This window comes from Streptomyces sp. NPDC026417 (assembly GCF_055567695.1).
The window spans coordinates 169,044-216,538 of sequence record NZ_JBVHPY010000018.1 but is presented as its reverse complement, the minus strand read 5'-3'; the positions used below and the strand labels follow the sequence as shown (position 1 = coordinate 216,538).

Below are 47,495 nucleotides of genomic sequence, written 5' to 3'. Positions count from 1 at the left end.
GGGTCGGGGCCGTGCCGGTACATCCGCCCGTCGCTGGTCGGGCACCTCCGTCCGTCACCAGCGTTCCTCGGTGGGGTGTGGCCCCGTCTCGACGGGCATCTGATGTACCGGCACGGCCCCTTCCGCCGGAGGGCGGCTGCGGGCTCGTACGGATTGCGCTGCGTGCATACCAGCTGGGGGCAGGCGGGTGGGCGGTGGGGTGTGCCGGGTCGGTCTTGGTTTCGGGCAGGCGGGTGAGGGGTGGGGCGTGCCGGGTCGGTCTTGGCTGCGGGCAGGCGGCGCGGGGTGGGTCCCCGATCGGCCGCCCCGGTTGCGGGCAGGCGGGTGAGGGGTGGGGCGTGGCCGGTCGGTCTTGGCTGCGGGCAGGCGTGCCGCAAGGGGCGGCACGGGTGGGCGCAGGCGGCACCCCGTCGGCGCCGGGCTCGCCGTCCCACCCCGGCGCCGGCCGGGACCAGGGGTGCTGATGAGCGTGGGGGAGTTGGCCCACCCCTGCGCCGGCCGCAACACCGGGTGCCGCTCTGCACGGGGGACCGAACCCACCCCCGGCGCCGGCCGGAACGCCGGGGCAGGCCGACCCCGGGGACCGAGCCCCCGGGTGGGCCGGGCGCGCAAGCCCTACGCTCCGAGCAGGCTCTGCCCGCACACCCGCAGCACCTGCCCGTTCACGGTCCCGGACGCCGGATGGGCGAAGTAGGCGATGGTTTCGGCGACATCGACCGGCAGGCCCCCCTGCCCGAGGGAGTTCATCCGCCGCCCCGCCTCCCGGATCAGCAGCGGCACCGCGGCCGTCATCCGGGTCTCGATGAACCCGGGGGCGACCGCGTTGACCGTGACCCCGTGCTCGGCCAGCGCCCTCGGCGCCAGCGACCGGACCAGCCCCACCACGCCCGCCTTGCTCGCGGCGTAGTTGGTCTGCCCCGCGTTCCCGGCGATCCCCGCGATGGACGCGGTCGCCACGATCCGCCCGCCGCGGCGCAGCGTCCCCGCCTCCAGCAGGGCATCCGTCGTGCGGAGCACACTCGCGAGGTTCACCTCCAGCACCGAACTCCACCGCTCCGCGGGCATGTTGGCGAGTCGCCGGTCCCGGGTGATCCCCGCGTTGTGGACGAGGACGTCCAGACCGTCCGGCAGCGCCCGGGCGATCCGGGCGCCCGCGTCCCCCGCGGTGATGTCGAGGGCGAGCGCGCTCCCGCCGAGCCGCTCGGCGACCCGCGTCAGATCCGCCTCCGCCGAGGGCACGTCCAGACACACCACCCGGGCCCCGTCGCGGGCCAGCGTCCCGGCGACCGCCTCGCCGATACCGCGCGCGGCCCCCGTGACGAGCGCGGTCCGTCCCGCGAGCGGCCTCGCCCAGTCCTCGGGCCCCGTCACCTCACCGGCACCGACCTCGATCACCTGCCCGCTCACATAGGCGGAACGGGGGGAGAGGAGGAAGCGCAGCGTCGATTCCAGGGCGCCGGCCGTGCCCGCCCCGGTGCCGGCGACCCGTACCAGCGTGACCGTCCGGCCCCGTCCGATCTCCTTGCCCAGCGAGCGCACGAACCCCTCCAACGCCTGCTGGACGGCCGCCTGGTGGTGATCGGCGGCGTCCGGCTGCGCACCGAGCACGACCACCCGCCCGCTGCCGGCGACCGACCGGACCACGGGGTGCAGAGCCGCGTGCACCTCGGCGAGCGCGTCGACGTCGGCGACGCCGGTGGCGTCGAGGAGGAGGGCCGCGGGCCGGTCGGCCTCCGTGCGTACCCGCAGGCCGGTGCGTTCCGGCAGCCCGCCCAGGTCGAGCCCCGGTTTCCCCGCCGTGAGGTGCAGCAACGGGCCGTCCAGCACGGGCCGTTCGGCGGACCAGCGGTGCAGTGCGGCGGGCTGCGGCAGCCCGAGCCTGCGGGTCAGGAAGCGGCCCGGCGCGGTACCGGCGAAGCCCAGATAGCGGTCGGCCATTGTCCAACTCCCGGGGGGACGTTACTTTACTCCAGAGTAAGGTTACCGGTGGTAAGGCTACGTCAGGGTCAGGAGAAGGTCGAGATGAGTCCCACGGTGGCGCGGCCCGTCGCGGTCGTCGGCGGTACCCGTATCCCCTTCGCCCGCTCCGACGGCCCGTACGCGACGGCCTCCAACCAGGAGATGCTGACCGCGGCCGTCGACGGGCTGGCGGAGCGCCACGGGCTCCAGGAGCCGGGCGCGGTCGGCGAGTTGGTCGCCGGAGCCGTCCTCAAGCACAGCCGCGACTTCAACCTCGCCCGCGAGACCGTGCTCGGCTCGCGGCTGGACGCGCGCACGCCCGCGTACGACATCCAGCAGGCCTGCGGCACCGGTCTCCAGGCGGTGATCGCCGCCGCCAACAAGATCGCCCTCGGTCAGACCGAGTCGGCCGTCGCGGGCGGCGCCGACACCGCGAGCGACGCGCCCCTCGGCGTGAACGACCGGCTGCGCCGCATCCTGCTGGAGGCGCGCCGCGCGAAGACCGCGGGTGCGCGGCTCAGGGCGCTGGCCCGGGTCCGGCCCACCCATCTCGTCCCCGACATCCCCCGCAACGCCGAGCCGCGCACCGGCCTGTCGATGGGGGAGCACGCCGCCGTCACCGCCCGCGCCTGGGGCATCTCGCGTGCGGCGCAGGACGAACTCGCCGCCACCAGCCACCAGCGGCTCGCCGCGGCGTACGAACGCGGCTTCCTCCAGGACCTGGTGGTGCCCTACCGCGGCCTCGACCGGGACCAGAACCTGCGGCCCGGCTCGACGGCCGGGAAACTCGCGGCGCTCAAGCCGGTGTTCGGCACCGACGCCCCCGAACCGACCATGACGGCGGGCAACTCGACGCCGCTCACGGACGGCGCGGCGGTCGTGCTGCTGGCGAGCGACGCGTGGGCCGCGGAGCGCGGGCTGGAGCCGCTCGCCCACCTGACGGCGTACGAGACGGCTGCCGTCGACTTCGTCGGGGGTGATGTCGCGGGCGGCGAGGACGGGCTGCTGATGGCCCCCGCGTACGCGGTCCCGCGCATGCTTGAGCGCGCCGGGCTCGGCATCGAGGACTTCGACTTCGTCGAGATCCACGAGGCGTTCGCCTCCCAGGTCCTCGCCACGCTGGCCGCCTGGGAGAAGCGCGGGCTGGCCCCCGTGGACCGCGCCCGGCTCAACGTCGCCGGCTCCTCGCTCGCCACCGGTCATCCCTTCGCCGCGACCGGCGCCCGCATCGTCGCGACCCTGGCCGCGCTCCTCGCCGAGCGGGGCGGGTCGGGCCGCGGCCTCATCTCCGTCTGCGCGGCCGGCGGGCAGGGGGTGACGGCGATCCTGGAGCGCCGCTGACCGCCGCGGCCGGAGATCCTTCCGCCCCCGCCGGCAGCCCACACCTACCGGCGGTAACTCGCACCTCGCCCGCCCCAAAGGCCCACAAACCCCACACGCGAGCCCCGTACGATCCCCGTCTCACCCCGGAAGCCGTCGCCGCCCCCGCATGAACTCCCCGCCCCCCAACGCCGTATGAGGATGCGCGACCTCGCCAGGCCGGGGTCCCCGCAGTCAAGGAGCCGCCCCGTGTCCAGCCTGTACGCGTCCCGCCCGCCGTTGCCGGAACCGGAGATCAAGCGGCTGGACGGCGTCGTGCGCGAGGCCTCCATGCCGCCGCTCGTCGCCCCGGTCACCCACGGTTCGCTCGCGGACATCCCGTTCGACAACGCGGGCGCTGCCCCCGGTGACGCGGTCCTCAGCCGCAAGAACCCGGACGGCGGCTGGAGCGACGTGAGCGCGGCCGAGTTCGCCGCCCAGGTGCTCGCGGTCGCCAAGGGGCTGATAGCCGAGGGCCTGGTACCGGGCGACCGCCTGGCCATCATGGCCCGGACGACGTACGAATGGACGCTCCTCGACTTCGCCGCCTGGGCGGCCGGTCTGGTCACCGTCCCGGTCTACCCGACCTCCTCCGTCTTCCAGACCCGCTGGATCCTCCAGGACTCGGGTGCCGTGGCCCTCGCCGCCGAGACCGTCGGCCAGGCCGCCGCACTCGGCCCCGAACTGGACCGGATCCCCGACCTGCGGCACATGTGGGTCTTCGAGAAGGGGCATCTGGAGCGGCTGGCCGAGCTGGGCCGGGACATTCCGGACCAGGAGGTCGCCGTCCGCCGGGGCGTGCTCGGCCCGGACACCCTCGCCACCCTGATCTACACCTCGGGCACCACCGGCCGGCCCAAGGGCTGCGCCCTCACCCACGGCAACTTCTTCGCCGAGATCGACAACGCGATCGAGCTGCTCTACCCCGTCTTCAAGGCCAAGACCTCGGACGCCGCCTCGACCCTGCTCTTCCTGCCCCTCTCGCACGTCTTCGGCAGGATGGTCGCGATCGCCTGCCTGCGGGCGAGGGTGAAGCTGGGGCACGCCCCGAGCCTGAGCACCGAGGATCTGCTCGCGGACCTGGCGAGCTTCCGGCCCACGTTCCTGCTGGCCATCCCCTACGTCCTGGAGAAGGTCTTCAACACCGGCCGGGCGACCGCCGAGAAGCTCGGCCGCGGTGCCTCCTTCGACCGCGCGGCGGGCATCGCGCGCCGCTACGGCGAGGCCCTGGAGGCCCGGCAGCACGGGACGGGCCCCGGCCCGGGCCCGGGCCTGCGGGCGGCCCGGGCCCTGTACGACCCGCTCGTCTACCGCCGCATCCGCAACGCCCTCGGCGGCCGGGTCCGGCACGCGATCTGCGGCGGCTCCCCGCTCGGCCGCCGGCTGGCCGCGTTCTACGCGGGGGCGGGCATCGAGATCTACGAGGGCTACGGCCTGACGGAGACCACCGCGGCCGCCACCGTCACCCCGCCGGACAAGCCCCGGCTGGGCACCGTCGGCCGGCCCATGCCCGGCACCCGGGTGCGCATCGCGGGCGACGGCGAAGTGCTCCTGAACGGCGGGCAGCTGTTCCGCGGCTACTGGGACCCGCACGCGGGAGGCGTCGTCCCGGCCGCCCCCGACGGCTGGTTCGCCACCGGCGACATCGGCGAACTCGACGACGACGGCTATCTGACGATCACCGGCCGCAAGAAGGAGATCCTGATCACCGCCGGCGGCAAGAACGTGGCCCCGGCGCCGCTCCAGGACTGGCTCCGCGCCCATCCCCTGATCGCGCAGTGCCTGGTCCTCGGCGACCGCCGCCCCTACGTCACCGCCCTTGTCACCCTGGACCCCGAGGGCATCACCCACTGGCGCCAGATGAACGGCAAGCACGGCGTCCCGCCGGAACTCCTGCTCGACGACCCGGACCTGCACGCCGTCCTGCAGCGCGCGGTCGACGAGGCCAACAAGCTCGTCTCCCGCCCGGAGTCCATCCGCCGCTACGCCATCCTGCCGGGCGCCTTCACGGAGGAGTCGGGACATCTGACGCCGTCGATGAAACTGCGCCGCGAGGCGATCCTGCGGGACTTCTCCCGTCATGTGGAGGCGATGTACGAGCGGTGACCGGCGGGCGCCGGACAGAGGCAGGAGCCCCGCACCAGGCTGGTGCGGGGCTCCTTGGGTACTGCTCTTCAGTTCCGGATCAAAGCATTGGGCTCATGGAGCCGAAGGCTTAGAGCGGGGTGACGTTCTCCGCCTGCGGACCCTTCGGGCCCTGGGTGACGTCGAAGGAAACCGACTGGTTCTCTTCGAGAGAGCGGAAACCGCTCGCGTTGATGGCGGAGTAGTGGACGAAGACGTCCGGGCCGCCGCCTTCCTGGGCAATGAAGCCAAAGCCCTTTTCGGCGTTGAACCACTTCACGGTTCCGGTAGCCATAAGCCCTCCTTGGGCCCAAAGGGTTGCCCTGCTCCAGAACCTGCAAGGTGTAAACAACTGCGTGTTAACAACTGCATTCGTCTGAAAACGACGAGAGCCCGCGGTCACATGCTCCGCAGGCTCTGTACTGCAAGGGAAACCAAACTGCAACTTGCGGCGAGCCTAGCATGCGGGCAGCCGAAAGCAATAGAGGCATAGATCACGTCACCCGGATGTTTGACCGCTCTCCGGTCGGGGTTGACGTCACGGTGTCCGACTCGCTGTCGCGAGGGTTGACACAAGGGGTCCGGAGGGTTTCTGGAACCACTCGGGGACCCGGAGCCTGCACCGTACCGCATGGGGGCTAGCCTCGCGATGTGGACAATTCTCGCACCCGGCCGCGCGTCGGCCACATCCAGTTCCTGAACTGCCTGCCCCTGTACTGGGGGCTCGCGAGAACGGGCACGCTCCTCGACTTCGAGCTCACGAAGGACACCCCGGAGAAGCTCAGCGAGAAGCTGGTGCAGGGCGATCTCGACATCGGGCCCATCACGCTCGTCGAGTTCCTCAAGCACGCCGACGACCTGGTCGCCTTCCCCGACATCGCCGTCGGCTGCGACGGACCGGTGATGTCGTGCGTGATCGTCTCGCAGGTCCCGCTGGACCGACTGGACGGTGCCCGGGTCGCCCTCGGCTCGACCTCGCGCACGTCCGTGCGCCTGGCCCAGCTGCTGCTGGCCGAGAAGGTCGGCGTCCGGCCGTCCTACTACACGTGCCCGCCGGACCTCAGCCTCATGATGCAGGAGGCCGACGCCGCCGTCCTCATCGGCGACGCGGCGCTGCGCGCCAACCTCCTCGACGGCCCGAAGTTCGGACTGGAGGTGCACGACCTCGGCGCCCTGTGGAAGGAGTGGACGGGCCTGCCGTTCGTCTTCGCCGTGTGGGCGGCCCGGCGCGACTACCTGGAGCGCGAGCCCGTCGTCACCCGCAAGGTGCACGAGGCCTTCCTCGCCTCCCGCGACCTCTCCCTGGACGAGGTCGGCAAGGTCGCCGAGCAGGCGGCCCGCTGGGAGGCCTTCGACGAGCAGGTCCTGGAGCAGTACTTCACGACGCTGGACTTCCGCTTCGGCGGGCCCCAGCTGGAGGCCGTCACGGAGTTCGCCCGGCGGGTCGGACCCACGACCGGATTCCCGGCCGACGTGACCGTGGAGCTGCTGAGGCCCTGAGGCCGCGGGGCCCGGCGGCACTACCCTGCTGGGGAACGCACTGCGTACGGGGGAGGGGTGGGCGCCATGCAGCCGCTGGAAGCGGGTGAGCCCACCGTCGTGGGTCCCTACCGGCTGCTCGGCCGGCTCGGCTCCGGCGGTATGGGACGGGTGTATCTGGGCCGCAGCGCGGGCGGCCGGACGGTCGCCGTCAAGATGGTGCACCCGCACTTCGCGCTCGACGAGGAGTTCCGGGCCCGCTTCCGGCGCGAGGTCGACGCCGCGCGCCGCGTCGGCGGCGCCTGGACGGCCCCCGTGCTGGACGCCGACCCGGAGGCACCGGTGCCCTGGGTCGCGACCGGGTACGCGGCAGGGCCCTCGCTCGCGGGCGCCGTCGCGGACGGCGGCGCGCTGCCCGAGCACTCCGTGCGCGTCCTCGGCGCGGGCCTGGCCGAGGCGCTGGCGGCAGTGCACGCGCTGGGACTGGTCCACCGCGACGTCAAACCGTCCAACGTCCTGCTCACCCTGGACGGTCCGCTGCTGATCGACTTCGGCATCGCCCGGGCCACGGACGGCACGGCCTCCCTGACCTCTACGGGTGTGTCGATCGGCTCGCCCGGCTACATGTCGCCGGAACAGATCCTCGGCAGGGGCGTCGCCTCCGCCGCGGACGTCTTCTCCCTGGGCGCGGTGCTCGCGTACGCGGCCACGGGGACGTCGCCCTTCCCCGGCGACTCGTCCGCCTCCCTCCTCTACAAGGTGGTGCACGAGGAGCCCGTGCTCGGCGAACTGGCGGGCGAGCTGAGGGAGCTGGTGTCCCGCTGCCTGGCGAAGGACCCCGGCGCCCGCCCGGCCCCGGAGGAGGTCGCCCGGCAGCTGGCCCCGCAGGGCGCGGCCCGGCTGGTGGCTGCGGGCTGGCTGCCGGGACCGCTCGTGGAGCAGGTCAGCCGCAGCGCCGTGCAGCTGCTGAATCTGGAGGCCGCCGGGGACGCCCCCTCGGGACTCGTCGGCTTCACCAGCCCGTCGGTGGCCGGGACGTCGGGTGCCGTGCCGGGCGCGGGTGTCCACCCGGCCGCGCAGCCGGGCGCCGCCCGGGAGACCGGGGCGGCCGCGGGCGTCACATCCTCCTCGGCCGGCGGGCAGTTCGGGCCGCCGCCTTCCGGGGTGTTCGGGCCGGCGCCCGCCATGCCGGGGTCCGCACATCTGCCGGCTCCGCGCCCTCCGCGGCCACCGAGCCCCCCGGGAGCACGGGACTCCGCGACGCCCCAGGACGCCGTACGGCCCCCGCAGGACGCGCACCCGGGCAAGCTCTCGGTGAGCGTGGCCGCGACCTCCGCGCCCGGGGCGAACGGGCGTGGCAGGAGGCTGAGTTGCACGGTCGCGCTGGCGGTCGCCGGAGCGCTGGCCGCGGTCACGGTGGGATCGGCGTTCCTGTTCCCGCTGATCAAGGGCGAGGGCTCGGGCCGCGACGACACGGCGGACGGCGGCAGTCCCTCGGCGACGGCGAGCGAACCCGACGCCGGGGGCAAGGCGCCCGTCATCCCCTCCTCTTACCTGGGCACGTGGGAGGGGGACGCCCTCGCGCTCGACGGCGCCCTCGCCGCGGGCACGATCCGCGTCACCGTGCGCCAGGCGGAGGTCGGCGAGAAGTTCGGCACGTTCCGCCAGACCGACCAGCTCGGCGGGGTCTGCGACGACGTCCTCGTCCTGGAGAAGGTCACGGCCAAGCGGCTCGTCGCCACCAGCGTGGCCGAGAAGTCCAACGGTTCGCAGTGCACCACGGGCAGGCACGAGGTGCGGCTGACGCCGACCGGGGACGACCTCGCCTACGAGACGGACAACCAGGCGGCGGGCAACCCCACCGCGCGGATGTCCAAGGTCAAATAACGGACGCCGGCAGGGCCGTCGGGGTGCTTGCGCCGGCTGGTCCCGGGCGAGCGGCGCCGTCCCGGCGAGCGTCGCGGCCGGGCCCGCGGCCCGGACGAACGGGTACGGCTCCCGGGCCCGGCGTGGCCGTCCCCGATGCCTCAACTGCCCCGGAGATGAGGCCGCTTGGGCCGGGTGCGGTCCGAACTCCCGCTCACTGCCGCCGTGCCGCCCGGCTGCGTAGGGTGTGCGGGTGGATCTCGACGCGGGTCTGACCGCCATCGCCGCCGGGTGGGGCGCGGCCGCCGGGCTGCTGGTGCCGCGGGCCGCGTACCGCTTCGCCGTCGCACCGGACGAGCCCTGGCGCGACCGCTGCCCCGACGGACACCCGATCACCGGTGTCGCCGGCGGCTGGCTCGGCCGGGCGCGCTGCACGGGCGGCGACCGCTACGGGCCCGGCACCGCCGCCGTGTGCCTCGCGACCGCCCTGGTGTGCGCCGCGCTCGCGCTCGCCACCGGGACCCGCCCCGAGCTCGCCGCCTGGCTGCTCCTCGCCCCGCCCGCCGTGCTGCTCGCCGTCGTGGACTTCCGGGTGCAGCGGCTGCCCGACGTCCTCACGCTGCCGCTCGCGGGGGCCGCGCTCGCCCTGCTCGGCGCGGCCGCGCTGGCCCCCGAACACGCGGGCCACTGGCGGACGGCGCTGCTCGGTTCGCTCGCGCTCGGCGGCGCGTACTTCGTGCTCTTCCTCGTCAGCCCGCAAGGGATGGGGTTCGGGGACGTGAAGCTCGCGCTCGGGCTCGGGGCCGTGCTCGGCTGGTACGGGTGGAGCGTGGTGTTCCTCGGGACCTTCGCCGGGTTCCTGTTCGGCGGGCTGTACGGGCTGGCGCTGGTCGTCGTGCGGCGCGCCGGGCGCAGGACGTCGATGCCCTTCGGCCCGTTCCTCGTCGCGGGCGCCTTCGTGGGCCTGCTGATCGGAGCCTACGCGGCCTGACGTCGGGTCCCCGGCAGGGCTGGCGTAGGCTGGTTCGGTCCGTCCACACCCTTACGAAAGGGACACACCCGGTGACCGAGAAGGCCGACCTTCAGTCCGTCCTCGACCGTGCCGCCGAGGGTGGGCGGATCACCCCCGAAGAGGCGCTCGACCTCTACCGCGACGCGCCGCTGCACGCACTGGGCGCCGCCGCCGACGCCGTACGCCGCCGCCGGTACGCCGGCACGGAGCACATCGCGACGTACATCATCGAGCGCAACATCAACTACACGAACGTGTGCGTCACGGCGTGCAAGTTCTGCGCCTTCTACGCGGCCCCCAAGGACACCGCCAAGGGCTGGACGCGCGACCTCGACGACATCCTGCGCCGCTGCGCGGAGACGGTCGAACTCGGCGGCACGCAGATCATGTTCCAGGGCGGGCACCACCCCGACTACGGCGTCGAGTACTACGAGCACCACTTCTCCGCCATCAAGCAGGCCTACCCGCAGCTGGTCATCCACTCCCTCGGCGCCTCCGAGGTCGAGCACATGGCCCGTATCTCCAAGGTGAGCGTGGAGGAGGCGATCCGGCGGATCCACGCGGCGGGTCTGGACTCCTTCGCCGGCGCCGGTGCCGAGCTGCTCCCCGAGCGGCCGCGCAAGGCGATCGCCCCGCTCAAGGAGAGCGGCGAGCGCTGGCTGGAGATCATGGAGATCGCGCACGGGATGGGCGTCGAGTCGACGTCCACCATGCTGATGGGCACCGGCGAGACGAACGCCGAGCGCATCGAGCACCTGCGCATGATCCGTGACGTGCAGGACAGGACCGGCGGCTTCCGGGCCTTCATCCCGTACACCTACCAGCCCGAGAACAACCACCTCAAGGGCCGCACGCAGGCCACGCTCTTCGAGTACCTGCGCATGATCGCCATCGCCCGGCTGTTCCTCGACAACGTCGCCCACATCCAGGGCTCCTGGCTCACCACCGGCAAGGAGGTCGGCCAGCTGTCGCTGCACTACGGCGCGGACGACCTCGGCTCGATCATGCTGGAGGAGAACGTGGTCTCCTCGGCCGGTGCCAAGCACCGCTCGAACCGCATGGAGATCATCGACCTGATCCGCAAGTCGGGCCGCGTGCCGGCGCAGCGGACCACGACGTACGAGCACATCGTGGTGCACGACGACCCCGCGGACGACCCGGTCGACGAGCGCGTCGTCTCGCACATCTCGTCCACCGCGATCGAGGGCGGTACCGCGCACCCCGAGCTGAAGCTGCTGGCCTCCAACTGATCGCGCCGTGCTGACGATCCACGCCGCGGACGAGCTGCGGGCCGGCCCGGACGCGGATGCGGTGAAGGAAGGCGCGGTCGCCGTCGAGGGCGACCGCGTCGTCGGGACCGGTCCGCTCGGGGAGCTGCTTCAGCGGTTCCCGGGAGCGCGGGTCCGGCGGTGGCCCGGGGTCCTCGGGCCCGCCCTCGTCCACGAGGGGCCGCTGCCCGAGGCGCCGTCGCCCCGGGAACGCGTCCACGCGGTGCTGAAGTCGGGTGCCACCGCCGTCCTCGCGGAGCACGCCGACTCGGCGGACCTCCGCGCCGCGGCCTCCCGCAACGACGTGGCCGTCCTCGCGCACGTCCGGCCCGTCGCCGTCCGGGAGTCCGGGCGGGCCGACCTGGCCGTGTTCGCGCCGGACGGCACCTGCCTCGCCACGGTCTGCGCGGGCCGTCTGGTCCACCGCCGCCGCTGAGCGCGCCCCCGGCCGGGAAGACGGCCGCCGGGCGGGCGGGCGCCGCTCAGCCGGAGAAGGCCTCGGCGAACGCCCCCGAACTCTGCCGCACACCACTGCAGTCGGTCGCCGCGTCGGCGGTCGCTGACCCGTCCGCGCAGCTCCGGTCGCGGAACGTGGACCACATGGACACCCACGCGATGTCCTTCTCCTCGGCGAACGTGCGGACCTGGGCCGCGTCGGCGAGGGTGAACGTCTCGCCGTCGACGTCGTTCACGCCGATCATCGAGGTGAGGGCGAGTCCCCGCCAGGCGTCCGCGGACGAGAGGCCGAAGACCTCCTCCAGCTGGCCGTGGGCGGCCTCGGCCGAGGTCTCGGCGTAGTCGCCCATGTCACCGTCGTACGAACTGCCGTAGTTCATGGTCATGATGTTGACGGTGGAGACCGTGACGGCGTGGTCGTTCGCGGACTCCAGCAGCGCCAGGCCGTCGGAGTCCAGGCCCGAGGGCATCACCGGCAGGGTGAAGGAGACCTCCAGGTCGCCGCGTTCCTTCTGCAGTAGCGCGATGGCCTCGGAGCGCAGCGCGACGGAGTCGGAGTCCGCCAGCTGCTCGCCCTCGACGTCGAAGTCGGCCCGGCTCGCCCCGGCCGCGTCCAGGGCCGCGCCGTAGGCCTCGGCCAGGTCGGCCGCACTGTCGCAGGTGGCCGCCAGTTCCTTGCCCGACGCCCCGCCGAAGGAGACCCGGACCGTCGCGCCGGAGTTCCGGAGCGCGGAGATGCGGGACTGCACCGCCGAGTCGCCCAGGGCGTACGTCCCGTTCCACTTCGGTGTGCACGTGCTGCCGTCGGAGATCACGAACGCCAGGTTGTACGTCGCCGGCGCGCCGGCGGTGTCCGGAGCGGAGGCGGTGGTGGCGCTGACGTACGGCTCGTAGGAAGGGCCCGAGCCGTGCGTCCGTGCCGTCGACGGGGTGGCCGGCGTCCCGGATCCCGGCCGTGCGTCGGGCGTGTCGGTCCCGCCCGCGGAACATCCGGCGCAGGCCAGGGCGATCAGGCAGGCGAGCCCGGCGGCCGGCCTCGGGAAACTCCGCACAACCCATGCACCCGCTCTCGTGAGTTCTGTCCCGGGACGGAAACAAAGGTGAGTTCCCGGGGAGGAAATGTGGCACACCCGGCCGTGAATCACGAATACAGGCGGCGTGCAGAAATGCCGCGTGCGGGGCCCGTGAAAGGGGCGAAACGGTCGCTCATTCGTCATGAAAGGTGCATATCGTCCCATGGTGGGTGGCGTGTCGGGTTCTCTAGTCTCTCAGGAGAAGGACAGGGTCGGTGCTTTCTCATGGCCGCCTCACATGAAATACCGAGTTCCGGCCACATAAAGGACTCCTAATATCCGGGGAATGCAATCCGAGTCCGCCATCGACAACCGCGCCGCCTCGCGCGGCCGCCGCCGCAAGAGCGGCAACGAGTCCGCCGAGGGCCCCGTGTTCGTGGACAACTCCGGGCGCAGAGCGCGTCTGCTGCGCCGAGTCGGCACCCTCGTGGGCGTCGTCTGCCTCGGGTACGCGGTCGTGCTCGGCATGGCCTTCATGGGCTGGGGCAGCTCGCTGACCCCGTCCTCGCTCCTGCCCTTCGGCGGCGGCCCGGCGGGCGCCGGGAACCACGGCCCCGGCGGGGCCCGGCCGCAGGGCGGCCTCGGCACCCCGCCCGCCCTGCCGGGCGGCGCCTCGTCGGCCGGCGCCGCCACGGGCGCGTCCCCGTCCCCCTCCTCCGCGTCCGCCTCGACCGGCGCCAACTGACCGGAACACACCCACTCTCATGACTACGACGACGTCCCCGCGCGGTCGCCGACGCGCCCCCACCAGGATGGAGCGGGCGGCCGGAAGGGCCGCTGCCCTCCAGAGGCCACGCGTGATCCTCGCCCTGCTGCTTCTGCTGGGCCTTGTCAGCGTGATGCTGCTCGACGGCTATCTGCGCTCCGAGATCGGCGACGACTCACGGGTGCGCGACGGTGCGGCCTACGACAAGGTCCCGCAGAAGATCCTCGACGGCGGGCCCCTGCTCTCCTTCACCGACGGCACGGCGAGCACCGCGTCGATGCCGAAGAAGACCATCGCGCTCACCTTCGACGACGGCCCCACTCCCACCTGGACCCCCGAGATCCTCAAGGTGCTGGAGGACAACGACGTCGAGGGCACCTTCTTCGTGGTCGGCTCGATGGTCGCCCGCTACCCCGGCGTCGTGAACGACCTCGTCGGCCAGGGCAACGAGGTCGGCATCCACACCTTCACGCACGTCGACCTCTCCTACCAGAGCACCGCCCGGCTCGAACGCGAGCTCCAGCAGACCCAGTTGGCGCTGGCGGGCGCGGCCGGCATCACCACGACGCTCTTCCGCTCCCCGTACTCCTCGGAGATCAATGCGGTCGACAACCACAGCTGGCCCGTCTACCGGAAGATCGGCGGGCTGGGATACACCAGCGTCTTCGTCGACACCGACAGCGACGACTGGAAGAAGCCCGGCGTCTCGAACATCGTCCGGTGGGCGACGCCGAAGAAGAACAAGGGTGCCGTCGTCCTCATGCACGACGCGGGCGGCGACCGCGCGCAGACCGTCGAGGCGCTGGACACGTACATCAAGAAGATGAAGGCGAAGGGCTACACCTTCACCACGGTCAGCGGCGCCATGGCCCGGCTCGCCCGGCAGAACGCCCAGGACGGCGCCGGGCGTTCGGCCGATGCCGCCGGGACCGCAGGACAGCAGGGCGGCCAGCAGTCCGGAGCCCCGCAGCAGAACCCCGGCACGCAGCGAGCGGGCACCGGGAACGCGGACCAGGCGGCCCACCGGACGGCCACCGGCGCGATGCTCTACGAGGGCAGGGCCCTCGTCGCGGCCGTCGCCGTGGCCGAGTGGGTGGTGCCCGCACTCGCCTGGTTCCTGGCCGTGGTGGGGGTCGCCGTCATGGGCCGCTTCGGCATGATGCTCGTCCTGGCCCGCCGCCACCACCGGCTGCGCAACAGGAGACGGGGCCGGGGCGGCAGGTTCAGCTGGGGGCCGACGGTCACCCGCCCGGTGACGGTCGTCGTGCCCGCGTACAACGAGAAGGAGTGCATCGCCAACACCCTGAGGTCGCTGGCGCGGAGCACCCACCCGATCGAGATCATCGTCGTCGACGACGGTTCGACGGACGGCACCTCCGAGACAGCGGAGTCGCTCGGCATGCCGAACGTCCGGGTCGTCCGGCAGGACAACGCGGGCAAGCCGGCCGCCCTCAACAACGGGGTGCGCAACGCCCGCCACGACATCGTCGTGATGATGGACGGCGACACCGTCTTCGAGCCGGACGCCGTGCACCAGCTCGTCCAGCCGTTCGCCGACCCGGAGATCGGTGCCGTCGCCGGCAACGCCAAGGTCGGCAACCGCGACACCGTGATCGGCGCCTGGCAGCACATCGAGTACGTGATGGGCTTCAACCTCGACCGCCGCATGTACGACCTGCTGCGCTGCATGCCCACGATCCCGGGCGCCATCGGCGCGTTCCGCCGGGACGCGGTGCTGGAGGCCGGCGGCATGAGCGACGACACGCTCGCCGAGGACACGGACATCACCATCGCGATGCACCGGGCGGGCTGGCGGGTCGTCTACCAGGAGCACGCCAAGGCCTGGACGGAGGCTCCCGGTTCGCTCAGGCAGCTGTGGAGCCAGCGCTACCGCTGGAGCTACGGGACCATGCAGGCGCTGTGGAAGCACCGCACGTCCCTGACGGACAAGGGGCCCTCGGGCCGCTTCGGCCGCGTGGGCATGCCGCTCGTCGTGCTCTTCCAGATCTTCACGCCGGTGTTCGCGCCGCTCATCGACGTGTTCACCGCCTACTCGATGATTTTCGTGGACTTCCGGGCCGCGCTGCTCGCCTGGCTGGCCGTCCTCGCCGTCCAACTGGTCTGCGCGGCCTACGCGTTCCGGCTGGACCGCGAGCGGTACCGCTACCTCGCGATGCTCCCCCTCCAACAGCTCGCCTACCGCCAGATGATGTACCTGGTCCTGATCCATTCCTGTGTCACTGCCCTCACCGGCGGCCGGCTCCGCTGGCAGAAGCTCAAGCGCACCGGCGAGGTAGGGACCCCGACCGGAGCGAGCCGATGAACCGGGGCCCGGAACAGCAGGACCAGGGGTACGGCCGGCAGGGCTACGGGTACGGCCACCAGGGCCGGGAGTACGGGCAGCGGCGCCCGTACGACGCCGTCGTCACGGAGCAACCCCCGCCCTGGGAAACGCGGCAACTCCCGCCCGCCGCCGCGGAAGAGGAGGTCCCCCCGCCCGCCGCCCCGGAGGCGGAGGGGCCCGCGCCGGGAACGCGGGCGACGGGAGGCCGCGACCGCTACTTCGACGCGCTGCGCGCCGTCGCACTGGTCCGCGTCGTGACCTACCACACCTTCGGCTGGGCCTGGGCGGGCATGGTCTTCCCGTCGATGGGCGTGATGTTCGCGCTCGCCGGCACTCTGATGGCCAGGTCCCTGGAGCGCCCCCCGCTCCAGGTCGTCCGGAGCCGGCTGCGCCGCCTGCTGCCCCCGTTCTGGTTCTGGGGCGCCTTCGTCGTGGTGGCCATGCTGATCCACGGCTGGATGCCGGGATGGCAGATCGTCTTCTGGGTGGTGCCGGTCGGGGACCCGCCGGGCGACGCGTGGGGTCGGCAGGCGTGGGAGATCCTCTGGTACCTGCGCACGTACCTGTGGTTCGTCCTCCTGTCGCCGGTGCTCCTGAAGGTCTTCCGCAGGGCGCCGGTCCCGGTGCTCCTCCTCTCCCTGGTGCCGGCCCTCGTCCTCCGGTACGCGTGGCAGCCGCCGGACGACCGCTTCGGCAGTGCGCTGACGGACCTCGTCACCTATCTCTTCTGCTGGCTGGCCGGGTTCGCCCACCGCGAGGGCGTCCTGGAGCGGCTCAGGCCCGTCGCGGTGGTCCTGCTGTCGCTGGCGGCCCTGGCCTACGGCGGCTGGTACGCCCTCGCGCACCAGGCGGAGTCCGGCACGTACGACCTGGACGACATCCCGCTCGCGCAGGCCTTCTGGTCGGCCGGGTTCGTCACCCTGCTCCTGCACGGCAAGGCCCGTCACGGCGTGGACTTCGCGTGGCTCGCCCGCTTCCCGCGGCTGGACCGGATCGTGACGGTCTTCAACGGGCGGGCGGTGACGATCTACCTCTGGCACGAGATCGCCCTGGTGCTGGCGGTCCCGCTGATCGACCGGTTCTGGAAGGTGCCCGCCTTCGAGGCGTACCTGCCGCTGGAGAGCCAGTGGTTCGTGTTCGCCGTCGGCTGGGCGCTCATCGGGGTCGCCCTCCCGCTCGTGGGATGGGTGGAGGACGTGGCGGCGAAGAAGAGGCCGCGCCTGCTGCCCTGAGCGGCGGACCGACCGGCGTACGGGCCGGGTGCCTGGGACGCGCCCGGCCCGTACTGCCACAATGGGCCCGTGACCCGCGCATCCCTGGACAAGCAGCCGCACGAAGTCGCTTCGATGTTCGACGACGTGGCGGAACGGTACGACCTCACCAACGACGTGCTGTCCCTCGGCCAGGCCCGGCTGTGGCGCAAGGAGGTCGCGAAGGCGGTCGACGCCCGCCCCGCCCAGAAGGTCCTGGACCTGGCGGCCGGCACGGCCACCTCCTCCCTCCCCTTCGCCCGCACCGGCGCCTACGTGGTCCCCTGCGACTTCTCCCTGGGGATGCTCCAGGTCGGCAAGCGCCGCAACCCCTGGCTGCCGCTGACGGCGGGCGACGCGACGAAGCTGCCCTTCAAGGACGACACCTTCGACGCGGTGACGATCTCCTTCGGGCTGCGCAACGTGCAGGACACGGACGCCGCGCTGCGCGAGCTGTACCGGGTGACCAAGCCCGGCGGGCGCGTGGTGATCTGCGAGTTCTCGCACCCCACCTGGGCCCCCTTCCGGACGGTGTACACCGAGTACCTGATGCGCGCGCTGCCGCCGGTCGCCCGCTCGGTCTCCTCCAACCCCGACGCCTACGTCTACCTCGCCGAGTCCATCCGCGCCTGGCCGGACCAGCCGGCCCTCGCCGAGCGGCTGCAGAAGGCCGGCTGGTCGAAGGTCGCCTGGCGGAACCTGACGGGCGGGGTCGTGGCGCTGCACCGGGGCTACAAGCAGGGCTGAACACACCGTCAGCCGGGAGTACGTCAATTCACCCGTACGAGGGGGGCGTTGACGGGAACCGGTCAATGGGAAACTCGTGTCCGTTCCTTACGCCTGACTTCGTCCGGTCACGGCACGAGTTCTCTGAATGACGGAGCGTTCCCATGGCGTCGTACTGCCCGCACTGCGGGGCCCCCGCTCCCGACGAGGCGCGCTTCTGCATGAAGTGCGGCCGTGAGCAGGTCCCGGTGCCCATCGCCGGCCCGCCGTCGGAGGGCACCGCGCCGGAGGCCCCGGCCGTGCCGGGCGCCCCGGCACCGGGGGCGCCGCCCGAGCCGCCCGCCGCTCCGCCCGCTCTTCCGGCGCCCGCCGCTCCGGCCCTGCCCGCCCGGGCCGCGTCCGGGGCACCCTCCGCTCCCGGGGGCCTGCCGCCGGGTCCGCCACCACCGCCCGCGCACGCCCCCGTGCCCGCCGGTCCGTCCCCTCTCGGCGCCTTCCTCGGCCGGGCGTTCCGCGGTGACTGGGCCGGCTCCGCGCAGGCCGCCCTCTGGCCGGTCGGGCTGCTGCTCGTCACCGCGGTGGCCCTGGCGATCCCGTCGTACGGGCAGGACGGTGACGTGGTCGTCGGGTTCGGCGACCGGATGCGGATCGCCCTGGCCGTCCTGCTCCAGGCGCTCGGGGGCGGCTTCGAGGTGAAGGAGGCCTCCGACTCGCTGTTCGGGGGAGGGGACGGCAGCGACTTCGCCTCCGAACTCGGCGGCGGCGGACAGCTCTCGCTCATCCCGCTGACGGTGACCGCGCTCTGGATCGCCGCGTACGCCGTGGGCGTCCGGATGCTCCGCACGCGCCTGGCCATCCGGGCTCCGCACGGCCCGACCGCCGGACTCGAAGCGGCGCTGCGGGTCGCGCTCCTCGTGACCGGCGCCGTGCTCGTCGTCGCGCTGTTCGCGCAGCCGACCGTCGCGGGCGAGGTGGAGATCTCGTCCTCGCCGTGGCTCGCCGCTCTCGGCGCCCTGCTGCTCGGTCTCGCCGTGGGCGGCGGGCTGCTGCACCGCGACGACCTGGCCCAGCGGCTCGCCGTCCGGCCGGGCGCGCGGGCGTTCGTGCGGGCGACGGGCACCGCCCTGCGGGCGCTCGCCGCCGTCCTGGCGCTGTGCTCCCTCGTCGTCTTCGTCTGCCTCGCGCAGGCGGACGACCTCGGCGACGCCTCCGACCTCGAAGGCTCCGGTGTGTCGCCCCTGCTGATCGCGCTGCTCCTTCTGCCCAACCTGGCGGTCCTGGCCCTCGGCCTGTCCTGGGGCGCTCCCGTCGAGGTCGAGGCGCGCGGAAGCACGCCGTACGGCGGCGGGTACGAGCACCGTGCCTTCGGTCTCTCCGACCTCGGTGACGCCGTCAACTCCTGGGCGGTCGTGGGTGCGCTGGCCCTGGGAGTGGTCTGCGCGCTGACCCTGGGGCTGCTGGCCGCGCGGCGCTCCGCCGACCGGCGCGAGCAGATGCTGGCGGCGGGGATCTTCTTCGGGCTCTTCCTGCTGCTGGCCGGGATCGGCGGCTTCGGCTCACAGGTGGCGGGCGGGCCGTCCGGCGAGTCCGGCTTCGGCTCGGACTACGGTTCCGGTTCCGGTTCCGGGGACGCCCTCACCGGCCACTTCGCCATCGGGGTGAGCGTCCCGGACGCGCTGCTCTTCGGGCTGCTCTGGATCTTCGTCGCGGCCTTCCTGGCGCCGTACCTCCTGCAGATGGCCGGAGCGCGCACGGCCGTCATCGCCCCGCCGATCCCGCCGATGCCGAACGTCCCCGCCGGTCACGCGGTTCCCGGGGAGCCGGCACCCGGGGCCGACGGCTCCCACACGGTGCGGCTCGGTCGACAGGCCCCCGCCGCGCCGTCCGACCCGGCCGTGCCCGCGGCCCCCGCCGCGCCCTTCGCCCCGGCAACTCCTGCCGCGCCCTTCGGTCCGGCCGCTCCGTCGGCCCCCGCCGCCTACGTCACCTCCGCGGGCGTCACCCCGAAGCCCCGGAGCCGGGCACTCGTCTGGGTGGTCACCCTCGCGGTCGCGTTCGTCGTCGGAGGCGGTGCCGCGGCCGGCGTGCTGGTCTGGCAGGACAAGGAGTCGGAGGGCACCTCGGACAAGGCGCAGACGAAGGCGACCTCCAGCGCCGCGCCCACGGACGGCGGCCACGGGACCCCGTCCGCGGCGGCCACCGGCGCCCCGGAGCCGTCCGACGGCCCCGCGGACGGAGCGACGGCGGCCTCCGGACTTCCCGAGGGCTACCACCGGCTGACCGACCCGATGGGCTTCTCCTTCGGTGTTCCCGAGGTGTGGGCGCGCGAGGGCGTCAAGAACGGCACGCAGGTGACGTACGCGGGATCGACCGGGCTGGAGCACATCCAGGTCGGCGTGATCGCGAACGCCGGCTACACCTCGTACGACAACTTCGTGACCCTGGAGAGGACCGCGAAGAAGAAGGACACCGACTACCGGCGGATCAAGCTGGAGAGAAACACCTTCCAGGGGCGTGCGGGCGCGATCTGGGAGTACACGTACACGGACGAGTCGGGCCGGACCGTCCACGCGAAGGACCAGGGTTACGTCGCCGACAACGGCACGGAGTACGCGATCATGATCGTCGGCCACGACGAGCTGTGGGAGAGCGACCTCGCGGAGACCTTCCGAGTCGCCCTGGAGTCCTGGGAACTCACCTGAGCACCTCGAACGGATCGCCCGGTTCGTCCAGTTCGCGGCGCAGGCCGCCCGGCGGCGGACCGGGCCGACGCGGCTCGCGCACGCCCGTCCCCCCGCCGCCCTCGCCCTCGGCGAACTCGCACCACACCGTCACCACGGCCCCGCGGGGGATCGTCGAGCCGGGCGGCGGGTACTGGCGGACGACGTAGTCGACGACGGCGAGACGGAAGTCGGGCCGGTCGGGCGCGACGAGCAGGAAGCCCCGTGCCTCGGCCGTCTCGCGCGCGTCCACGGCCATCAGGCCGACGAGCCGCGGAACGCGCACTTCGGGTGTCCCGGGTGTCAGGCGCACAGACGTCACCCCCCAGCGGTACCCGAAGGGTATGCCCGGGCCGTGCCCCCGGGGAAGCCGTCGGGGAGCCGGGGGCCGCCGGTCACAGAGCCAGCCGGTAGCAGTGCCCCTCCCGCCGCGAGACCGGGGTCGTGAACCGCTCGGCCGGCTCCATGCCGAGGCGTCTGGTCACCGAGATGGAGCGCTCGTTGCGCGCGTCGACCATGGCGACCACCCCCGCCACGCCCGCGGTGCGCACCCGGTCGAGCGTGGTGCGCGCGGCGGCGGTGACGTACCCCCGGCCCCAGTACGGGCGGCCGAGCCGCCAGCCGATCTCGATCTCGCCCCGCGGCCCCCACTCGTGCGGCCACGGCTGGGCGCCGGTGAAGCCGAGCACCTCGCCGTCCGCGCCGGTCATCGTCCACAGACAGAAACCGTGCTCCGCGTCGTGCCGGCGCTGCCGCGCGGTCAGCTCCTCGTACACCGACAACTCGGCCGCCCTGCCACCGTGGAACTCCATCACCTCCGGGTCGGCGAAGATCCGGTGCCAGGCGAAGGCGTCCTCGTCGGTGGGCACGCGCAGCTGTACTACGGGGAGAGCTCGGTTCACGGGGGCAGCCCTTCAGCCGGGTGATCAGTACCGCTGCATAGACTGCCCATGTCCAGTGCCCGTCAGCACGCAGATTCCGAACCTTGGGGAGAACCCGCCGTGACCGAGCCCCTCTCCGAAAACACCGCCGATGTCATCGTCGTCGGGGCCGGGCCAGCCGGTTCCGCCACCGCGTACCACCTGGCGAAGGCCGGACTCGACGTCCTGCTGCTGGAGAAGACCGCGTTCCCGCGGGAGAAGGTGTGCGGCGACGGCCTCACCCCGCGCGCCACCAAGCAGCTCGTGTCGATGGGTATCGACATCTCGGAAGAGGCCGGCTGGCTGCGGAACAAGGGTCTCCGCATCATCGGCGGCGGTGTCCGGCTCCAGCTGGACTGGCCGGATCTCGCCTCCTTCCCCGACTACGGACTCGTCCGCAAGCGGGACGACTTCGACGAGCAGCTGGCCCGGCAGGCGCAGAAGGCCGGTGCGCGGCTGTACGAGCGCTGCAACGTCGGCGCTCCGATCCTGGACGACCGCACCGGCCGGATCACCGGTGTGCACGCCAAGCTGGGCGAGGAGAAGCGCGAGGTCACCTTCCACGCGCCGCTCGTCGTCGCGGCCGACGGCAACTCGACGCGGCTGTCCCTGGCGATGGGCCTGCACCGCCGCGAGGACCGTCCGATGGGCGTCGCCGTGCGTACGTACTTCACCAGCCCCCGGCACGACGACGACTACCTGGAGTCCTGGCTGGAGCTGTGGGACCGCCGGGGCGCCGAGGACCGGCTGCTGCCCGGCTACGGCTGGATCTTCGGCATGGGCGACGGCACGTCGAACGTCGGCCTCGGCGTCCTGAACACCTCCGACTCCTTCAAGGAGCTGGACTGGCGCGAGGTCCTGAAGGCCTGGTGCGCCTCGATGCCCGAGGACTGGGGCTACACCCCGGAGAACATGACCGGCCCGATCCGCGGCGCCGCGCTCCCCATGGCCTTCAACCGCCAGCCGCACTACACCAAGGGCCTGCTGCTCGTCGGTGACGCGGGCGGCCTGGTGAACCCGTTCAACGGCGAGGGTATCGCGTACGCGATGGAGTCCGGCCAGATCGCCGCGGACGTCATCGTCCAGGCGCACGCGCGGTCCACCCCGGCCCAGCGCGAGCTGGCTCTCCAGCGCTACCCGCGCGTCCTCAAGGACACCTACGGCGGCTACTACACGCTGGGCCGCGCCTTCGTGAAGCTCATCGGCAACCCCAAGGTCATGAAGATCGCGACGCAGCGCGGTCTCAGCCACCCGATGCTGATGAAGTTCACGCTGAAGATGCTCGCCAACCTCACCGACCCGACGGGCGGCGACGCGATGGACCGGATCATCAACGGCCTGTCGAAGGTCGCGCCCAAGGCGTGACCGCCCGCTGAGCCGGTCCTCCCGGACAACACCGGCCTCCCGGACAACACCGGCCCGCCCGCCCCGGCACGACCCGCCGGGGCGGGCGGATCCGTGTCCAGGAGGCCTGGGCGAGGCCGGAGTTGTGCTCGTGTGCACCTTCCGCCCCGTACGGCACCTAAGCCCCATGTGCCCCGCTGGTCCCTCCGATCCCGGGAACGGCGGCGTCCGCCGCCTCCGGCGGCGGGGTGGCGGGTGGGCCGCAGTCCCGGCCCCGCGGAGCCGCTGAGGGCCCGCTGAGGGCCGCCCGGGACCCGCGGACCGCCGGGCCGGGCACGCGCGAGGGCCACCTTCCCGCCCGGAAGGTGGCCCTCGGCGAAAGACGTGCCGGGTTACAGCACCCGCACCGCTCCGGTGGCCGGGTAGCCCGAAAGATCCTGGATCACCACGCCCTTGGAGGGGTTGGCGGCGTCCAGGTACTGGCCGTTGCCGATGTAGACACCGACGTGGTACGCCGATCCGGCCGAGCCCCAGTACAGGATGTCCCCCACCTGCACGTTGGAGAGCGACACGGGGGTGCCGGCGGTGGACTGGGCCTCCGAGACGCGCGGCAGGTCGACGCCGACCTGCTTGAACGCGGCCTGGACGAGCCCGGAGCAGTCCCAGGCGTTGGGGCCGGTGCCGCCCATGACGTAGGCGTCACCGACCTGTGCCTTCAGGAAGGCGATGACGGTGGCGACGCTGCCGCTGGCGGCGACGGGGACGTCGGCGTCCGCCGACGCCGCGAGAGTGGTGCGCTGGGACGAACGCGAGGCGGCCTGGGTGGCGGCGGCCTTGCGCTCGGCCTCGGCCTTCTTCCGGGCCTCCGCCTTCTTCTTGGCGTCGGCGAGGTCGGCCTTGGCCTGCTTCGCGGCCTTGGCCGCAGCCGCGTCGCGCTCCGCCTGCAGCTCGTAGTTGGCCGCCGCCTGCTGGGTGGCGTCCGCGGACTGGGCGACCTGAGTGGACAGGTCGGCCGTCAGGGTCGGCAGTTCGATGGTCTGCGTCACGGGCTCGGCGGCGCTCGCCGCACCGGACGCCCCGGCCACTGCCAGGGTGCTGAGAACGCCACCGGCAACTCCGGCGCGCATCGCGAGACTCGACGCGTTGCGGCGGGGCTTCCGGTGGCTGCGTATGTGAGCGGTGTGGGACATGGGTACAAGCGGTACCAGGGGCTCCTCCATACCTTCAAGAAACGTGTGGTGCGCCACAGTTGTTCAACGGACGGCCGAAAAGCGGGCGCTGCGCCCCTCATTGACGCCGTAACGGGCATTGCGGACAGAGTCGATCACGCCTGTGATCATGGCCTTTCGGAATTACGCCCGAATTGCCCCGCGCCTACCACTGGTTGAGGCCAGTGGCCAAGCCCCGTTTATTCGGAGCCGACACAGATGTGACGCACGTCACGGAACGGCGGCTCCGGCCGACGCGTCCCGCGCGAAACCGCGACCGCCCTCCGCTCGTGAACGGGTGCACGTGTCCACATCCGTCCACACCGCTCCCCCTGATGTGTGAACGGGCCCCTCTATCAAGGGATCTGGTCCAGCGCCAATTTGCCTGCGCTCGCTGCCGCTTGATAATGCGCCGACGCTCCTACCAGCGACGACGAGCGAAAATGTCACCTCTTGGTGATCGCTCGACTGCTTCGCGTACGAAGATCACCGCTCATCCGACTTCATGATCCTTCGACTGGTGGTGGAGATCACAAAGTCCTTGGTGACCCCCGTGTCGCAGATCACAGACCGGCAGGCATAAGATGCGGGGCAGTTGGGCTTGTGACCTGCTTCACATGTACGCGATCTTCGTCGGGACGCACGGGGTTCGTGGGACGGGTGGGGCGGTGGCTCGCCCGGCACAACCGCCAGCAGTCAGTGCCGACTGAGAGGAGCGAGGAGCGGTGAACGCGTATGCGCCCATCCTCGTACTGGGAGCCCTCGGGGCAGGCTTTGCGATCTTCTCCGTGGTCATGGCCACGCTGATCGGTCCGAAGCGGTACAACCGGGCCAAGCTCGAGGCCTACGAGTGCGGCATCGAGCCGACCCCCACGCCGGCCGGCGGCGGGCGTTTCCCCATCAAGTACTACCTGACGGCGATGCTCTTCATCGTCTTCGACATCGAGATCGTCTTCCTCTACCCCTGGGCCGTCACCTTCGACGCCCTGGGTGTTTTCGGGCTCGTGGAGATGCTGCTCTTCGTGCTCACCGTCTTTGTCGCGTACGCGTACGTATGGCGGCGCGGCGGCTTGGAATGGGACTGAGGGGCCTTAAGCCATGGGACTCGAAGAAAAGCTGCCGAGCGGCTTCCTGCTGACCACCGTCGAGCAGGCCGCGGGCTGGGTGCGCAAGTCGTCCGTCTTCCCGGCCACGTTCGGACTCGCCTGCTGCGCCATCGAGATGATGACGACCGGCGCGGGCCGCTACGACCTGGCGCGCTTCGGCATGGAGGTCTTCCGCGGATCACCGCGCCAGGCGGACCTCATGATCGTCGCCGGCCGGGTCAGCCAGAAGATGGCGCCGGTGCTGCGCCAGGTCTACGACCAGATGCCCAACCCCAAGTGGGTGATCTCCATGGGGGTATGTGCCTCGTCGGGCGGAATGTTCAACAACTACGCCATCGTGCAGGGCGTCGACCACATCGTCCCGGTCGACATCTATCTGCCCGGCTGCCCGCCGCGGCCCGAGATGCTGATGGACGCGATTCTCAAGCTCCACCAGAAGATCCAGACCTCCAAGCTCGGCGTGAACGCCGAGGAGGCGGCCCGCGAGGCGGAGGAAGCGGCGCTCAAGGCGCTTCCCACCATCGAGATGAAGGGCCTGCTGCGGTGAGCGACGCGAACGGCAACGGGGTGAACCCCGAGAAGGACCTCGGCGCCTCCAACCTCCCGGGGCAGCGAGGCGACCAGGGCGAGGAGATCCGCGTCCAGCGCGGCATGTTCGGCGCCCAGAACGGCGGCGACACCTCCGGCTACGGCGGCCTGGTCCGCTCGATCCGGCTGCCCGGCCCGGCCACCCGCCCCTACGGCGGCTGGTTCGACGAGGTCGCCGACGAGCTGGAGGGCGCCCTGGAGGAACAGGGACTCGTCCCCGAGAACGCGATCGGGAAGACGGTCGTCGACCGCGACGAGCTGACCTTCCACATCGAGCGGGAGCACCTGCTGCGCGTCGCGCGGACGCTCCGCGACGACCCGGCCCTGCGCTTCGAGCTGTGCACCGGCGTCTCCGGCGTGCACTACCCCGAGGACAAGGGCCGCGAGCTGCACGCGGTCTACCACCTGCGCTCGATCACCCACAACCGGCTGATCCGCCTGGAGGTCAGCGCCCCGGACGCCGATCCGCACGTCCCCTCGCTGGTCTCCGTCTACCCGACGAACGACTGGCACGAGCGCGAGACGTACGACTTCTTCGGGCTGGTCTTCGACGGCCACCCGGCGCTGACGCGGATCATGATGCCGGACGACTGGCAGGGCTTCCCGCAGCGCAAGGACTATCCCCTCGGCGGTATCCCCGTCGAGTACAAGGGCGCCCAGATCCCGGCTCCGGACCAGCGGAGGTCGTACTCATGAGCACGCAGACCCCTGGGGCATCGGCCGCCTCACCCCGCGAGACGACCGAGGGCACCGTCTACACGGTCACCGGCGGCGACTGGGACGAGGTGGCCCAGTCCGCGGCCAGGTCCGACGACGAGCGCATCATCGTCAATATGGGCCCGCAGCACCCGTCCACGCACGGCGTGCTCCGGCTCATCCTGGAGATCGACGGCGAGACCGTCACCGAGGCCCGCTGCGGCATCGGCTACCTGCACACCGGCATCGAGAAGAACCTCGAGTACCGCACGTGGACGCAGGGCACCACGTTCGTGACGCGCATGGACTACCTGACGCCGTTCTTCAACGAGACGGCGTACTGCCTCGCGGTCGAGAAGCTCCTCGGCATCGAGGACCAGATCCCCGACCGCGCCTCGGTGATCCGGGTGCTCCTCATGGAGCTGAACCGGCTCTCCTCCCACCTGGTGTGCATCGCCACCGGCGGCATGGAACTGGGCGCCACGACGATCATGATCTACGGCTTCCGTGATCGTGAACTCATTCTCGACATCTACGAGCTGATCACCGGCCTGCGGATGAACCACGCGTACATCCGCCCCGGCGGACTCGCCCAGGACCTGCCGCCCGGCGCGGTGGACCAGATCCGCGAGTTCGTGAAGAAGATGAACAAGAACCTTCCCGAGTACGACAAGCTCGCCACCGGGAACCCCATCTTCAAGGCCCGCATGCAGGACGTCGGCTATCTGGACCTGGCCGGCTGCATGGCCCTCGGCGCCACGGGGCCGGTCCTGCGCTCGGCGGGCCTGCCGCACGACCTGCGCAAGGCCCAGCCGTACTGCGGCTACGAGACGTACGACTTCGAGATCCCGACCGCCGACACCTGCGACTCCTACGGGCGCTTCCTGATCCGGCTGGAGGAGATGCGCCAGTCGCTGCGGATCGTCGAGCAGTGCCTGGACCGGCTGCAGCCCGGCCCGGTCATGGTGGCCGACAAGAAGATCGCCTGGCCCGCCCAGCTCGCGCTCGGCCCCGACGGCCTCGGCAACTCCCTCGACCACATCAAGAAGATCATGGGCACCTCCATGGAGGCCCTCATCCACCACTTCAAGCTGGTGACCGAGGGCTTCCGGGTCCCGCCGGGACAGACGTACGCGGCCGTCGAGTCGCCCAAGGGCGAACTCGGGGTGCACGCCGTGTCCGACGGAGGCACCCGCCCCTACCGGGTCCACTTCCGCGACCCGTCCTTCACCAACCTCCAGGCCATGGCGGCGATGTGCGAGGGCGGCCAGGTCGCCGACGTCATCGTCGCCGTCGCGTCCATCGACCCCGTGATGGGAGGCGTCGACCGGTGACCACCACTCCCGAGGGTGTCAGCCTGGGCATGCCGCAACTGCCCGCGCCCGACTACCCGGACGACGTCCGAGCCCGGCTGGAGACCGACGCGCGCGCGATCATCGCCCGCTATCCGGACTCCCGGTCCGCGCTCCTGCCGCTGCTCCACCTCGTGCAGTCCGAGGAGGGGCACGTCACGCGGACCGGACAGCGGTTCTGCGCCGACATGCTCGGCCTCACCACCGCCGAGGTGACCGCGGTCGCCACCTTCTACTCCATGTACCGCCGCAGGCCCAGCGGTGACTACCAGGTCGGCGTCTGCACCAACACCCTGTGCGCGGTGATGGGCGGCGACGCGATCTTCGAGGCCCTCCAGGACCACCTGGGCGTCGGCAACGGGGAGACCACCGACGACGGCAAGGTCACCCTGGAGCACATCGAGTGCAACGCGGCCTGCGACTTCGCGCCGGTGGTGATGGTCAACTGGGAGTTCTTCGACAACCAGACCGTGGCCTCCGCCAAACGCCTCGTCGACGACCTGCGCACCGGAGCACAGGTCGAACCCACCCGCGGCGCCCCCCTGTGCACGTTCAAGGACACCGCCCGCATCCTGGCGGGCTTCCCCGACGAGCGCGCCGGCGCGGTGGAGGCCGGCGGCAGCGCCGGCCCCGCGTCGCTGATCGGCCTGCGCCTGGCCAAGGGCGAGACCGGCGCGGCGCGGGTGGTCCACCCGCGCGGCTCCGGCGGCACCCCGGACGGGCCCCCGCACGAGCCGTCGCCGACCGAACACCTCAGCTCGCACGACGCGCCGCAGGACACGTCGGCCTCCGACCCGTCCCACCCGGCGGGTCCCGCAGCCGAGGAGGGGGAGTGATGACCTTGTCCACTGAGTACGGAGGCACGTCCCGGCCGGAGGCCGGCGGCAGCCCCGAGAAGCTGCTCGCGCCCGTGCTGTCGGCGTTCTGGGACGAGGAGAAGTCCTGGTCGCTGGACGTCTACCGCAGGCACGAGGGCTACGAGGGCCTGCGCAAGGCGCTCGCCATGTCGCCCGACGACCTCATCGCCTACGTCAAGGACTCGGGCCTGCGCGGGCGCGGCGGCGCGGGATTCCCCACGGGGATGAAGTGGCAGTTCATCCCCCAGGGCGACGGCAAGCCGCACTACCTGGTGGTCAACGCCGACGAGTCGGAGCCGGGCACCTGCAAGGACATCCCGCTCCTCTACGCCAACCCGCACAGCCTCATCGAGGGCATCGTGATCGCCTGCTACGCGATCAGGTCCTCGCACGCCTTCATCTACCTGCGGGGCGAGGTCGTCCCCGTGCTGCGCCGGCTGCACGAGGCCGTCCGCGAGGCCTACGCCGCCGGCTATCTCGGCGAGAACATCCTCGGCAGCGGACTCGACCTCGAACTCACCGTGCACGCGGGCGCCGGCGCGTACATCTGCGGCGAGGAGACCGCGCTGCTCGACTCGCTGGAGGGCCGCCGCGGCCAGCCGCGACTGCGTCCCCCCTTCCCCGCTGTCGCGGGCCTCTACGCCTGCCCGACCGTGGTGAACAACGTCGAGTCGATCGCCTCGGTGCCCGCCATCCTGAACAAGGGCAAGGACTGGTTCAGGTCGATGGGCAGCGAGAAGTCCCCGGGCTTCACGCTCTACTCGCTCAGCGGCCACGTCGCGAGCCCCGGCCAGTACGAGGCCCCGCTCGGCATCACGCTGCGCCAGCTCCTCGACATGAGCGGCGGGATGCGCCCCGGGCACCGGCTGAAGTTCTGGACGCCGGGCGGCTCCTCCACCCCGATGTTCACCGACGAGCACCTCGACGTCCCGCTGGACTACGAGGGCGTCGGCGCCGCCGGCTCCATGCTCGGCACCAAGGCGCTGCAGTGCTTCGACGAGACCACCTGCGTCGTCCGGGCCGTCACGCGCTGGACCGAGTTCTACGCCCACGAGTCCTGCGGCAAGTGCACCCCGTGCCGTGAAGGGACGTACTGGCTGGTGCAACTGCTGCGCGACATCGAGGCCGGCAAGGGCGCCATGTCCGACCTCGACAAGCTGAACGACATCGCCGACAACATCAACGGCAAGTCCTTCTGCGCCCTCGGCGACGGCGCCGCCTCGCCGATCTTCTCCTCGCTCAAGTACTTCCGCGCGGAGTACGAGCAGCACATCACGGGCCGGGGCTGCCCCTTCGACCCGGCCAAGTCGACCGCCTGGGCGGACAAGCACGCGGAGGTGAACGCATGACAGTGACCACAAGCGCTCCCTCCGGAGGCGGCGAGCCGGCGATCCCGCCGGAGGACCTGGTCTCGCTGACGATCGACGGCGTGGAGATCAGCGTGCCCAAGGGCACCCTGGTCATCCGGGCCGCCGAACAGCTCGGCATCGAGATCCCCCGGTTCTGCGACCACCCGCTCCTCGCCCCGGCCGGCGCCTGCCGCCAGTGCATCGTCGAGGTGGAGGGCCAGCGCAAGCCGATGGCCTCCTGCACGATCACCTGCACGGACGGGATGGTCGTCAAGACGCAGCTGACCTCGCCCGTCGCCGAGAAGGCCCAGCACGGGGTGATGGAGCTGCTGCTCATCAACCACCCGCTGGACTGCCCGGTCTGCGACAAGGGCGGCGAGTGCCCGCTGCAGAACCAGGCGATGTCCCACGGACAGTCCGAGTCCCGCTTCGAGGGACGCAAGCGGACGTACGAGAAGCCGGTCGCGATCTCCACCCAGGTGCTGCTCGACCGCGAGCGGTGCGTGCTGTGCGCCCGCTGCACCCGCTTCTCCAACCAGATCGCGGGCGACCCGATGATCGAGCTGATCGAGCGCGGCGCGCTCCAGCAGGTCGGCACCGGCGAGGGCGACCCCTTCGAGTCGTACTTCTCCGGGAACACCATCCAGATCTGCCCGGTGGGCGCGCTGACCTCGGCGGCGTACCGCTTCCGGTCCCGCCCCTTCGACCTGATCTCCTCGCCGTCGGTGTGCGAGCACTGCTCCGGCGGCTGCGCGACGCGCACCGACCACCGGCGCGGCAAGGTCATGCGGCGCCTGGCCGCCGACGACCCCGAGGTCAACGAGGAGTGGATCTGCGACAAGGGGCGGTTCGGCTTCCGGTACGCGCAGCGGCCGGACCGCATCACCACCCCGCTGGTGCGCGGTGCCTCCGGCGAGCTGGAGCCCGCTTCCTGGCCGGAGGCGCTGGAGGCCGCCGCGCGCGGACTGTCCGCCGCCCGCGGCCGGGCCGCCGTGCTGACCGGCGGCCGGCTCACCGTCGAGGACGCCTACGCGTACAGCAAGTTCGCGCGGGTCGCCCTCGGCACGAACGACATCGACTTCCGCGCGCGCGTGCACAGCAGCGAGGAGGCCGACTTCCTGGCGGCCCGGGTCGCCGGGCGCGGCCGGGACCTCGACGGCACCGGTGTCACGTACACCGCCCTGGAGAAGGCACCCGCCGTCCTGCTCGCGGGCCTGGAGGCCGAGGAGGAGGCGCCCGGCGTCTTCCTGAGGCTGCGCAAGGCCTGGCGAGGACACGGCCAGCAGACCTTCGCGCTCGCCACGCACGCCACCCGGGGCCTGGAGAAGGCGGGCGGCACGCTGCTGCCCGCCGCGCCCGGCACCGAGACCGAGTGGCTGGACGCCCTGGCGAGCGGTGCCGGCCTGGAGGGGGACGGCGCCCGGGCGTCCGAGGCGCTGCGCACCGAGGGCGCGGTCATCGTGGTCGGCGAGCGGCTCGCCGCCGTCGCCGGCGGCCTCACGGCCGCTGTACGGGCCGCGACCGCGACCGGCGCCCGGCTGGTGTGGATCCCGCGCCGGGCCGGGGAGCGCGGCGCGATCGAGGCGGGCGCGCTGCCGTCGCTGCTGCCGGGCGGACGCCCGGCCACCGACCCGCGGGCCCGCGACGAGGTCGCCGCCGTCTGGGGCGTGGCCGAACTCCCGCACCGGTACGGCCGCGACACCGGCCAGATCGTCGACGCCGCCGCCGGAGGCGAGCTGCAGGCCCTGGTGGTGGCGGGTGTCGAGGTCGGGGACCTTCCCGACCCGGTACGCGCGCGTGCGGCACTCGCCGAGGTGCGGTTCCTGGTGTCGCTCGAACTGCGCCCCAGCGAGGTCACCGACCACGCGGACGTGGTCCTGCCGGTCGCCGCGGTCGCCGAGAAGCCGGGCACGTTCCTCAACTGGGAGGGCCGGGCCCGCCTCTTCGACGCGGCGCTCAAGCCCGACCAGATGACCCGCAGGCTGGCGCCCACCGACGCGCGCGTCCTGCAGATGCTGGCCGACGCCATGGACGTCCACCTGGGTCTGCCGGACCTGCGCACCGTGCGCGCCGAGCTGGACCGGCTGGGTGCCTGGGACGGACCGGGGGCCGGCGAGCCGCTGGAGACCGGGGCCCTGCTGCCGCGTCCCGCCGCCGGTGAGGCCGTGCTCGCGGGCCACCGGCTGCTGCTCGACCGGGGCCGCCTCCAGGAGGGCGACGAGGCGCTCGCCGGGACCCGGCACGCCGCCCACGCGCGCGTGTCGGCCGCCACGGCGGCCGAGGCAGGTGTCAAGGAGGGCGACCTCCTCGCCGTCACCGGTCCCTCCGGAGCCGTCGAACTCCCGCTGCAGATCACCGAGATGCCCGACCGTGTCGTCTGGCTCCCGCTGAACTCCACCGGCGGGGGCGTCGCCTCCGACACCGGGGCGCTGCCCGGCGCACTCGTCCACATCGGCCCGGCGACGCTCGCTGCCGAGGCCCCCAAGGAGGTGGAGGCATGACTCCGTACCTCGCCGCTGAAGACCTCTCGATGTTCGGCCGCGACCCCTGGTGGCTGGTCGTCGTCAAGGCGGTCTTCTGCTTCGCCTTCCTGATGCTGACCGTGCTCTTCTCCATCGTGTGGGAGCGCAAGGTCGTCGCCTGGATGCAGCTGCGCATCGGCCCCAACCGGCACGGTCCCTGGGGCATGCTCCAGTCGCTCGCCGACGGCATCAAGCTGATGCTCAAGGAAGACGTCATCGTCAAGCGCGCGGACAAGGTGGTGTACGTCCTCGCGCCGATCGTCGCGGCCATCCCGGCCTTCATGGCGATCGCGGTGATCCCCTTCGGGCCGGCCGGCAACGAGATCTCGATCTTCGGCCAGCGCACCACGATGCAGCTCACCGACCTGCCGATCGCGATGCTGTACATCCTCGCGGTCGCCTCGGTGGGCATCTACGGGATCGTGCTCGCGGGCTGGTCCTCCGGGTCGACGTATCCGCTGCTCGGCGGACTGCGCTCGTGCGCCCAGATGATCTCGTACGAGATCGCCATGGGTGCCGCGTTCGCCTCGGTCTTCCTCTACTCCGGTTCGATGTCGACGTCGACCATCGTCGAGCAGCAGCAGGACCGCTGGTACATCGTGCTGCTGCCGGTCTCCTTCGTGATCTACGTCGTGACGATGATCGGGGAGACCAACCGCGCCCCGTTCGACATGCCGGAGTCGGAGGGCGACCTGGTCGGCGGCTTCAACACCGAGTACTCGTCGATCAAGTTCGCCCTCTTCATGCTCGCCGAGTACGTGAACATGGTGACGGTCTCGGCCGTCTCCACGACGCTCTTCCTGGGCGGCTGGCGCGCCCCCTGGCCCATCAGCACCTTCTGGGAGGGCGCCAACCACGGCTGGTGGCCGATGCTCTGGTTCACGGTGAAGGTGCAGCTGCTGCTGTTCTTCTTCATCTGGCTGCGCGGCACGCTCCCGCGGGTCCGCTACGACCAGCTGATGAAGCTCGGCTGGAAGGTGCTGATCCCGGTCTCCGTGGTCTGGCTGATGCTCGTCGCGACGGTGCGGACCCTGCGCAACGAGAACTACGACTTCGCCGACATCGCCCTGTACGTCGGCGGCGGTGTCCTCGTCCTGCTGCTGCTCTCGTTCGTCGTGGACATCTTCCGCGACCGGGGCGCCAAGGAGCGGGCGGCGACCGCCGAGCCCGCCGCCTTCGACCCGATGGCCGGCGGCTTCCCCGTACCTCCGCTGCCCGGACAGACGCCGCCGCCGGTCCCGCGGCGCCGCCCGCGTCACGAGCGGGAGTTGATTGTCAGTGGTGGGTCCGATACTGCGAGTGACGGATCACTCGGCGGGACTCGTGACGGAAAGGAGGGGTCCGATGGCTGAGGAGCCGAAGGAGACCGCACCCGGTTTCCAGAACCCCGTCGCCGGCTTCGGCGTGACCTTCAAGGCCATGTTCAAGAAGCGGCTGACCGAGCAGTACCCGGAGCAGCCGAAGACCACCGCCCCGCGGTTCCACGGCCGGCACCAGCTCAACCGCCATCCGGACGGCCTGGAGAAGTGCGTCGGCTGTGAGCTGTGCGCCTGGGCCTGCCCCGCCGACGCGATCTATGTGGAGGGCGCGGACAACACCGACGAGGAGCGCTACTCGCCGGGCGAGCGGTACGGCCGCGTCTACCAGATCAACTACGCCCGCTGCATCCTGTGCGGCCTGTGCATCGAGGCGTGCCCCACGCGCGCGCTGACGATGACGAACGAGTTCGAGCTGGCCGACAGCAGCCGCGCCAACCTGATCTACACCAAGGAGCAGCTGCTCGCCGGTCTGGAGGAGGGCATGGTCGACAGCCCTCACTCGATCTTCCCCGGCACGGACGAGCAGGACTACTACCGGGGCCTGGTCACCGAGGCCGCGCCCGGTACGGAGCGCCAAGTGGCCGTCTCCCGGGGCGAGGTGCCGCAGGAGGCCTCCTCCACGTTCGGCGAGGACGAGCCGGCGTCGGAGAAGGTGATCCGCCGATGATGTCCCTCGCCGCCTACTCCACCTCCACCGGAGAGGCCTTCCAGTTCTGGGTCCTCGGCACCGTCGCCGTGATCGGCGCCCTGTGCACCGTCTTCATGAAGAAGGCCGTGCACAGCGCGCTCTGCCTGGCCGGGACCATGATCGTCCTGGCGGTCTTCTACCTCGCCAACGGGGCGTACTTCCTGGGCGTCGTGCAAATCGTCGTCTACACCGGCGCCATCATGATGCTCTTCCTGTTCGTGGTCATGCTCGTGGGCGTCACCGCGGCGGACTCGCTGAAGGAGACCATCAAGGGCCAGCGCTGGCTGGCCCTGCTGTGCGGACTCGGCTTCGGCATCCTGCTGTTCGCGGGCATCGGCAACGCGTCGGTGAACGACTTCAACGGCCTGGCGAAGGCGAACGCCAACGGCAATGTGGAAGGCCTCGCCTCCCTCATCTTCACGAAGTACGTGTTCGCCTTCGAGATCACCGGCGCGCTGCTCATCACGGCCACCATCGGCGCCATGGTGCTCACGCACCGGGAGCGCACCGAGCGGGCCAAGACCCAGCGCGAGATGTCCGAGGAGCGCGTCCGCGCGGGCAAGCACCTGCCGCCCCTGCCGGCACCCGGCGTCTACGCCCGGCACAACGCGGTGGACATCGCGGGCCTGCTGCCCGACGGCACCCCGTCGGAGCTGACGGTCAACAAGACGCTGCGCGACCGCGGCCAGATCCGGGACGTGTCGACCGAGGCACTGAACGACCTGAAGGCCCTGGAACAGCGCGCCGAGGAGCGCCTGGAGCGCACGAAGACAGGGGAGGGGCCCAAGTGAACCCGGTCAACTACCTGTATCTCGCCGCCCTGCTGTTCACGATCGGCGCCACCGGCGTACTGATCAGGCGGAACGCGATCGTGGTGTTCATGTGCATCGAGCTCATGCTCAACGCCTGCAACCTCGCCTTCGTCGCCTTCTCCCGCCTGCACGGCAATCTCGACGGCCAGATCATCGCCTTCTTCACGATGGTCGTCGCCGCCGCGGAGGTCGTGGTCGGGCTCGCGATCATCGTGTCGCTGTTCCGTTCCCGCCACTCGGCCTCGGTCGACGACGCCAGCCTGATGAAGCTGTAAGGGGTCGCTGAATCGTGGAGAATCTGATTGCGCTGCTGGTAGCGGCGCCTCTGCTCGGAGCGGCCGTACTGCTGTGCGGCGGCCGGCGGCTGGACGCCGTGGGGCACTGGATCGGCACGGCGCTCGCCGCCGTCTCCTTCGTGATCGGCGCGGTCCTCTTCGCCGACATGCTGGGGAAGTCCGGTGAGGACCGGGCCATGTCGCAGTACCTGTTCAGTTGGGTGCCGGTCGAGGGCTTCCAGGCCGACGTCGCCTTCCAGCTCGACCAGTTGTCGATGACGTTCGTGCTGCTGATCACCGGCGTCGGCTCGCTGATCCACCTGTACTCGATCGGGTACATGGAGCACGACGAGCGCCGCCGCCGCTTCTTCGGCTATCTGAACCTGTTCCTCGCGGCGATGCTGCTGCTGGTCCTCGCGGACAACTACCTCCTGCTGTACGTCGGCTGGGAGGGCGTCGGTCTCGCCTCGTACCTGCTGATCGGCTTCTGGCAGCACAAGCCCAGCGCCGCCACCGCCGCGAAGAAGGCCTTCCTGGTCAACCGCGTCGGCGACGTGGGCCTGTCGATCGCCATCATGCTGATGTTCACGACCTTCGGGACCTTCGCCTTCGGCCCGCTGCTGGGCGTGGAGGGGGAGGCCGGTGCCGCCGGGGACGCCACGGAGGGCAGGCTGACGGCCATCGCGCTGATGCTCCTGCTCGCGGCCTGCGGCAAGTCCGCCCAGGTGCCGCTGCAGTCCTGGCTCGGCGACGCGATGGAGGGCCCGACCCCGGTCTCGGCCCTCATCCACGCCGCGACGATGGTGACGGCCGGCGTCTACCTGATCGTGCGGTCCGCGGCGATCTTCAACGGAGCGCCCGACGCACAGCTCGTCGTCACCGTCGTCGGTGCCGTCACGCTGCTGTTCGGTGCGATCGTCGGTTGCGCCAAGGACGACATCAAGAAGGCCCTGGCCGGCTCGACGATGTCGCAGATCGGCTACATGGTCCTGGCGGCCGGCCTCGGCCCCATCGGCTACGTGTTCGCGATCATGCACCTGGTGACGCACGGCTTCTTCAAGGCCGGCCTGTTCCTCGGTGCCGGTTCGGTCATGCACGGCATGAACGACGAGGTCGACATGCGCAGGTACGGCGGCCTGCGCAGGTACATGCCGATCACCTTCGTGACCTTCGGCCTCGGCTACCTGGCCATCATCGGTTTCCCGGGCCTGTCCGGCTTCTTCTCCAAGGACAAGATCATCGAGGCGGCCTTCGCCAAGGGCGGCACCGAGGGCTGGATCCTCGGCGGCGTGGCCCTGCTCGGCGCCGCCATCACCGCGTACTACATGACGCGCGTGATGCTGATGACGTTCTTCGGGGAGGAGCGCTGGCGCAACACGCCGACGCCGTCCCCGGCCGAGCCGAGCGTGGAGCCCGCGGCGGAGCACCACGGCGACCACGCCGAACCGCACCCGCACGAGTCGCCCAGGTCGATGACGATCCCCATGATCGTGCTGGCCTTCGGATCGGTCTTCGCGGGCGCCTTCTTCAGCATCGGCGACCGCTTCCTGCACTGGCTGGAGCCGGTCACGGGACACTCCCACGGCGACTCGCCGGTCAGTGCCCTCACGGTCACCCTCGCCACGATGGTCGTGCTCGTCGTCGGTGTCGCCGTCGCATACGCGCAGTACGGGCGGCGCCGCGTCCCGGTGGTCGCCCCGCGCGGCTCCCTGCTCACCCGGGCCGCCCGGCGCGACCTGTACCAGGACGACTTCAACCACGTGGTGCTGGTGCGCGGCGGGGAGCACCTCACGCGCTCCCTGGTGTACGTCGACCACACGCTGGTCGACGGCGTCGTCAACGGCACGGCGGCCTCGGTCGGCGGGCTCTCCGGACGGCTGCGCAAGCTGCAGAACGGCTACGCGCGCTCGTACGCGGTCTCGATGTTCGGCGGTGCGGCGGTCCTCATCGCCGCGACCCTGCTGATGAGGGCGGTCTGATACCGATGTCCTTTCCCCTGCTGACAGCGACGGCGGCGCTCCCGGCCCTCGGGGCGATCGCCACGGCCGCGGTGCCGGCCGCGCGACGTGTCGCGGCCAAATGGCTGGCGCTGCTCGTCTCCCTCGCCACACTCGTGCTGGCGGCGATCGTCCTGGTCCGCTTCGAACCCGGCGGCGACCGGTACCAGCTCACCGAGTCCCACTCCTGGATCGCCGACTTCGGCGTCAGGTACGAGCTGGGTGTGGACGGCATCGGGGTGGCGCTCGTCGCGCTGACCGCCCTGCTGATCCCGTTCGTGATCCTCGCGGGCTGGCACGACGCCGACCCGCAGGAGACCGGCAGCAGCCGCTGGCGGCCGACCCAGGGGTTCTTCGCCCTGATCCTGGCCGTCGAGGCGATGGTGATCCTCTCCTTCGAGGCCACCGACGTCTTCCTCTTCTACATCTTCTTCGAAGCCATGCTCATCCCGATGTACTTCCTCATCGGCGGCTTCGGGGACCGTGCCCACGAGCACGGCGACGCGGTGGCGGCGACCCAGCGCTCGTACGCGGCCGTGAAGTTCCTCCTCTACAACCTGGTCGGCGGCCTGATCATGCTGGCCGCCGTCATCGGGCTCTACGTGGTCGCCGGGAACTTCTCGCTCCAGGAGATCGCCGAGGCCCGGGCCAGCGGCACCCTGGACATGGCGACCAGCACCGAGCGCTGGCTCTTCCTCGGCTTCTTCTTCGCCTTCGCGGTGAAGGCGCCGCTGTGGCCACTGCACACCTGGCTGCCGAACGCGATGGGCGAGGCCACGGCCCCGGTCGCCGTCCTGATCACCGCGGTGGTCGACAAGGTCGGCACCTTCGCGATGCTCCGTTTCTGCCTCCAGCTGTTCCCGGAGGCCTCGAAGTGGGCGACGCCCGTCATCCTCGTGCTGGCGCTGATCAGCATCATCTACGGGGCGCTGCTCGCGGTCGGCCAGCGCGACATCAAGCGGCTGGTCGCCTACGCGTCGATCTCGCACTTCGGCTTCATCATCCTCGGCATCTTCGCGATGACCAGCCAGGGCCAGTCCGGCGCGACGCTCTACATGGTCAACCACGGGATCTCGACCGCCGCCCTGATGCTGGTGGCGGGCTTCCTGATCTCGCGGCGGGGTTCGCGTCTGATCGCGGACTACGGAGGGGTGCAGAAAGTCGCACCGGTGCTCGCCGGCACGTTCCTGATCGGCGGCCTCGCGACGCTCTCGCTTCCCGGGCTCGCGCCCTTCGTCAGCGAGTTCCTGGTCCTGGTCGGCACGTTCTCGCGCTATCCGGTCATCGGCATCATCGCCACGTTCGGCATCGTCCTCGCGGCGCTCTACACGCTCGTCCTCTACCAGCGCACGATGACGGGCCCGGTGAAGGCCGAGGTCGCCGCGATGCCCGACCTCCGGGTGCGCGAGCTGCTGGTCGTCGCCCCGCTGATCGCCCTGCTGATCTTCCTGGGCGTCTACCCGAAGCCGGTCACCGACATCGTCAACCCGGCGGTGCAGCAGACCATGTCAGATGTACACGAGAAGGACCCCAAGCCCGAGGTGGAGGCGGCCAAGTGAGCGCAGTAGCCGTCCACAGCCTGTGGACAAACGCGGCCGACCCGATCTCGAAGATCGACGCGCCGAAGATCGAATACGGGCAGCTGTCGCCCACCCTCATCGTCATCGGGGCGGCTGTCGTCGGGGTCCTGATCGAGGCGTTCGTGCCTCGCAAGTCCCGGTACTACGCACAGGTGTTCGTGTCCGTGGTTGCGCTCGCCGCCGCCTTCGCGGCGGTCGTGGCTCTCGCGGCGGGCGGATACGGCACGACCAAGGCGCACATCGCGGCGATGGGTGCGATCGCCGTCGACGGTCCCGCCCTCTTCCTGCAGGGCACGATCCTGCTGGCCGGACTGCTCGGCGTGTTCACCTTCGCCGAGCGGCGGCTCGACCCGGAGGCGCACGGAAACCGCGTCGACTCCTTCGCCGCCCAGGCCGCCTCCGTGCCCGGCAGCGACAGCGAGCAGGCCGCCGTCAAGGCGGGGTTCACCACCACCGAGGTGTTCCCGCTCCTGCTCTTCGCGATCGGCGGCATGCTGGTCTTCCCCTCGGCGAACGACCTGCTGACGCTGTTCATCGCCCTGGAGGTCTTCTCCCTCCCGCTGTACCTGCTGTGCGCCGTGGCCCGCCGCAAGCGGCTCATGTCGCAGGAGGCCGCGGTCAAGTACTTCCTGCTCGGCGCCTTCGCCTCCGCGTTCACCCTGTTCGGCATCGCCCTGCTGTACGGCTACGCGGGCTCGGTGTCGTACGCCACGGTCGCCCAGGTCGTCGACGGCACCGTGCAGAACGTGGACCCGGCGCTCGCCGACACCATGGGCAACGACGCGCTGCTGCTCATCGGTGTCGCGATGGTCGTCATGGGCCTGCTGTTCAAGGTCGGCGCCGTGCCGTTCCACATGTGGACCCCGGACGTCTACCAGGGCGCGCCCACCCCGGTCACCGGCTTCATGGCCGCGGCGACCAAGGTGGCCGCCTTCGGCGCCCTGCTCCGCCTCCTGTACGTGGTCCTGCCGGGACTGCGCTGGGACTGGCGGCCGGTCATGTGGGCCGTCGCGATCGTCACCATGCTGGGCGGCGCGATCGTCGCGATCACCCAGACCGACATCAAGCGGCTGCTGGCGTACTCGTCCATCGCGCACGCCGGATTCATCCTCGCGGGTGTCATCGCGACGACGCCCGACGGTGTCTCGTCGGTGCTCTTCTACCTGGGCGCCTACTCGTTCGTGACGATCGGCGCCTTCGCCGTGGTGACCCTGGTCAGGGACGCGGGCGGCGAGGCCACGCACCTGTCCAAGTGGGCGGGTCTCGGACGCAGGTCCCCGCTGGTGGCGGCCGTGTTCGCGGTCTTCCTGCTGGCCTTCGCCGGAATTCCGCTGACCTCCGGGTTCGCCGGGAAGTTCGCCGTGTTCAAGGCGGCGGCGGAGGGCGGCGCGGGTGCGCTCGTCGTGGTCGGCGTGATCTCGTCGGCGATCGCGGCCTTCTTCTACATCCGGGTGATCGTGCTCATGTTCTTCAGCGAGCCGCGCCCCGAGGGTCCGACGGTCGCCGTGCCGTCGCCGCTCACCATGACGGCGATCGCCGTCGGCGTGGCGGTCACACTGGTGCTGGGTGTGGCACCCCAGTACTTCCTGGACCTGGCGGGGCAGGCGGGAGTCTTCGTCCGCTGAGTCCCGCCGCGCGCGGTGCCGGGCCCCGGCCTCCCCAGGGAGGACCGGGGCCCTTCGCGCGTGCCGGGGCGCGGGACCCGCGGGGCGGACGTGCGTCGCGTAGCGGAGTGGGACGGTCGCGTCCTGTGGACAACTGCGGGTCTGTCGGTGCGGAGCCCTATGGTGGCTGTCGTGGGCGAAGCACGACATACGGGGGACGACGGGCGATGAGCGAAACGGGCGGGACAGCTGTGGTGACCGGAGCGGACGCGATGACGGGACCGGCCGAGAGCGAGGCGCTGGCCACGCTCCACCGGGTCTTCGGGTACGAGGCCTTCCGCGGCGAGCAGGGAGCCGTCATCGACCACGTGGTCGACGGCGGTGACGCCGTCGTCCTCATGCCGACCGGCGGCGGCAAGTCCCTCTGCTACCAGATCCCGGCCCTCGTCAGACCCGGCACCGGTGTCGTCGTCTCCCCCCTCATCGCGTTGATGCAGGACCAGGTCGACGCGCTGCGGGCGCTCGGTGTGCGCGCCGGCTTCATGAACTCCACGCAGGACTTCGACGAGCGGCGCGTCGTGGAGGCGGAGTTCCTGTCCGGCGAACTGGACCTGCTCTATCTCGCCCCGGAGCGGCTGCGCCTGCAGGGCACACTGGATCTGCTGTCGCGCGCCAAGATCTCGGTCTTCGCGATCGACGAGGCGCACTGCGTGGCCCAATGGGGTCACGACTTCCGCCCCGACTACCTGGCCCTCTCCCTGCTGGGCGAGCGCTGGCCCGACGTCCCCCGCATCGCCCTCACGGCGACGGCCACGCACGCCACGCATCAGGAGATCACCCAGCGCCTGGGCATGCCGGACGCCCGTCATTTCGTGGCGAGCTTCGACCGGCCGAACATCCAGTACCGCATCGTCCCCAAGGCCGACCCCAAGAAGCAGCTGCTGGCCTTCCTGCGCGAGGAGCACGCGGGCGACGCGGGCATCGTCTACTGCCTCTCGCGCAACTCGGTGGACAAGACGGCCGAGTTCCTCTCGCGCAACGGGATCGAGGCGGTTCCGTACCACGCGGGACTGGACGCGGGCACCCGCGCCGCGCACCAGTCGCGCTTCCTCCGGGAGGAGGGGCTCGTCGTGGTCGCCACCATCGCCTTCGGCATGGGCATCGACAAGCCGGACGTGCGGTTCGTCGCCCACCTCGACCTTCCCAAGTCCGTGGAGGGCTACTACCAGGAGACGGGCCGCGCCGGCCGTGACGGACTGCCGTCCACCGCCTGGATGGCCTACGGGCTGCAGGACGTGGTGCAGCAGCGCAAGCTCATCCAGGGCAGCGAGGGCGACGAGGCGTTCCGCCGCCGGGCCGCCGCCCATCTGGACTCGATGCTGGCGCTGTGCGAGACGGTCCGGTGCCGCCGTTCCCAGCTCCTCGCCTACTTCGGCCAGGACCCGCAGGCGGACCGCTGTGGGAACTGCGACACCTGCCTGGCCCCGCCGGAGACCTGGGACGGCACGGTCGCCGCACAGAAGCTGCTCTCGACGATCGTCCGGCTCCAGCGGGAGCGGGGGCAGAAGTTCGGGGCGGTCCAGATCGTCGACATCCTGCTGGGCCGGCGGACGGCGAAGGTGATCCAGTTCGACCACGACCAGCTGTCCGTCTTCGGCATCGGGGAGGAGCTGTCGGAAGCCGAATGGCGCGGGGTGGTCCGGCAGTTGCTGGCCCAGGGGCTCCTCGCGGTCGAGGGGGACTACGGCACGCTCGTGCTGACCGAGGCCAGCGGCACCGTACTGCGGCGCGAGCGCGAGGTGCCGCTGCGCAAGGAGGCACCGAAGCCGGTGACGTCCCGGTCGGGCGCGGGCCGGGGCGAGAGGAAGTCCCGGACCGCCGCGGCCGAGCTGCCCGCCGCACTCGTCCCCGTCTTCGAGGCACTGCGCTCCTGGCGAGCGGCCCAGGCCAAGGAGCAGGGCGTCCCCGCGTACGTCATCTTCCACGACGCCACCCTCCGCGAGATCGCCACCGCGGCGCCGACCTCGATCGCCGAGCTGGGCGGGATCGGCGGCGTCGGCGAGAAGAAGCTGGCTACGTACGGGGAGGGAGTGCTGGCGGCCCTCGCCTCGGCGGGCGGCACCGCTGCCCCCGGCCCCGACTCCGGCGCTGCGCCCGGTGCCCCTGCGCCCGGAGCCGCCTCCGCGCCCGGAGCCGCCTCCGCGCCCGGAGCCGCCTCCGCGCCCGGAGCCGGGCCCGCGTCCGGGGACGCCTCCGGACGCACCCCGGGCTCCGAGTCCGGATCCACCCCCGCCCCCCGGCCCGGCTCCGGGTCCGGCGACGGCTTCGACCCGGACTGGCCCGAGATGGCCGGGGACTACGAGCCGGAGCCGGAGGACTGGGCGTAGGGGCGGCGCCCTCCCGGCCTCACAGCGACCGTGACGCGTACGCCCGGACGTCCGCGTCGGAGTCCGACGTGGCCGTCGCCAGCGCGGCGCGGGCGTCCTCGTGGACCTCGGCATGCCGGACGAGCGCCAGGACGGCCGCCTTGCGCACGTCGGCGTTCGGATCGCCCAGCGCCTTGGCCAGGGCGGGGACGGCGACCTCGGCGTCCGCGGCGGACAGCGCGGTGGCCGCGCCCGACCTGACCTGCCAGGCGGCATCGGCCTGCGCGGCGACGGCGCGGGCGGCCGGCCCCGCAGGGCAGCCGGTGGTCGCCAGGGCCTCGTAGGCGGCGGCGCGGACCAGGGCGTCGGGGTCGGCGGTCAGCCGGTCCAGGGCGTCCTCGACGGGGCTCCCAGGGCTCACCCCGGCCAGCGCCTTGGCCACGGTGACGCGGACCTCGCGGGACGGGTCCCCGGCCGCGGCGAGCAGCGGGAACGCCGTGTCGACGGAGACCAGACCGCGCACGGCCGCGACGCGCACGGCGACATCGGGGTCGGTGAGGGCGTCGGTGTAGACGTCGGGGGCGCCGAGGCGCAGGGCGCGCAGCAGGTCGAGAGCGGTGGCGCGGACGAGGGCGTCGTCCTCGGCGAGCGCGCGGACCAGGGCGTCGTGCAGGGCCGGCTCGGGGGTGAGGGTCTCGACGAGTTCGCGCAGCGACGCGGCGGCCGTGGCGCGGACGTCGGCGTCGGGGTCGCGGAGGGCGGCGCCGAGGGCGGGGCCTGTGCCGGGGGGCGCCGACTCGGTGAGGAGGGCGACGGCGGCGCGGCGGACGGACGGCTCGGGATCGGTCAGATAGGGCCGTACGGCGGCGAGTTCGGGTGCGTCGTCGGCGAGGGCGAGCAGTTCCAGCAGCCGGGGCGAGGCCGCCGGTTCCGCGGCGCCGGTGTGCCGGGGGAGCGGGTCGGCGGCGGGTTGAGCGGCCACCGGCGCCGCGTCCCGTGCCCCGGCCGTGGCCACACCCTCCGGGTGGACCTCGCCGAGGTGACGGGAGGGGCCGCCGGCCGGGGTGAAGTCGGTGACCGGCACGAGGTAGGGAGCCACGGGACGGGCCGTGAACTCCATCGCCCCGGACGGGGACTTGTACAGATCGAGGTGGTGGAACCAGTCCGCGTCGTCCCGGGCGGGATGGTCGGTGCGGTCGTGGTAGAGGCCCCAGCGGGACTCCGTCCGGGCGAGCGAGGCACGGGCGGCCATCTCCGCGCAGTCGCGGATGAAGGTGACCTCGGCGCACCGCATCAGCTCGTGCGGGGTCCGGGCACCCATGGCCGCGATGTCGTCGCGCATCCGCTCGAAGGCCTCCAGGGCGAGCGAGAGACGGGCGCCGGACTTGGGCGGGGCGACGTAGTCGTTCACGAAGCGGCGGAGTTTGTACTCGACCTGGGGCTGGGGCGGGCCGTCCGGGTTGCGCAGCGGGCGGTAGACCAGTTCGTGCGCCTCGCGGAGCTGGTCCTGCGGCAACTCGCCCTCGTAGGCGCGGTACCGGGCGGCGTCCGCGCCGGCGAGGTCGCCGAAGACGAACGCGCCGATCATGTAGTTGTGCGGGACGCAGGCCAGGTCCCCGGCGGCGTACAGGCGCGGCACGGTGGTGCGGGCGTGGTCGTCGACGCGGACGCCCGAGGCGGAGTGGCCGCCGCACAGGCCGATCTCGGAGATGTGCATCTCCACGTCGTGGGTGCGGTAGTCGTGGCCGCGGCCGGCGTGGAAGGTGCCGCGGGTGGGGCGCTCCGTGGAGTGCAGGATGGTTTCGAGAGCGCTGATCGACTCCTCCGGGAGGTGGCTCAGCTTCAGGTACACCGGGCCCCGGTCGCTGGCCACCTCCGCGGCGAACTCGGCCATCATGCGGCCCGACCAGTAGTCGGAGTCGACGAAGCGCTCGCCGTGCCGGTTGACCTGGTAGCCGCCGAACGGATTGGCGACGTAGGCGCAGGCGGGCCCGTTGTAGTCCTTGATCAGCGGATTGATCTGGAAGCACTCGATGCCGGTGAGTTCGGCGCCCGCGTGGTACGCCATGGCGTAGCCGTCACCGGCGTTGGTGGGGTTCTCGTAGGTGCCGTACAGGTAGCCGGAGGCGGGCAGGCCGAGCCGGCCGCAGGCGCCGGTCGCCAGGATCACCGCGCCCGCGCGGACGGTGACGAACCGCCCGGTACGGGTGTGGAAGCCCGCCGCGCCCACGGCACGCCCCCCGGCGGTGAGCACCCGCACCGGCATCACCCGGTTCTCGATCCGGATCCGCTCCCGCATCTCGCGCCGCCGCAGCTGCCGGTACAGGACCTTCTTGACGTCCTTGCCCTCGGGCATCGGCAGCACGTAGGAGCCGGAGCGGTGCACCTGGCGGACCGCGTACTCGCCGTGCTCGTCCTTCTCGAACTTCACGCCGTACGACTCCAGGCGCTGCACCATCGCGAAGCCGCGGGTGGCCGTCTGGCGGACGGTGGACTGGTCGACGATGCCGTCGTTGGCGCGGGTGATCTCGGCGACGTAGTCGTCGGGCTCGGCGCGGCCCGGGACGACGGCGTTGTTGACGCCGTCCATGCCCATGGCGAGGGCGCCGGAGTGACGGACGTGCGCCTTCTCCAGGAGGAGGACGTCCGCCCCCTGCTCGGCGGCGGTGAGGGCGGCCATGGTGCCGGCCGTGCCGCCGCCGATGACGAGGACGTCGCAGGTGAGCTCCTCGGCGTCGTCGAGGGAGGGGATCTCCACCGGGCGGTCCGCGAGGGACTCCCGGCCGCCAGGGTTGGTGTCCACGGAGGTCTCCACAGGTGTGCCTTTCACTTGCCGAGGGACGTGAGGACGTCGCGCCGCAGGGCGAGCCGCGCCGGGTCGTCGTGTGCGGAGCGCTCGCGTGGCCGCGGCACCGGATGGACGGCGAGGAGACCGCCTGCGGCACCGGGTGTCCGCCCGTGCCGGTCGGCCTCGCCGGGGCGGCCGGAGCCGAGCAGTGCCACCCGGTCACCGAGGAACAGCGCCTCGTCCACGTCGTGGGTCACGAAGACGACGGTGGCGCCGCCGCCGTGCAGCACCTCGACGAGGAGGTCCTGCATGCCGGCGCGGGTCTGGGCGTCGAGGGCCCCGAAGGGTTCGTCCATGAGGACGGCCCGGGGCCGCCCGGCCAGGGCGCGGGCGAGCTGGACGCGCTGGCGCTGGCCGCCGGAGACGCGGTGCGGCAACTGCCGTGCGCGGCCGTCGAGTCCGACCCGGGTGAGCCAGCCGTCCGCCTGGGACCGGCGCGCGCCGCGCGGCACCCCCTGGATGGCGAGGGGGAGTTCGATGTTGGCGCGCAGGGTGCGCCAGGGCAGGAGGGCGTCCTCCTGGAAGACGAGGGCGCGGTCGGCGGCGGGGGCGACCAGTGGGCGGCCGTCCTGCTCGACCGTGCCCGCGAGGGCGGGCAGCAGTCCGGCGAGGGTCCGCAGGAGAGTCGACTTGCCGCAGCCCGAGGGCCCCACGACGGTCAGGATCTCGCCGGGGGCGATGTCCAGGTCGACGTCTTCGAGGACGGGGACGCCGGGGCGGCCCAGCGCGGCGCCGGTGAGGGTGAGCCGCGTTCCGTGCGGCGGGGCGGGGGCCGCGGCGGTGGCCCGGGCCGGGCCGGACGTCTCAGACGAGGTGCTCATCGCGGACCTCCCTTCCGGGTGCGGCGACGGCCGGCCGGGCGGGCGCGGGCGCGGCGGCCGGGCCGGTGCGCACCCGGGCGCCGGGGACGTACTCCGTGCGCGGCAGCCACCGGGTGAACCAGCGGCCCACGCGCTCGACGGCCGTGGAGGTGAGCCAGCCGAGCAGGCCGATGGTGACCATGCCGACGAAGACGCCGGGGTAGTCGACGACGGTGTAGTCCTGCCAGGTGCGGTAGCCGACGCCGTACTGGCCGGAGATCATCTCGGCGGAGATGACGCAGATCCACGAGACGCCGATGCCGACGGAGAGGCCGCCGAAGATGCCGGGCAGCGCGCCGGGCAGCACCACCGAGCCGAGGACGCGCCACCGGCCGCCGCCCATCGTCCGCACCGCCTCCTCCCAGACGGGGGTGAGCGCCCGCACCGCGTGCCGGGTGGAGACCAGGACGGGGAAGAAGGCGGCGGCGCAGGTGATGAAGACGATGCCCTGTTCGTTGCTGGGGAACAGCAGGATGGCGACGGGCACGAGCGCGATCGCCGGGACGGGCCGGATCACCTCCAGGACGGGGCCGAGCAGGTCCTCGACGAGGCGGGAGCGTGCCACGGCCACACCGGTGGCGACACCCAGGGCGGCCGCCAGGAGGAAGCCGGTGAGGATCCGGGTGAGGCTGTCGGTGAGGTCCGTCCAGTAGTCGCCGCCGCCGAGCCGGTCGCCGAACGCACGGGCCACGTCGGCGACGGTCGGGAACTGCGAGAAGCGCAGCCACAGGTCGACGTCCAGACTGGTCAGCAGCTGCCAGGCGGTCAGGAAGGCGGCGAGCGACGTGGCCCGCAGCGCGTAGCGGCCGAGCCCGTGGGGGAGCCCCGTCCGCCGGACGGCCCGTGGCGCTCCCGCGCTGCC

General features: G+C 72.0%; 37 protein-coding genes. 28 read left to right on the top strand and 9 right to left on the bottom strand.

All coding sequences use genetic code 11. From position 1 onward, the window contains the following. Window positions 1–615: 615 nt before the first annotated feature. Complete coding sequence (locus tag ACZ4NT_RS27080; protein WP_121405408.1) at window positions 616–1,938, bottom strand: 3-oxoacyl-ACP reductase; 1,323 nt, start codon at window positions 1,936–1,938, stop codon at window positions 616–618. Window positions 1,939–2,022: 84 nt separating this feature from the next. Between ACZ4NT_RS27080 and ACZ4NT_RS27075 the strand changes: the two genes are divergently transcribed. Both ACZ4NT_RS27075 and ACZ4NT_RS27070 read left to right on the top strand, forming a co-directional pair. Next, window positions 2,023–3,300: an acetyl-CoA C-acetyltransferase gene (locus tag ACZ4NT_RS27075; protein WP_467728058.1), complete on the top strand. Its 1,278-nt coding sequence runs from the start codon at window positions 2,023–2,025 to the stop codon at window positions 3,298–3,300. A gap of 180 nt (window positions 3,301–3,480) precedes the next feature. Next, window positions 3,481–5,424 (top strand): AMP-dependent synthetase/ligase, encoded by a 1,944-nt coding sequence (locus ACZ4NT_RS27070; RefSeq protein ID WP_121406377.1) that lies wholly within the window; start codon window positions 3,481–3,483, stop codon window positions 5,422–5,424. A 109-nt stretch (window positions 5,425–5,533) separates the two neighbouring features. Here ACZ4NT_RS27070 and ACZ4NT_RS27065 read toward each other — a convergent pair whose 3' ends face one another. Next, entirely contained in the window at window positions 5,534–5,737 is a 204-nt protein-coding gene (locus tag ACZ4NT_RS27065; protein ID WP_010986243.1) for a cold-shock protein, read from the bottom strand. 356 nt (window positions 5,738–6,093) lie between these two features. Here ACZ4NT_RS27065 and ACZ4NT_RS27060 point away from each other — a divergent pair, with 356 nt between their 5' ends. The 5 genes from ACZ4NT_RS27060 to ACZ4NT_RS27040 all read left to right on the top strand — a co-directional run bounded on the left by ACZ4NT_RS27060 (window position 6,094) and on the right by ACZ4NT_RS27040 (window position 11,503). Further along, window positions 6,094–6,942, top strand: a complete 849-nt coding sequence (locus tag ACZ4NT_RS27060; RefSeq protein ID WP_467728057.1) for a menaquinone biosynthetic enzyme MqnA/MqnD family protein — start codon at window positions 6,094–6,096, stop codon at window positions 6,940–6,942. A 66-nt stretch (window positions 6,943–7,008) separates the two neighbouring features. Then, window positions 7,009–8,808 (top strand): serine/threonine-protein kinase, encoded by a 1,800-nt coding sequence (locus ACZ4NT_RS27055; RefSeq protein ID WP_467728056.1) that lies wholly within the window; start codon window positions 7,009–7,011, stop codon window positions 8,806–8,808. 226 nt (window positions 8,809–9,034) lie between these two features. Further along, the gene (locus tag ACZ4NT_RS27050) at window positions 9,035–9,778 is read left to right on the top strand and encodes a prepilin peptidase (RefSeq protein WP_121405412.1); all 744 of its coding nucleotides are present in this window, start codon (window positions 9,035–9,037) and stop codon (window positions 9,776–9,778) included. Between the two features lie 71 nt (window positions 9,779–9,849). Beyond that, window positions 9,850–11,049: a cyclic dehypoxanthinyl futalosine synthase gene (gene mqnC, locus ACZ4NT_RS27045; RefSeq protein WP_467728055.1), complete on the top strand. Its 1,200-nt coding sequence runs from the start codon at window positions 9,850–9,852 to the stop codon at window positions 11,047–11,049. Between the two features lie 7 nt (window positions 11,050–11,056). Beyond that, window positions 11,057–11,503: an imidazolonepropionase-like domain-containing protein gene (locus tag ACZ4NT_RS27040; RefSeq protein ID WP_121405414.1), complete on the top strand. Its 447-nt coding sequence runs from the start codon at window positions 11,057–11,059 to the stop codon at window positions 11,501–11,503. Between the two features lie 46 nt (window positions 11,504–11,549). On the opposite strand, the gene ACZ4NT_RS27035 is transcribed toward ACZ4NT_RS27040, so the two are convergent. Then, window positions 11,550–12,575: a chitinase gene (locus ACZ4NT_RS27035; protein WP_467728054.1), complete on the bottom strand. Its 1,026-nt coding sequence runs from the start codon at window positions 12,573–12,575 to the stop codon at window positions 11,550–11,552. A 307-nt stretch (window positions 12,576–12,882) separates the two neighbouring features. Here ACZ4NT_RS27035 and ACZ4NT_RS27030 point away from each other — a divergent pair, with 307 nt between their 5' ends. The 5 genes from ACZ4NT_RS27030 to ACZ4NT_RS27010 all read left to right on the top strand — a co-directional run bounded on the left by ACZ4NT_RS27030 (window position 12,883) and on the right by ACZ4NT_RS27010 (window position 20,324). Continuing rightward, window positions 12,883–13,281: a hypothetical protein gene (locus ACZ4NT_RS27030; RefSeq protein ID WP_467728053.1), complete on the top strand. Its 399-nt coding sequence runs from the start codon at window positions 12,883–12,885 to the stop codon at window positions 13,279–13,281. Window positions 13,282–13,300: 19 nt separating this feature from the next. Next, window positions 13,301–15,625 carry a bifunctional polysaccharide deacetylase/glycosyltransferase family 2 protein gene (locus ACZ4NT_RS27025; protein WP_467728052.1) on the top strand — a complete coding sequence of 775 codons (2,325 nt, stop codon included), beginning with the start codon at window positions 13,301–13,303 and terminating at the stop codon, window positions 15,623–15,625. Next, entirely contained in the window at window positions 15,622–16,878 is a 1,257-nt protein-coding gene (locus ACZ4NT_RS27020; protein ID WP_467728051.1) for an acyltransferase family protein, read from the top strand. Before ACZ4NT_RS27025 ends, ACZ4NT_RS27020 begins: the two co-directional genes overlap by 4 nt. A 69-nt stretch (window positions 16,879–16,947) precedes the next feature. Beyond that, the gene (locus tag ACZ4NT_RS27015; protein ID WP_121405419.1) at window positions 16,948–17,643 is read left to right on the top strand and encodes a demethylmenaquinone methyltransferase; all 696 of its coding nucleotides are present in this window, start codon (window positions 16,948–16,950) and stop codon (window positions 17,641–17,643) included. A 143-nt stretch (window positions 17,644–17,786) separates the two neighbouring features. Beyond that, the gene (locus tag ACZ4NT_RS27010; RefSeq protein WP_467728050.1) at window positions 17,787–20,324 is read left to right on the top strand and encodes a zinc ribbon domain-containing protein; all 2,538 of its coding nucleotides are present in this window, start codon (window positions 17,787–17,789) and stop codon (window positions 20,322–20,324) included. On the opposite strand, the gene ACZ4NT_RS27005 is transcribed toward ACZ4NT_RS27010, so the two are convergent. Then, window positions 20,317–20,655, bottom strand: a complete 339-nt coding sequence (locus tag ACZ4NT_RS27005) for a PASTA domain-containing protein (protein ID WP_121405421.1) — start codon at window positions 20,653–20,655, stop codon at window positions 20,317–20,319. The genes ACZ4NT_RS27010 and ACZ4NT_RS27005 overlap by 8 nt on opposite strands. An 82-nt stretch (window positions 20,656–20,737) precedes the next feature. Continuing rightward, entirely contained in the window at window positions 20,738–21,244 is a 507-nt protein-coding gene (locus tag ACZ4NT_RS27000) for a GNAT family N-acetyltransferase (protein WP_121405422.1), read from the bottom strand. Window positions 21,245–21,292: 48 nt separating this feature from the next. On the opposite strand from ACZ4NT_RS27000, the gene ACZ4NT_RS26995 reads away from it, so the two are divergent. Then, entirely contained in the window at window positions 21,293–22,627 is a 1,335-nt protein-coding gene (locus tag ACZ4NT_RS26995; RefSeq protein WP_121405423.1) for a geranylgeranyl reductase family protein, read from the top strand. Between the two features lie 371 nt (window positions 22,628–22,998). Here the strand turns inward: ACZ4NT_RS26995 and ACZ4NT_RS26990 are convergent, their stop codons facing one another. Further along, the gene (locus tag ACZ4NT_RS26990) at window positions 22,999–23,826 is read right to left on the bottom strand and encodes a C40 family peptidase (RefSeq protein ID WP_121405424.1); all 828 of its coding nucleotides are present in this window, start codon (window positions 23,824–23,826) and stop codon (window positions 22,999–23,001) included. A 713-nt stretch (window positions 23,827–24,539) separates the two neighbouring features. On the opposite strand from ACZ4NT_RS26990, the gene ACZ4NT_RS26985 reads away from it, so the two are divergent. The 15 genes from ACZ4NT_RS26985 to recQ all read left to right on the top strand — a co-directional run bounded on the left by ACZ4NT_RS26985 (window position 24,540) and on the right by recQ (window position 42,946). Continuing rightward, window positions 24,540–24,899, top strand: coding sequence for an NADH-quinone oxidoreductase subunit A (locus tag ACZ4NT_RS26985; protein WP_007383963.1), 360 nt, complete (start codon window positions 24,540–24,542; stop codon window positions 24,897–24,899). 13 nt (window positions 24,900–24,912) lie between these two features. After that, window positions 24,913–25,467 (top strand): NuoB/complex I 20 kDa subunit family protein, encoded by a 555-nt coding sequence (locus ACZ4NT_RS26980; protein WP_010041554.1) that lies wholly within the window; start codon window positions 24,913–24,915, stop codon window positions 25,465–25,467. Then, window positions 25,464–26,204 (top strand): NADH-quinone oxidoreductase subunit C, encoded by a 741-nt coding sequence (locus tag ACZ4NT_RS26975; RefSeq protein WP_121405425.1) that lies wholly within the window; start codon window positions 25,464–25,466, stop codon window positions 26,202–26,204. The genes ACZ4NT_RS26980 and ACZ4NT_RS26975 overlap by 4 nt, the downstream gene beginning before the upstream one ends. Further along, a complete protein-coding gene (locus ACZ4NT_RS26970) occupies window positions 26,201–27,538 on the top strand; it encodes an NADH-quinone oxidoreductase subunit D (protein ID WP_121405426.1) in 1,338 nt (445 codons plus the stop codon). Before ACZ4NT_RS26975 ends, ACZ4NT_RS26970 begins: the two co-directional genes overlap by 4 nt. A gap of 29 nt (window positions 27,539–27,567) precedes the next feature. Then, window positions 27,568–28,392, top strand: a complete 825-nt coding sequence (nuoE, locus tag ACZ4NT_RS26965; protein WP_121406378.1) for an NADH-quinone oxidoreductase subunit NuoE — start codon at window positions 27,568–27,570, stop codon at window positions 28,390–28,392. After that, the gene (gene nuoF, locus ACZ4NT_RS26960) at window positions 28,392–29,762 is read left to right on the top strand and encodes an NADH-quinone oxidoreductase subunit NuoF (protein ID WP_121405427.1); all 1,371 of its coding nucleotides are present in this window, start codon (window positions 28,392–28,394) and stop codon (window positions 29,760–29,762) included. Before nuoE ends, nuoF begins: the two co-directional genes overlap by 1 nt. Beyond that, on the top strand, window positions 29,759–32,263 hold the full coding sequence (locus ACZ4NT_RS26955) for an NADH-quinone oxidoreductase subunit G (protein ID WP_121405428.1): 2,505 nt from the start codon (window positions 29,759–29,761) through the stop codon (window positions 32,261–32,263). Before nuoF ends, ACZ4NT_RS26955 begins: the two co-directional genes overlap by 4 nt. Further along, window positions 32,260–33,636: an NADH-quinone oxidoreductase subunit NuoH gene (gene nuoH, locus ACZ4NT_RS26950; protein WP_121405429.1), complete on the top strand. Its 1,377-nt coding sequence runs from the start codon at window positions 32,260–32,262 to the stop codon at window positions 33,634–33,636. The genes ACZ4NT_RS26955 and nuoH overlap by 4 nt, the downstream gene beginning before the upstream one ends. Further along, window positions 33,629–34,270 carry an NADH-quinone oxidoreductase subunit NuoI gene (nuoI, locus tag ACZ4NT_RS26945; protein WP_121405430.1) on the top strand — a complete coding sequence of 214 codons (642 nt, stop codon included), beginning with the start codon at window positions 33,629–33,631 and terminating at the stop codon, window positions 34,268–34,270. The genes nuoH and nuoI overlap by 8 nt, the downstream gene beginning before the upstream one ends. After that, entirely contained in the window at window positions 34,267–35,082 is an 816-nt protein-coding gene (locus ACZ4NT_RS26940) for an NADH-quinone oxidoreductase subunit J (protein WP_467728049.1), read from the top strand. Before nuoI ends, ACZ4NT_RS26940 begins: the two co-directional genes overlap by 4 nt. After that, window positions 35,079–35,378: an NADH-quinone oxidoreductase subunit NuoK gene (nuoK, locus tag ACZ4NT_RS26935; RefSeq protein ID WP_121405432.1), complete on the top strand. Its 300-nt coding sequence runs from the start codon at window positions 35,079–35,081 to the stop codon at window positions 35,376–35,378. Before ACZ4NT_RS26940 ends, nuoK begins: the two co-directional genes overlap by 4 nt. A gap of 14 nt (window positions 35,379–35,392) precedes the next feature. Further along, on the top strand, window positions 35,393–37,357 hold the full coding sequence (nuoL, locus tag ACZ4NT_RS26930; RefSeq protein ID WP_467728048.1) for an NADH-quinone oxidoreductase subunit L: 1,965 nt from the start codon (window positions 35,393–35,395) through the stop codon (window positions 37,355–37,357). 5 nt (window positions 37,358–37,362) lie between these two features. Next, complete coding sequence (locus ACZ4NT_RS26925; protein ID WP_121405434.1) at window positions 37,363–38,934, top strand: NADH-quinone oxidoreductase subunit M; 1,572 nt, start codon at window positions 37,363–37,365, stop codon at window positions 38,932–38,934. Continuing rightward, a complete protein-coding gene (gene nuoN / locus ACZ4NT_RS26920; RefSeq protein WP_121405435.1) occupies window positions 38,931–40,580 on the top strand; it encodes an NADH-quinone oxidoreductase subunit NuoN in 1,650 nt (549 codons plus the stop codon). Before ACZ4NT_RS26925 ends, nuoN begins: the two co-directional genes overlap by 4 nt. A 206-nt stretch (window positions 40,581–40,786) precedes the next feature. Further along, a complete protein-coding gene (gene recQ, locus ACZ4NT_RS26915) occupies window positions 40,787–42,946 on the top strand; it encodes a DNA helicase RecQ (RefSeq protein WP_467728047.1) in 2,160 nt (719 codons plus the stop codon). Between the two features lie 19 nt (window positions 42,947–42,965). Here the strand turns inward: recQ and ACZ4NT_RS26910 are convergent, their stop codons facing one another. The 3 genes from ACZ4NT_RS26910 to ACZ4NT_RS26900 are packed head-to-tail and all read right to left on the bottom strand — an operon-like array spanning window position 42,966 to window position 47,429. Further along, window positions 42,966–45,728, bottom strand: a complete 2,763-nt coding sequence (locus ACZ4NT_RS26910; protein ID WP_467728046.1) for a fumarate reductase/succinate dehydrogenase flavoprotein subunit — start codon at window positions 45,726–45,728, stop codon at window positions 42,966–42,968. 23 nt (window positions 45,729–45,751) lie between these two features. Continuing rightward, a complete protein-coding gene (locus tag ACZ4NT_RS26905; protein ID WP_467728044.1) occupies window positions 45,752–46,594 on the bottom strand; it encodes an ABC transporter ATP-binding protein in 843 nt (280 codons plus the stop codon). Next, complete coding sequence (locus tag ACZ4NT_RS26900) at window positions 46,578–47,429, bottom strand: ABC transporter permease (protein WP_467728062.1); 852 nt, start codon at window positions 47,427–47,429, stop codon at window positions 46,578–46,580. The genes ACZ4NT_RS26905 and ACZ4NT_RS26900 overlap by 17 nt, the downstream gene beginning before the upstream one ends. Between the last annotated feature and the right edge of the window lie 66 nt (window positions 47,430–47,495).

What these genes read in the sequence shown, in the direction of transcription:
- recQ (WP_467728047.1), top strand. Translation starts at nt 40,787, where the DNA reads ATGAGCGAAACGGGCGGGACAGCTGTGGTGACCGGAGCGGACGCGATG.
- ACZ4NT_RS27055 (WP_467728056.1), top strand. Translation starts at nt 7,009, where the DNA reads ATGCAGCCGCTGGAAGCGGGTGAGCCCACCGTCGTGGGTCCCTACCGG.
- ACZ4NT_RS26980 (WP_010041554.1), top strand. Translation starts at nt 24,913, where the DNA reads ATGGGACTCGAAGAAAAGCTGCCGAGCGGCTTCCTGCTGACCACCGTC.
- ACZ4NT_RS26995 (WP_121405423.1), top strand. Translation starts at nt 21,293, where the DNA reads ATGTCCAGTGCCCGTCAGCACGCAGATTCCGAACCTTGGGGAGAACCC.
- ACZ4NT_RS27010 (WP_467728050.1), top strand. Translation starts at nt 17,787, where the DNA reads ATGGCGTCGTACTGCCCGCACTGCGGGGCCCCCGCTCCCGACGAGGCG.
- ACZ4NT_RS27080 (WP_121405408.1), bottom strand. Translation starts at nt 1,938, where the DNA reads ATGGCCGACCGCTATCTGGGCTTCGCCGGTACCGCGCCGGGCCGCTTC.
- ACZ4NT_RS27075 (WP_467728058.1), top strand. Translation starts at nt 2,023, where the DNA reads ATGAGTCCCACGGTGGCGCGGCCCGTCGCGGTCGTCGGCGGTACCCGT.
- nuoI (WP_121405430.1), top strand. Translation starts at nt 33,629, where the DNA reads ATGGCTGAGGAGCCGAAGGAGACCGCACCCGGTTTCCAGAACCCCGTC.
- nuoE (WP_121406378.1), top strand. Translation starts at nt 27,568, where the DNA reads ATGCCGCAACTGCCCGCGCCCGACTACCCGGACGACGTCCGAGCCCGG.
- ACZ4NT_RS27070 (WP_121406377.1), top strand. Translation starts at nt 3,481, where the DNA reads ATGCGCGACCTCGCCAGGCCGGGGTCCCCGCAGTCAAGGAGCCGCCCC.
- ACZ4NT_RS27065 (WP_010986243.1), bottom strand. Translation starts at nt 5,737, where the DNA reads ATGGCTACCGGAACCGTGAAGTGGTTCAACGCCGAAAAGGGCTTTGGC.
- ACZ4NT_RS26990 (WP_121405424.1), bottom strand. Translation starts at nt 23,826, where the DNA reads ATGGAGGAGCCCCTGGTACCGCTTGTACCCATGTCCCACACCGCTCAC.
- ACZ4NT_RS26955 (WP_121405428.1), top strand. Translation starts at nt 29,759, where the DNA reads ATGACAGTGACCACAAGCGCTCCCTCCGGAGGCGGCGAGCCGGCGATC.
- ACZ4NT_RS27030 (WP_467728053.1), top strand. Translation starts at nt 12,883, where the DNA reads ATGCAATCCGAGTCCGCCATCGACAACCGCGCCGCCTCGCGCGGCCGC.
- ACZ4NT_RS27020 (WP_467728051.1), top strand. Translation starts at nt 15,622, where the DNA reads ATGAACCGGGGCCCGGAACAGCAGGACCAGGGGTACGGCCGGCAGGGC.
- ACZ4NT_RS26940 (WP_467728049.1), top strand. Translation starts at nt 34,267, where the DNA reads ATGATGTCCCTCGCCGCCTACTCCACCTCCACCGGAGAGGCCTTCCAG.
- nuoH (WP_121405429.1), top strand. Translation starts at nt 32,260, where the DNA reads ATGACTCCGTACCTCGCCGCTGAAGACCTCTCGATGTTCGGCCGCGAC.
- nuoF (WP_121405427.1), top strand. Translation starts at nt 28,392, where the DNA reads ATGACCTTGTCCACTGAGTACGGAGGCACGTCCCGGCCGGAGGCCGGC.
- ACZ4NT_RS26970 (WP_121405426.1), top strand. Translation starts at nt 26,201, where the DNA reads ATGAGCACGCAGACCCCTGGGGCATCGGCCGCCTCACCCCGCGAGACG.
- ACZ4NT_RS26905 (WP_467728044.1), bottom strand. Translation starts at nt 46,594, where the DNA reads ATGAGCACCTCGTCTGAGACGTCCGGCCCGGCCCGGGCCACCGCCGCG.
- ACZ4NT_RS27025 (WP_467728052.1), top strand. Translation starts at nt 13,301, where the DNA reads ATGACTACGACGACGTCCCCGCGCGGTCGCCGACGCGCCCCCACCAGG.
- ACZ4NT_RS26925 (WP_121405434.1), top strand. Translation starts at nt 37,363, where the DNA reads ATGTCCTTTCCCCTGCTGACAGCGACGGCGGCGCTCCCGGCCCTCGGG.